The organism is Mesorhizobium sp. B2-4-17, assembly GCF_006441275.1.
In the GTDB taxonomy this organism is placed as follows: Bacteria; Pseudomonadota; Alphaproteobacteria; order Rhizobiales; family Rhizobiaceae; genus Mesorhizobium.
In genome coordinates this window covers 113411-160020 of record NZ_VFUX01000009.1, presented here as the reverse complement: position 1 = coordinate 160020, position 46610 = coordinate 113411, and the positions used below count along the sequence as shown (strand labels likewise).

Here is a 46610-nt window from a genome sequence, read left to right as displayed (position 1 = left end):
CTGCAAAATCTGGAAAAAAGAGCCCGAACGGTTCAGACTCGACCCGGTCCATCAAATGCCGGGACTAAACACCTAGGGTCTTCGCGACGGAGCTCCGCTCCTGCTCCGCCCTAGGATGACGAAATTGAGATGGGTTCGCCAATCCCGAACGCTTGCGCTAGCGCCCTATTCGAACACGATCGCCTGCAGGGCGCCGCCATTGCGCTTCAGCCAATCCTTGCAACGGTCAGTATCGGGGCAAAGTTTTTCGCATAGTTTCCAGAATTTCGGGCCGTGGTTCATCTCTTTCAGATGCGCCACCTCGTGCGCGACGAGGTAGTTTATCACCGGTGATGGCGCCATCATGATACGCCAGGAGAAGGACAGATTGCCTTCCGAGGTGCAGGAGCCCCAGCGGCTTGACGTATCCTTGTAGCGGATCGCCTTGGCGCGCTTGCCAAGCGCCTCGGTGTGCCTGACCACTAGCTTTTCGATCTCCTTCTTGGCCTCGCGCTTCAAGAAATCGGCGATACGGCGCGGGAGGTGCACACGCTCGCCGTGCACGATCAGCAGCGGGCCGCGCTCGTCGCGCGACACGGTGACGGTGCCGCGCTTTGACGGTTCATGGACGATGCGGTGCGGCACGCCCCGAACTGGGATCTTGATGCCGGGCCGTACCTGAGGCCGCGTCGGCACCTTGGCCAGCCGCTGCTCCAGCCAGTCCTGATGGCGGTCGAGGAACCGCTCCACCTCGCCACGGCGCAGGCCAGGCGGAACGGTGATGCGCAGGCCCTGGCCACCGGAATCGATGCGCAGCGTCAGACGTCGCGCCCTGGCACTCTCGACGATCTTGAGCGGCAATGTGCGGCCGGCGACGCAATGTTCACGCTCGACGACGGGCGTCGGCTTAGGCTTTGTCAGATTGCGAAAGAATCCGAGGGTCATGGCGGGACGATACGCGATTCGGGAAAAACGAATAGAACAAAAAAGAAACGGCGCCGCTTGCGCGACGCCGTCATCATACCTCAGCCTGTCGCGCGGCTTCAGTCGTCGAGCAGGTTCGAGCCCTTGCCACGCTTGGCGGTCGACGTTCCGGCGCTCGGGTCGGCCTTGGTCGGAGCAGTCGACTTGTTGCGGTTCGCCATGAAGCGATCGAACTCGTCCTGATCCTTGGCACGACGCAATTCGCGGGCATAATCGTCGAATTCGGCCAGCATGTCGTCGAGCTTGCGGCGTTCCTCGGCGAGGCGCTCAAGCTCCTTTTCGCGCCAGTCGTCGAAGGCGACATTGCCGGTGCGGGCGGAGCCATTGCCCCAGCGCGCGGCCTTGTCGGAGCCGCGGCGGCAGCCGGCGAAGATGCCGTCGGTCACGCGGTTGACGTCACGCTTGAAGCCTTCAAGCCGGTCGCCCCAGATGATGTAGGCGAGCATGGCGAAGCCGAGCGGCCAGAACACCATGAAGCCGATCACCATCAACGCGATGGTTGCCGGCGTCCAGGCCGGGCGGATCAATGCAGATGTGTTCATTTTCTCCCATTCCTTCGGTTGGAGACAGCCAGGACCGGCTGCGTGGAATCGAAATGGGAAGGCAAAAACAGCGATTCAAGACAATGTCCGCTAAAACCGGACAAGCTTCTGAAATGATTGTCTCTTTTTGAGCATATCGAGGAAAAGCACGGTCAGCCCCGCGATCAGCCCCCAGAAAGCAGCACCTACGCCAAACAATGTCAGCCCGGAAGCGGTGACGGCAAAGGTGACGGTGGCGGCCATGCGCTCGCCCTCGTCCTTGAGCGCGATCGCCAGCGCGTTGGCAAGCGAGGCCATCAGCGCAAGTCCCGCCACCAACACGATCAGGCTTTGCGGCAGGACGGCGAAGATCGCCACCAGCGACGCGCCGAAGATCGCGAAGATGAGATAGGCAAGCGCGTAGAAGGGGCCGGTCTTCCAGCGCTCGGCGGGGTCGGGATGGACATCCGGCCCGGTGCAGATCGCGGCCGAGATCGCCGCCAGATTGGTGGTCGACCCGCCGAACGGTGCCGACAGAAGCGAAAACAGACCGGTGACGCCGATCAGCGGACCGGGTTCGGGATGGTAGCCGGCGGCGCGCAGCACGGCGAGACCCGACAGGTTCTGCGAGGCCATGGTGACAAGGTAGAGCGGCAGTGCCAGACCTATCATCGCCTTGACGGTAAAATCAGGCGCGATCAGCGTCAGCGTCGACAATTCGGGGGTGGGCAGGCCGCCGACACGGCCAGTGAGAAAAGCAGCCAGCCCGCCGCCGATCAGTACCGCCAGAACCGACAGCGCCGGGTTGAACAGGCGGATGATGAAAAAGGCCGCGATCAACGGCAGGATCAGCCACGGATCCACCGGAACAGTCTTGACCGCGTTGAGGGCGAAGGTGACGACGATGCCGGCCAGCATTCCGGAAGCGACCGAGGGCGGTATCCTGGAGATCAGCTGCGTCAACGGCCGGAACAGGCCGGTGGCGGTCAACAGGATGCCGGTGACGATGAAGGCGGCGACGGCCTCGCCGATCGAAAAGCCGCTCGATGCCGCCATCAGCGCCAGGCCTGGCGTCGACCAGGCGGTGATCACAGGCATTTTCGTGCGCCACGACAGCCACAGGCTTTCGATCGCCATGGCGAGGCAAATGGTCGTCACCCAGCTCGCCGTCTGAACCTGTGTCGCGCCGACCGCCTTGGCGGCGGCAATGACGATGGCCAGCGTGCCGCCGAAGCCGACGATTGCCGCGACAAAGGCGGAGACCGGGATGGAAAGGCGCATCGTCATTTGCCTCGTCCGGCTATGTCACCCACCGCCTGTACCAGCATGTCGAGGTCCTGCGGCCGCGACAGGCGGTGGTCGCCGTCGGGAATGAGCGACAGCGTGACATCGTCGGCCGGCAGCAGCCCGACCAGTTTCAGCGCATGGCTCGACGGTACGTCGGGATCGGCAAGGCCCTGCAGGATATGGACCGGGCAATGCGTGTCGATCGGCCCGGTCATCACCCGGTTGTCGCGCCCGTCCTCGATCAGGGCCCTGGTGTAGATGTAGGGCTCGGTGGAGTAGTCGGACGGCTCGGCGAAGAAATCTTTTTCGGCGAGGTCGCGTTTTTGCATCTCGGTCAGCACCGGCTCGATCAGCTCACTGGTGAAATCCGGCGCCGGCGCCAAAAGCACCAGGCCGACGATATTTGTGTCCCCGGCCTTGCGTAGTTCCTGCACCATGCGCAGCGCGATCCAGGCGCCCATCGACGAGCCGACCAGGATCTGGTTGCCCTTGGTGAAATGCCGAAACACGGCGAGGCTTTGCGACAGCCATTTCGAAATCGTGCCGTCGGCAAAGGCGCCGCCGGATTCGCCATGGCCCGAATAATCGTGGCGCAAAAACGCACGGCCTTCCCTCGCCGCCCAGCCGGCCAGCGTCTCGGCTTTCGTGCCCAGCATGTCGGACTTGTAGCCGCCGAGCCAGACAATGCCGGGTGTGGCGCCGGATGTATGGCGGACCGCGATGCGCGATCCATCGACGTCCAGAAAAGTGGGGGCGGTGGCGGTCATGGGTTATCGATCGGTCCTGGTTGACTGGCTCCGGTCTCTGGGCTCCGGTCTTTTGGCACAGCCACAGGTGAGGCGGAAAGTGCTCGCGATGCTTCTTTGCTTGGTACAGGCTCTTGATCAGGTGATTTCCTGAGAACGCTGTGCTATTGACTCCGCCCGCGCGCTTCCCACATTGGCGCGTCCACATACAGTTTTGTACGAACCCTGAACGAAACGGCCAAGGAGACCACGACCATTCGCAGACCTTTCAAAGCAGCGGCGCCCACCAAGGATGGCCCGCGCTCCAACCGTGACATCCGGGTTCCCCGGGTCCAGCTTATCGACGCCGAAGGCCAGAACCGTGGCGACGTTTCCATCAACGACGCATTGCTACTCGCCGAAGAGGCAGGGCTCGATCTCGTCGAAATATCGCCCAACGCACAGCCGCCCGTCGTCAAGATTCTCGATCTCGGCAAATTGAAATACGCCAACCAGAAGAAGGCGGCCGAGGCGCGCAAGAATCAGAAGGTCATCGAGATCAAGGAGATCAAGATGCGCCCGAACATCGACAGCCATGACTACGAGACCAAGATGAAGGCGGTGCGCCGCTTCTTCGAGGAAGGCGACAAGGTCAAGCTGACGCTGCGCTTCCGTGGCCGCGAGATGGCGCATATGGAACTCGGCATGCAGCTTCTGAACAAGGTGCGCGAGGAAGTCGCTGCTATCGCCAAGGTCGAGGCGGAACCGAAGCTTGAAGGCCGCCAGATGATGATGGTGCTGGCGCCACGCTAAGCAGGCTCCGCTCGCTTCGCCGGACGTCGTCTGCTCAGGTTTCTTTGGTTGTCGCAGGTCCTCATCGCACCGTGCGACACTTTGCGGAACCCGGCTCAGATCACGTTAAGGTTAGGCGTGGCCGTCGCGCTCCAAATTCGCCTGAATTGTGCTACAGGCGTCCCGACGATCGGCGGGACGCCTGTTTCTTGGCCACAGCCGCGATCGCCGGCTTTGTTTTTATGCCTGTCGTTCTCCCAAACCCGAGTTCATTTTTTGGGCGGCAGGCGATAGGCTCCTCGACGATCGGATACCTCCCTTGGACAATGAACCGAAATACGGGCTGGGCAACTACCAGCAGATGCGCAGGCTGGTGCTTGCCGTGCTGGTGGTGGTGCTGTTTCTTGCGCTGCTGTTTGGTCAGTCGACCTTCCCGCCCGACACGCCGGTGCATGAATCGATCGAAATGTTCGGCGTGCTGCTGATTTTCCTCGGCATTGTCGGGCGCCTTTGGGCGACGCTCTATATAGGCGGGCGCAAATCTTCCGAGGTGGTGACCGGCGGGCCCTACTCGATCACCCGCAATCCACTCTATGTGTTCTCGACCGTGGCTGCGGCCGGCGTCGGCGCGCAGATCGGCTCGTTCTCCGGCGTCATCCTGTTCGCGGTTCTGTGCGCGGGTGCCTTCCACATCGTCATCCTGCGCGAGGAGAAATTCCTCAAGGAAGCACTTGGAGCGCCCTACCAGGCCTATCTGGAAAAGGTGCCACGCTTCTTCCCGAACCTTTCCCTCTATCAGGAGGGCGATACCGGCAGCTTCAAGCCGCGCCTGCTGCTGACCACGCTGCTCGATGGGCTGGTGTTCCTGATTGCCTTGCCAGCCTTCGAACTGATCGACGGCGCCCAGCAGTCGGGCATGCTGCCGGTGTGGTTCACTCTTCCCTGATTTCTAGGGCATTTCGGTCTCAATCGTGGTCGGCAAGCAGAATTGTCACGACCCGGGACTACTATCGCCGAAGCTGACGCTGCCCCTCATTGCGCTGCCGGGCATTTCTCCCCGTATAGTGACGGGGAGAAAGAGCAGTTGTGGCGTCGCGCTTATTCCGCAGCGTAGAAGATTAGCGAAAACATCGGCGAGGGCGCCCCCTCTCCCCGTCACTATACAGGGAGAGGATGCCGGCAGGCAGGTGAGGGGCAGCGCCAGCACTCGGAAGGGATCCAAACTGAAGCGATAGCTTTGGCGAGTGAATGTGTCGGGTGTTGCGCACGGGCCTTCTTTGACGTATAGGACCGCCGTTCAAGAAAACCGCCCGGCAGGGCATGCCGTGGCGGTTTCATTTGCTTTTCGGGCTTTGGTCGGCCCGGAGCGAACAAGAAGCGCGATAGTGCGCCAACAATACGGAGTAGCAAAATGCCCAAGATGAAGACCAAATCGGCCGCCAAAAAGCGGTTCAAGATCACAGGTACGGGTAAAGTCCTGTCGGCTGCGGCCGGCAAGCGTCACGGCATGATCAAGCGTTCCAACAAGTTCATTAGAAATGCCCGCGGCACGATGGTTCTGGCTGAACCGGATGGCAAGAAGGTCATCAAGAATTTTCTGCCGAACGGCCTCTAAGGCATTCGGTCTGGACACGCATTTGTTTGACGCAATTCCGAACGGAAAACCGCAACACACTTTTCCTGGAATTGCTTTTAAGGAGATCATGACATGGCACGCGTAAAGAGAGGCGTCACCTCGCACGCCAAGCACAAGAAGGTCCTGAAAGCCGCCAAGGGTTTCTACGGCCGCCGCAAGAACACCATCCGCATCGCCAAGCAGGCGGTGGAAAAGTCGCTGCAGTACGCCTACCGCGACCGCAAGAACCGCAAGCGCTCGTTCCGCGCGCTGTGGATCCAGCGCATCAACGCGGCGACCCATGAGCACGGCCTGACCTATGGCCGCTTCATCGACGGTCTCAACAAGGCCGGCATCGAGATCGATCGCAAGATCCTGTCGGACATGGCCATCCACGAGCCGCAGGCTTTCGCAGCCCTGGTCGCCAAGGCCAAGGTGGCGCTCGAATATCTGAAGAACACCACGCCGAACGCTTTTGAAAGCGCTGTCGCTTAAGACCAGCGCTTCCCAAGCACTTTCGACACTTGATTTGGGGAACCCGCGCTGGCACGGCTGGCGCGGGTTCTTTTTTGGCCCCTGATGTAACCAAAATGGCACCCGCGTAACCAAAATCGTAACGCACGCTAACGCCTGCCACCGAATAGAAAGAATTTCGCCGTGAACGCCACCGCTGGAAATCTTGAAACCCTTGAAGCTTCCTTGATGGCCGACATCGCCTCGGCTGCCGACGAGGCGGCGATCGAGGCCGTGCGTGTCGCCGCCCTCGGCAAGAAGGGCTCGGTCTCCGAAATGCTGAAGACACTCGGCGCGATGAGCGCCGAGGAACGGCAGGTGAAAGGACCGGCGATCAATGGCCTGAAGAACCGCATCACCGAGGCGCTCACGGCTCGCAAGGCCGAACTCAAGGATGTGGCGATCGCCGCCCGCCTCGCCGCCGAAAAGGTCGACGTGACGCTGCCGGTGCGGCAGTCGCCGGCCGAGCGCGGCCGCATCCATCCGATCAGCCAGGTCATCGACGAGATCGCGGCGATCTTCGGCGATCTCGGCTTCGCCATCGCCGAAGGTCCCGATATCGAGACCGACTATTACAATTTCACCGCGCTGAATTTCCCCGAAGGCCATCCGGCGCGTGAGATGCACGACACCTTCTTCTTCCAGCTGGACGAGAAGGGCGAGCGCAAGCTTTTGCGCACCCACACCTCGCCCGTGCAGATCCGCACCATGGAGCGGCAGAAGCCACCGATCCGCATCGTCATTCCGGGCAAGACCTATCGCCAGGATTCCGATGCCACCCACTCGCCGATGTTCCATCAGGTCGAGGGGCTGGTGATCGACAGATCAGCCAACGTCGCCAACATGAAGTGGGTGCTGGAGGAGTTCTGCAAGGCCTTCTTCGAGGTGCCGAGCGTGAAGATGCGTTTCCGGCCGTCCTTCTTCCCGTTCACCGAACCAAGTCTCGAGGTCGACATCCAGTGCGACCGCTCGCGGCCCGGCGAAGTGCGCTTCGGCGAAGGCACCGACTGGATGGAGATCCTGGGCTGCGGCATGGTGCACCCCAACGTGCTGCGCGCCGGCGGGCTCGATCCGGACGAGTATCAGGGCTTTGCCTGGGGCATGGGCATCGACCGTATCGCCATGCTGAAATACGGCATGCCGGACCTGCGCGCCTTCTTCGACGCCGATGTGCGCTGGCTGTCGCATTATGGCTTCCGGCCGCTCGACATGCCGACGCTGTTCGGGGGCCTGAGCCCGTGACGAGCCAAGAAATCCCTGCTGCCAAAGCTTACGGAACAGTACAATGAAATTCACCCTCTCCTGGCTCAAGGATCACCTCGAGACCGACGCCTCGCTCAATGAGATCGTCGAGCGGCTGACGTCGATCGGCCTCGAAGTCGAGCATGTCGACGACAAGTCCAGCCTGAAGCCATTCGTCATCGCCAGGGTGTTGAGCGCAGTGCAGCATCCCGACGCCGACCGGCTGCGGGTGCTGACCGTCGATACGGGCGACGGCAAGGCCCCCGTCCGAGTGGTCTGCGGCGCGCCCAACGCGCGCGCGGGCCTGATCGGCGCCTTCGCCGCGCCCGGCACCTATGTGCCCGGTATCGACGTGACGCTGACCGTCGGCAAGATCAGGGGCGTCGAAAGCCACGGCATGATGTGTTCCGAACGCGAGCTGGAATTGTCCGACGAGCACAACGGCATCATCGACCTGCCCGGAGATGCGCCGGTCGGCACCAGCTTCGCCGCCTATGCGCATCTCGATGATCCGGTCATCGAGATCAACCTGACGCCGAACCGGCCGGACGCCACCAGCGTCTACGGCATCGCGCGCGATCTCGCCGCGAGCGGTCTCGGACGGCTCGTGGGTGGCGCGATCATGCCGCATGTCGGCGAGGGGCTGTGTCCGGTGAAGGTGACGATCGAAGCGCCGGAACTCTGCCCCGGCTTCGCACTGACGATGGTAAGGGGCGTCAAGAACGGCCCGTCGCCGAAATGGCTGCAGCAGCGCCTGATCGCCATTGGCCTCCGACCGATCAGCGCGCTGGTCGATATCACCAACTACGTCACTTTCGACCGCGGCCGGCCGCTGCATGTGTTCGACGCGGCGAAGGTGGCTGGCAATCTCGTCGTGCGCCGCGCCAGGGAGGGCGAAAAGGTGCTGGCGCTCGACGGGCGCGAATACACGCTGACGCCGGAGATGTGCGTGATCGCCGACGACAATGGCGTCGAATCGATCGCCGGCATCATGGGCGGCGAGCATTCCGGCTGCGACGAGAACACCACCGACGTGCTGATCGAGTCCGCGCTCTGGGACCCGATCGCCACCGCCCGCACCGGCCGCACGCTCGGCATCATCTCCGACGCCCGCTACCGGTTCGAGCGCGGCGTCGATCCCGAATTCATGGTGCCTGGCATCGAGCTCGCGACCAGGCTGGTGCTCGATTTCTGTGGCGGCACGCCGACGGAAATGGAAGTGGCCGGCTATGCCGGGCACAAGCCGAAGATCCTGTCGTTCCCGCTGTCGGAAGTGAAGCGCCTGACGGGCATCGAGGTGCCGAAGGCGGAAAGCCTCGACATCCTGACCCGCCTTGGTTTCCAGCCGCAGGGCTCGGGCGACGTCGTCAAGGTCAAAGTGCCGTCCTGGCGGCCGGATGTCGACGGCAACGCCGATCTTGTCGAGGAAGTGATGCGCATCCACGGTGTCGACAACATCGCGCCGCAGCCGCTCGGCGCGCATGACGTCGTCAACGGCAAGATCCTGACCCCACTGCAGGTCCGCACCCGCACGGCCAAGCGGGCGCTCGCCGTGCGCGGCATGATGGAGGCCGTCACCTGGTCGTTCATTCCGGCCAAGCATGCCGAGCTGTTCGGCGGTGGCCAGACGGCGCTGAAACTCGCCAATCCGATCGCCGCCGACATGTCCGACATGCGGCCGTCGCTGCTGCCGGGACTGATCACGGCCGCACAGCGCAACGCCGACAGGGGCATTGGCGACGTGGCGCTGTTCGAGGTGTCGGGCACCTATGAGGGCGACGGCGCCGAACAGCAGCGGCGCGTGGCCGCCGGCGTGCGGCGCGGCACCGCCAAGCTCGACGGCTCGGGCCGCAACTGGGCCGGCAATTCCGGCCCGGTCGGCGTGTTCGACGCCAAGGCCGATGCGATCGCGGCACTCGAAGCCTGCGGTGCGCCGATCGAGCGGCTGCAGATCGAGCCCGGCGGTCCGGCCTGGTACCATCCCGGCCGCTCCGGCACGATCAAGCTCGGACCGAAGACCGTGCTCGGCACGTTCGGCGAGTTCCATCCCAAGACGATGGAAGGTCTGGATGTCTCCGGGCCGCTCTGCGGCTTCGAAGTGTTCGTCGACGCCGTTCCCGAGCCCAAGGCCAAGCCGACGAAGACCAAGCCGAAGCTCGAGCTTTCCGCCTTCCAGACGGTGAAGCGCGACTTCGCCTTCGTCGTCGACAGAGGAGTAGAGGCCGGCACGCTGGTGCGCGCGGCACTCGCCGCCGACAAGAAGCTGATCTCAGGTGTCTCGGTATTCGACATCTTCGAGGGCGCGTCGCTCGGCGAGGGCAAGAAGTCGATTGCCATCGAGGTGTCGATCCAGCCGGTCGAAAAGACGCTGACCGACGAGGATTTCGAGACGCTGGCCAAGCGCATCGTCGAGAATGTCGGCAAGCAGACGGGCGGCGTGCTGCGGGGGTGAGACTTGCGGGCAGATGGCGAATCGCCCTCCAAAGGGCGATGGACCATCTGCGCTATTCCGGGCTGCCGTTCGAGAAACAACGCACGGCTTTTTTCGCCATCATAGCGGCTGATCCGCTGCTGGCCAAAACGCTGGCGCAGGTGCGCACGCTTGTGCTGCCGGACTGGCTGGTGGTTTCTGGGGCGCTTTACAACAGCGTCTGGAACCATCTGACCGGCATGCCGTCCGGCTACGGGATAAGGGATGTCGACCTGTTCTATTTCGAAGACAGCGACCTGTCCTACGAAGCCGAGGACGTGGTCATTCGCCGAGCGGCACGGCATTTCGAAGGGCTGGCGCTGCCGGTGGAGGTGCGCAATCAGGCGCGGGTGCATCTGTGGTATCCGCAGAAATTCGGCCAGCTTTGCCCGCGCTACACGAGCTCAAGTGAATCGGTCAGCTACTTCGCCTCGAAGACGCATGCGGTGGGTGTGCGCTTTGATGCGGACGGGCAACTCGATCTCGTGGCGCCATTCGGTCTCGACGACATCTTCTCGTTCCGCATCACACCGAACAAGGTGATGGACAACCAGCGAACGCATGAGGCTAAGGGCAAACGGGCGCGGGAGATGTGGCCGGAGATTGAGGTGGTGCCGTGGTGACCACCCTTCCCCCTTGTAGGCCCCTTGTGGGGACGGTGAAGGGCGGGCTGGAAGAAACGCACACTGCTATTCGTTTATGTCCCATGCAGTTTTCAATCACCAACAGCGCGACCCGATATGGCTGGACAACGATCATCCTCCACTGGCTGATCGGGATCATCTTCATCGGCCAGTTCGTGCTCGGCTTCGTGATGGTGAGGACCCAGAGCCAGCGAACGGCCTTCGAACTCATCCAGTTGCACAAATCCCTGGGCTTCCTGCTGCTGGGCCTCGTCATCCTGCGCATCGGCTGGCGGCTCGGCAATGCGGCACCGCCCTTGCCGCCTTCGGTCGGCGCCCTGGAGCGGCGCACGGCGCCGCTCGCGCATTTCGCGCTCTATGCCTTCCAGATCGCCTTGCCCCTGTCGGGCTGGGCGCTGGTTTCGGTCTCGACGCTGGAAATCCCGACCATGCCGTTCAACCTGTTCGTGATGCCCGATCTGCCTTTGGCGGAGTCCGACGCTGCGGAGAGCTTCTGGGCGGCAACGCACTGGTATCTCGCTTATGCCGGCATCGCGCTGGTGGCACTGCATGTCGCCGCCGCCCTGCGCCACCACTTCCTGCTGCGCGACAGTGTGCTCACGCGCATGATCACACCTTCGTCAGGCAGGGAATAGTACGGGCGGTTCGCGCGTTTGTGGGGTGAGGACGCGAAACGCGTAACCTCCAGGAAAGGAACAATCCCATGCATGCGCGCATCCTTGGATTCGCGGCTTTTGCCGCATGCCTAGCCGTGCCCGCCACTGCCGCGGTGGCGCTGAGCGACGCCGCGGGCAGCTACACGATCGTTCCGGCAGGCTCCAGCATCCGCTTCACCATAGGCAAGGCCGGTGGCGGCGGCTTCGATGGCGCCTTCGCCCGCTTCAAAGGCACGATCCGCATCGACAATGGTGACGTCGGGCGCTCGAAAGTCGACCTCATCATCTATCCGGAAAGCGTCGGCACCGGCCAGGGCCGCATCGATGCCTTCCTGCGCTCCGACGCGGTGTTCGATGCGGCCAACAGCCCGGAGATCCAGTTCCACTCGACCAGCGTGACCCGCACCGGCGACACATCAGCCCTTGTCACAGGCAGGCTGACGGCGCGCGGCAAGACGTTTCCGGAAAAGTTCACCGCCGAACTCGATGGGTTGAAGGCCGGTACGATAAAATTCCATGTCACCGGCAAGGTGCTGAGGTCGCGCTACGGCATGGATGTCGGCACGCCGCTCTACTCCAACGTCGTCGATTTCAACATGACGCTGACGGGCAAGAGAGGCTAGTTCCAAGCCCGCCTGCTTGGGTTCATCATCCTAGGGCGAAGCAAGGAGCGAAGCGACGCGGCGCAGACCCGAGGATGACGAAGGCGCTTTGTGACCCGCGTCTGCGATTGGCTTTTCTCCGGAATTGGGGCACACCTCCATCGATGTAACCGATAGGGAGAAGCGCGATGTTCCGATGGGGTGTGTTGTCGACGGCCAAGATCGGCCGCGAGCAGTTGTTGCCGGCAATCGTCGAGGCGGAGAATGGCGTGCTGTCGGCGATTGCGAGCCGCGACCTGTCAAGGGCCAAGGCATTGGGCGAGCGTTTCGGCGCGCGGCATGCGTTTGGCTCTTATGAGGAACTGCTCGCCTCCAATGAGGTCGACGGCGTCTACATCCCGCTGCCGACATCGCAGCATGTCGAATGGACGGCCAAGGCCATCGAAGCCGGCAAGCATGTGCTGGTCGAAAAGCCGCTGGCACTCGACGCCAAGGACATCCTGCCGCTGATCAAGCTGCGCGACCAGAAGAAGGTGCTGGTCTGCGAGGCCTTCATGGTCATCTACCATCCGCAGTGGATCAAGGTTCGCGATCTCATCGCCGGCGGTGCCATCGGCCGGCTGCGCCACGTGCAGGGCGCGTTTTCCTATTACAATGTCGACCCCAACAACATGCGCAACCAGCTCGATCTCGGCGGCGGCGCGCTGCCCGATATCGGCGTCTATCCGACGGTGTCGACGCGCTTCTCAACCGGCAAGGAGCCGCTGCGCGTGCAGGCGACGATCGAACGCGACAAAAAATTCGGCACCGACATCTATTCCTCGATCCGTACCGATTTCGGTGACTTCGAACTGTCCTTCTATCTGTCGACGCAGATGGCTGCGCGCCAGGTGATGGTATTTCACGGCGAGAAAGGCTTCATCGAAGTGTTTTCCCCGTTCAACGCCGGGCTCTACGACCATCACCGCGTTGAGCTGCACAACCAGAACCACACCGAGGCACAGGTGTTCCGCTTCCCCGGCACGCAGCAGTACAGGCTGGAGGTCGAGACCTTCGCGCGCGCAGCGCTTGGCGGCAAGGAGCGTGTCTTCACGCTGGAGGAATCGGTGCTCAACCAGAAGGTCATCGACGCCATCTTCCGTGCCGGCGGCAAGGATGGCTGGGAGACCGTCTGACTCTTTGTTCGACGCAATTCCGGACGGAAAACCGCTTATACTTTTCCTGGAATTGCGTTAGCCGGCTAATTCCGGGAGGGAAAATGGCTGACGACGCGGACGTGATCATTGTCGGCGCCGGCCTTGCCGGGCTGGTTGCCGCCGCCGAGCTTGCCGAGGCCGGCAAGAAAGTCATCATTGTCGACCAGGAGCCGGAGCAGTCGCTGGGCGGGCAGGCATTCTGGTCTTTCGGCGGGCTTTTCCTGGTCGACTCGCTCGAACAGCGGCGCATGCGCATCCGTGATTCCCATGACCTCGCGCTCGAGGACTGGATGGGCACCGCCGCTTTCGACCGGCCGGAAGATTTCTGGCCGCGCAGATGGGCCGAGGCCTATGTTGGCTTCGCTGCTGGTGAAAAGCGCTCCTGGCTGATTGAGCGCGGTCTGAAGTTTTTTCCCGTGGTTGGCTGGGCCGAACGCGGCGGCGGCAATGCCATCGGCCACGGCAATTCCGTGCCGCGCTTTCACATCACCTGGGGCACCGGCCCCGGCGTGCTCGAACCGTTCGTACAGCGCGTGCGCGAGGCGCAGAAGCGTGGATTGATCAGCCTCAAGTTCCGTCACCGGGTCAACGAACTGACCCGCACCGGCGCGGTTGTCGACGGCGTGCGCGGCGACATCCTCGAGCCGAGCACCGTCGAGCGCGGCCACAAGAGTTCGCGCGAAATATCAGGCGATTTCGAGCTTCACGCGCAAGCGGTGATCGTCGCTTCCGGCGGCATCGGCGGCAACCATCAGCTGGTGCGGGAAAACTGGCCGCAGCGGCTGGGCTCGGCGCCGAAGCGCATGATCACCGGCGTCCCCGACTATGTCGATGGCCGCATGCTGGCGATCACGGAACAGGCCGGCGGCTCGATCATCAACCCCGACCGCATGTGGCACTATGTCGAGGGCATCAGGAACTGGGCGCCGATCTGGACCGATCATGCGATCCGCATCCTGCCCGGACCATCCTCGCTGTGGCTCGATGCGCGCGGCAAGCGTCTGCCGGTGCCGCTCTATCCCGGCTTCGATACGCTGGGCACGCTCAGCCACATCATGGGCACCGGCTTCGACTATTCCTGGTTCATCCTGACCAGGAAGATCATCCAGAAGGAGTTCGCGCTGTCGGGTTCCGAACAGAACCCGGACCTGACCGGAAAAAGTTGGCGCCAGGTGCTTGGCCGCGCGACCTCAGGCATTCCGGGGCCGGTGAAAGCCTTCATGGAGAAGGGCGAGGATTTCATCGTCGAAGCCGGCCTTTCGAAACTGGTGGCGCGCATGAATGTGCTGGCCGGCGGCGAGCCGCTGCTGGACGCCGCGCAAGTCGAGCGCGAGATCCGTGCCCGCGACCGGCAACTCGACAATCCGTTCTCCAAGGATATGCAGGTCATCGCGCTGCGCGCCGCCCGCGCCTATCTCGGCGACCGGCTGATCCGCACGGCCAAACCGCACAAGATGCTCGACCCTGCGAATGGCCCGCTGATCGCGGTGCGTCTCAATATCCTGACCCGTAAGACGCTTGGCGGCCTGCAGACCGATCTCGACAGCCGGGTGCTTGGCGCCGACGGCCAGCCAGTTGTGGGACTTTATGCCGTGGGCGAGGCCGCCGGCTTCGGCGGCGGCGGCGTGCATGGCTATGCGGCGCTCGAAGGCACATTTCTCGGCGGCTGCATCTTTTCCGGCCGCAGTGCTGGCCGGGCGGCGGGACGTTCGGTGGCGTAGGGCGGGGCGATGGCGGCCTGGCGCATATGTCCTGCCGGACAATGCCTCGGCGGACGAAAATCGCTCACCAGGGCCAGGCACCCTCCCCGAGGGCAGCTGCCGCGTCGACAATGCGGGTGAAGCTGGCGCGGGCGCGCGCCACCGTGTGCCGGGCTCTGAGATAGCCGTGTACCAGACCCTTTTCCTCGATCCAGACGGCCCGTCCGCCTGCTGCGATGACCCGGTCGCGATAGGCCTCGCCGTCCGACGACAGCGGGTCGCACTCAGCGGTAATCAGCACCGTCGGCGGCAGGTTGGCGAAGTCGGCGTCTGCCAGCGGCGACAGCGTTATGTCGCCGGTCTGGTCCGTGCCGCCGGTGCGGATATGCTTGTAGAATTCGAGATCGCGCATGGTCAGCATCGGCGCTTCTGCGTGCGTGACATAGGAACCGTGCGAGCGGTCGCCGCCGAGCCCGGGATAGATCAGCACTGACATAGGTGGCGGCAGCCCATTCGAAGGCACTCATGGCGTCGTCGAAGGCAGCCGGATGCAGGTGCTCCGGCGCCAGCCGGTAACCGACGGAGACAACCTCGTAGCCGGTGCGGGCGCAAAGCTCGGCGCAGACATCGTCATGACTGTCCAGCCCGCCGAGGATGAAGCCGCCGCCATGGATGTAGAGCACCGTCGCTGTCTTCTCCGGGGCTCCATTGCGATAGATGCGGATCGGGATATTGTGCTCGGGCGTTGCAATGGCCAATGTTTCGGCCGTGACGCCCTCTGGATAGCCGGCAAAGAATTCCCGGCACATGCGATCATAGATCTCGCGCTGCTGCGCGATAGTGTAGTCGATCGTATCGGGCGGGTAGTAGGAATTGGTCCGCTCGATGAAGCCCCAGGTCTCGGCGTCGATGAGGGCTTTGTAATCGGTCATGGGGCGGATTGCCAAGGCAGAGCCCAGGCACCCCCCTCTGTCCTGCCGGACATCTCCCCCGCAAGGGGGGAGATTGCCAGTTCCGCTGGCGGCGCATTCTTTTGAACGTCGAAGATTGGCGAAAGCTGAGATGGCATCCGATCTCCCCCCTTGCGGGGGAGATGGCCGGCAGGCCAGAGGGGGGTGGGACGGAACGCCATCATCTCCGGGTCACTTCCCCTTCCACACCGGCTCCCGCTTCTCGGCAAAAGCGCGGAAACCTTCCATATTGTCTTCCGAACCATAGAGCGCGTCGACCGTCGCCAATTGCCGGCGCGTCACTTTGTTCATCGCGTCCTGGAAGGTCAGGGCTTCCGCCACCCGTGCCGTTTCCTTGATCGCGGCGAAGACCAGCGGCGGGCCGCTAGCCAGCAGTCGGGCGATCTCCCAGACGCGATCCTCGAGCTTCTCCTTGGGCAGCACCTCGTTGACCAGACCCCAGCGATGCGCCTCGGCGACATCCATCCAGCGACCGGTGAGCAGCAGGTCCATGGCGACATGATAGGGGATGCGCTTCGGCAGCTTGATCGTCGCCGCGTCGGCCAGCGTGCCGGCGCGGATTTCGGGCAGCGCGAAGGAGGAGTGGTCGGAGGCATAGATGAGGTCGCAGGACAGCGCCAGTTCGAAGCCGCCGCCCACCGCCATGCCGTTGACGCAGGCGATGACCGGCTTGTTGAGGTCACGCAATTCCTGCAAGCCGGCAAAGCCGCCGACGCCATAATCGCCATCGACCGCATCGCCGCCGGCAGCCGCCTTCAGGTCCCAGCCGGCGCAGAAGAACTTGTCGCCGGCGGTCTTGACGATGGCGACGCGCAAGCTGGGATCGTCGCGGAACGCCTTGAAGGTCTCGCCCATCAGCCGCGAGGTTTTCAGGTCGATGGCGTTGGCCTTGGGCCGGTCGAGGGTTACCTCGAGGATCGAGCCTTCGCGGCGGGTCGAAATGACGTCAGACATTCCTGCTTTCTCCCAGTACCAGCAGCGCGTCGGCGATCCAGGCGCCCTTGCCCTCGACGCAGACGATCAGCGGGTTGATATCGAGTTCCTCGATCTCGCCGGCATTCTTCTGCACGAAGTCGGCGATACCCGCGATGGCATCGATGGCAGCCGCGACATCGGCTTTCGGCCGGCCGCGATAGCCTTCGAGCAGCGGGAACAGTTTGAGGCCGCGCAACGCCGCCTCGATATCGTCGCGGGTTGCCGGCAGCATCAGCGTGACGCTGTCGCGCAACAGTTCGACCAGCACGCCGCCGGTGCCCAGCGTCATCACCGCGCCGAACATCGGATCGCGGGTGAAGCCGACGATCAGTTCGGCGACGCCGTCGCGCACCATACGCTCGACATAGAGGCCGGTGCCGAGCGGCAGCAGGTCATGCGCCGCCGTGCTGACGGATTCGGCATCCCTGAGGTTGAGGCGGACCGCACCCACTTCAGATTTGTGGGTGACGCCAAGCGCCTTCAGCGCCACGGGGAAGCCGAGCGCCATGGAGGAAATCACCGCCTCGACGGCATTGCCGGCGCGCTCGCCCTTGGGCACTGGAAGCCCGGCCCTGATCAGCCTCGCCTTCGCCTCGGCCTCGTCCGGCGTCACATGCTCGCCCTCGGAAGCGCCCGCCGCCGATGTGTCGACCGGCTGCGCCTGCGGCTCCCGCCATGCCCAGCCGATGAAGGCCGCCGCCTGAGCGGCATCCATGGCTTCGGAAATACCGAACAACGGCACCATGCCGCGCGCCATCAGCTCGGCGGTGTATTCCTCCGGCAGATTTTCCGGCAGCGAGGAAACGATCGCGCCATGCGCCTTGTTGGTCTTCAGCGCCGATTCGAAGGCGCGCAGCGTCGCCCACCAGTCCGTAACCGAGCAGCGGTCGGGGCGCGGGAAGTCCAGCACCAGCATGTTCAAGTCGAAACCGCCCGACACCATGGCGGTGAAGGTGGCGGTCATCGCCGGCTCGTTATTCCAGATGAAGGTGTGATAATCTAACGGATTGGCGACCGCGACCAACGGCCCGAGCGTCGATTTGACATGGGCCCGATGCTGCTCCGTCAGAACCGGAAAGTTGACCCAGCGCCCTTCGGCGCTGTCGGCCATGACCGACGCCTCGCCTCCCGAGCAGCTCATCGACGACAGACGATAACCGGGCAGCGGCCCGGTGATGTGCAGCAGCTTCAGCGCCTCGATGAAGGCGGGGATGGAATCGACGCGGGCGATGCCGAGGCGCTTCAGGAAGGCGCCGGATGCCGCATCCGAGCCGGCCAGCGACGCGGTGTGCGACACGGTTGCCTGCCGCGCCTGTTCGGAGCGGCCGACCTTCATGGCGATGATCGGTTTTTTCAATTCCCGCGCCCGGGCGGCCAGCTTCTCGAAGCCGGCTACCGAATCGAAAGCCTCGATGTGCAGGCCGAGCGAGGTGACGCGCTCGTCCTCGATCAGGCCGAGCGCCATTTCCGAAAGGCCTGTCTGCGCCTGGTTGCCGGCTGTCATCAGGAAAGCGATTGGCAGGCCGCGCTTCTGCATCGTCATGTTGATGGCGATGTTGGACGACTGGGTGATGATGGCGACGCCCTTGCCACCCTCGGCCAACCTGATGCCGCCATGCTGGTCGGGCCACAGCAGTGCGCCGTCGGCATAATTGATCAGGCCATAGCAATTCGGGCCGATGATCGGCATGTGGCCTGCTGCGGCGACCAGTTCGGCCTGCAGCCGCTCGCCGTCCTCGTCATAGGCCTCGGTTTCGAGGAAGCCGGCGGCAAAGCAGACAGCGCCGCCAGCGCCGCGCTCGGCCAGTGCCTTGACCACCTCGATGGTCAGGTGTCGGTTGACGCCGACAAAGGCGGCGTCCGGCGCGCCGGGCAGGTCCGCCACCGAACGATATGCCTTGCGTCCGGCAACCTCGTCCTTGGTCGGGTGCACCGGCCAGATTTCGCCGGCAAAACCCATCTTGATCGATTGCGCCACGACGGCGGCGGCCTGCACGCCGCCGAACACGGCGATCGATTTTGGGCGCAGGAGACGTTCGAGTTTATGCATGGTCATCTTTTCGTTTGAGCGCGATCGCAGGACAAACGATCTCGTTTGTCCGCCAAAACCGAATCCCGGTTTTGGACGATCATGCTCTAAGCTCCGAACGGACGCAGCAGCGCCCGCGAAATAATATGTCGCTGAATCTCCGACGTGCCTTCCCAGATGCGCTCGACGCGGGCATCGCGCCATATGCGTTCCAGCGGCAAATCGTCCATCAGCCCCATGCCACCATGGATCTGGATCGCCTCGTCGGCAACATAGGCCAGCATTTCAGTGGCTTTCAGTTTGGCCATGGCCATGTCCTGATCGGTGACAGTGCCCTGATCGTACTTCCAGCCAGCCTCGAACACCATAAGGTCGGCGGCCTTCAGTTCAGTCGCCATGTCGGCGAGCTTGAACGACACGCCCTGGAACTTGCCAATCTGCTGACCGAACTGCTGGCGCTGCGCGGCGTATTCGACCGCATGGCCAAGCGCCCGCTCGGCGCGGCCGAGACATGTGGCGCCGACCTGCAAACGTGTGGCGCCCAGCCAGGAATTGGCGACGTCGAAGCCTTTATGCACCTCTCCCAGCACCTGGCTCGCCGGCAGCCGGCAATCGTCGAATTCGAGAATGGCGTTGGTGTAGCCGCGATGCGAGACGTTGCGGTAGCCGTCACGCACCGTGAAACCCTTAGTGCCCTTGTCGACGAAGAAGGCGGTGATCTTCTTGCGTTTGCCGCGCGGCGAGTCCTCTTCACCCGAAGCCATGAAGACGATGGCGAAATCGGCAAGATCGGCGTGGGAGATAAAGTGCTTGGTGCCGTTCAGCACCCAGTCGTCGCCATCCTGCACCGCGGTCGCCTTCATGCCGCGCAGGTCCGAGCCGGCGCCGGGCTCGGTCATCGCCAGGCAGTCCCATTTCTCGCCACGGATGCAAGGGAAGAGATATTTTTCGCGCTGTTCGGGCGTGCCGGCGAGCAGGATGTTGGAGGGGCGCGCCACGCAGGTCCAGTGCAGGGCATAGTTGGCACGGCCGAGCTCTTTCTCGTAGAGCAGCCAGGTCACCGTATCGAGCCCCGCGCCGCCGACATCGGCCGGCATGTTGGCGGCATAGAGGCCGGCCTCGATCGCCTTGGCCTTCAGCTCCTCTATGAGCTCGCGGCGCAGCACGCCGGTGCGCTCGACCTCGCGCTCATGCGGGTAAAGCTCATTCTCGACGAAGGCACGCGTCGTCTCGACGATGAGCTTCTGCTCTTCCGACAGACCAAAATCCATGGCCTCAGCCCTTCTTCTTGTTCTTCGGCTTGTCCGCCTTCTTCACCGGCTCGGAGGCCTTGGCCTTCTCGGCCGCCTTTGAAGCGGTCGGCTTCTTCGCCGCCAGCTTGGCGAGCTGCGTGGTGTAGTCCTTGTGCAACGCGCCGGCGCCCCAGCCCTTGCCCTTGTTCTGCTTCGACAGCGCATCCATGATGGCGACCAGATTGTCGTCGCGAATCTTTTCCAGCTCGCGGATCGAGAGGCCATGCGCCTGGTCGTCCGACTGGGTGGCGATCAGATCGACCAGCTCGTCATTGAACTCCGGCACGTCCATCAGCTTGGTCCATGGCCATTTCAGGCACGGCCCGAACTGGGCCATGAAGTGGCGCATGCCGGCTTCGCCGCCGGCGACACGGTAGACCTGGAACATGCCCATCTGCGCCCAGCGCAGGCCGAAGCCGTAGCGCATGATGTCATCGAGTTCCTCGACGGTGCAGATGCCATCCTTGATCAGCCACAGCGCCTCGCGCCAGGCGGCCTCGAGCAGGCGGTCGCCGACGAAGGCCTCGATCTCCTTGCGGATGACGACAGGCTTCATGCCGATCGAAGCATAGATCTCCTTGGCGACCTCGATCGCTTCGGGAAAAGTCTGGTCGCCGCCGACGATCTCGACAAGCGGCAGGAGATAGACCGGATTGAACGGGTGGCCGACGACCAGCCGTTCCGGATGCTTCTTCATCGCCACCTGCATGTCGGTCGGCTTGATGCCGGAGGTGGAGGAGCCGACAATAGCGTTGGCCGGCGCATGGGTGTCGATCTCGGCCAGCACCTTGTGCTTGAGGTCGAGCCGTTCGGGCACGCTTTCCTGGATGAAATCGGCATCGGCGACCGCTTCGGCGATGGTCTTGGCGAAGGTCAGCTTGCCTTCTTTCGGCAAGCCACCGGGCACCATCTGCTTGTAGGCGCGGCGCGCGCCCTTCATCACTTCGCTGACCTTGCGCGACGCCTCGGGATCCGGATCGAAGATCGCCACGTCGATGCCGTTGAGCAGCAGGCGCGCGACCCAGCCGGCGCCGATGACACCGCCACCGATGGCGGCTGCCTTGTTGATGATGCTCATAGGGAGGCTCCGGTTCTTGTCCTGGCTGTTTCGGGATCGATGAGCGGCACGCGCTCGCCGGCGCGTATCACCTGGGGGTCGTAGGCGTTGCGGGCGAAGACTTCGAGAACGAAAGGCCGGAAGAAGTCGATCGGCAGCGTTTCGTAATCGGGGTCGAAGCTCGACTGGTCCCAGCGCTCGCAGAACTGGTCGCAGTCGTCGAAATAGGCATGGCCGGTGAAACGGTCGCGGGAATGGCGGTTGCCGCCAAGATGATGGGCATAATAGAGCCGCTGGAAATCGCCGTGCTTTTCCACCACCCAGGTGCATTGCTCGCGCACGAAGGGTTTCAGGATCGACGCGGCATATTCGTCATGATTGTAGGGCGCATAGATGTCGCCGATGTCGTGCAGCAATGCACAGGCGATCCAGTCCGTATCGGCGCCGTCGCGCCAAGCGCGTGTCGCCGCCTGCAGCGAATGGCCGAGCCGGGTGATCTTGTAGCCGGAAAGGCCCTCATCCAGTTGCACCAGCGCGTCGAGCAATCGCTCGCCGGTCTTGGCCGCATAGTCGATTTCATGCGCGGTCAGGAACTCGTAGTCGTCCCTGTCGCCATCCTTCATCGCGGTGAATTTAACAGTCGTCATCTGCGCCTCCCCGGTTGGCTTGCTGAGAGCATGATCTTTTCCGAAAGCCGGCTACGGCTTCGGGATCAAGCTCTGGCTCACGCCGCGATCGGCGCCCGCTTGGTCAGGTTGAGCTTCTTGCGCACGTCCTCGGGCCCGAGGATCGTGGCGCCGAGATTGGTGACGATGCTGGCGGCGCGCTCGACCAGCTGGGCGTTGGTCGCCAACACGCCCTTGTCGAGCCACAGATTGTCTTCCAGCCCGACTCGGACGTTGCCGCCGGCCAGCACCGCGGCGGCGGCATAGGCCATCTGGTTGCGGCCGATGGAGAAAGCCGACCAGTTCCAGGTCGACGGCACGTTGTTGACCATCGCCATGAAAGTGTTGAGGTCGTCTGGCGCGCCCCACGGCACGCCCATGCACAGTTGCACCAGCGCGTTGGGGTTCAGCACCTTTTCCTCGACCAGTTGCTTGGCGAACCAAAGATGGCCGGTGTCGAAGGCCTCGATCTCGGGCTTGACGCCGAGCGCCGTCATCATGCCGCCCATGGCGCGCAGCATGCCGGGCGTGTTGGTCATGACATAGTCGGCCTCGGCGAAATTCATGGTGCCGCAGTCGAGCGTGCAGATCTCCGGCAGGCACTGGCGCACATGTTCCATGCGGTTGGTGGCGCCGCCCATGTCGGTGCCCTTTTCGTTGAGCGGCAGCGGCGCTTCCGGCGAGCCGAAGACCATGTCGCCGCCCATGCCGGCGGTGAGGTTCAGCACCACGTCGACATTGGCCTCGCGGATGCGCTCGGTGACCTCACGATAGAGATGCACGTCGCGCCTGGGCTTGCCGGTTTCGGGATCGCGGACATGGCAATGGACGATGGCAGCACCCGCCTTGGCCGCGTCGATGGCCGAATCGGCGATCTGCTTGGGCGAACGCGGCACATGCGGGCTGCGATCCTGCGAACCGCCGGACCCGGTCACGGCACAGGTAATGAAGACCTCACGGTTCATCGCGAGCGGCATGGAATTTCTCCTCCCATAGAAACAGACCACAACAATGACCGACTTGCCGGAAACTGTTTTGCGTTTTACGAAGCTTCCATGATCAAAAGCGAAAAACCCGATATCTTTCGTGCCGAACGCTCGCCGCTCAAGGTGACGCTGCTGGTGTTTTCCGGCTCGTCCATCATGTGCGTCGCGTCGGCTGTCGATCCGCTGCGCGCCGCAAACCGCATCTCAGGCGAGACATTGTTCGATTTCAAGCTGGTCTCGGTGACCGGCGAGGCTCCGGTCACCACGTGCGGCCTGCCGGTGGCGGTCAGCGGCCGCTTCGATGCAAACGAACCAACCGACGTTCTTGTCGTCGTCGCTGGCTTCGGCACCCAGAACTACGCGACATCGGCGCTGCTCTCGGGCTTGCGCCGCGCGGCGCGGACGGCCCGCGCCTGCGGCGGCGTCGAGGCCGGCACATGGCTGGTGGCGCGTGCCGGCCTGCTGGAAGGGCGCAGCGCCACCACCCATTGGGAAGATATGGAAGATTTTTCATCGGCATTCCCCGGCGTCGATGTCCGTCCGGACCGCTATGTCATCGACGGGCCGGTCTTCACCTCGGGCGGCGCCTCGCCAACCTTCGACCTGATGCTGCATCTCATTCGCACGCGCCTAGGCATGGCCGTGGCGCTCGATGTCGCCAGCGTCTTCATCTACGATCAGGCGCGCGCCGCGACCGATGCCCAACCGCTGGTCTCGCTCGGCCGGCTCGACGGCTACGATCCCCGTCTGGCGCAAGCCATCCGGCTGATGGAAGCGCATGTCGACCAGCCGCTGACCATAGAGGCGGTCGCCAAGCGCGCCGGCGTGACCGCACGGACACTGGAAAGCATCTTTCGCAAGTCGATCGGCGAGACGCCGGGCGCTTACTATCTCAGGCTGCGCCTGGGTGCCGCACGACGGCTGGTGGTCGACACGCGGATCGCGATGGCAGACATTGCCGGGCGGACCGGCTTTTCGTCCGCAGCCGCATTTTCCAGGGCGTTTTCCAGGGCTTTCGGTGAAGCGCCGGTCAGGCTGCGGCGCGGCTGACAATGCATGTCGCCCAAAACTGCCCAGCGGTTTAGGGCGACATGCATCAAAACAAAACAAAGACTTAAAGCGCGTCGCCTGAATCCGTTTCAGCGCGGCGCGCTTTAAGTATCCAGTCTGTCGCGGCGGCGAGGTCGTCGACCAGTGCCGTCGGCGCCGGGTCGAAGCGCGTTTCGTCGCCAGGACGGTACTTGCCCGTTCGCACGAGCAGCGCCGCGCCAAGCCCGGCGCGCAGGGCGCCGGCGACATCACTCTCCGCATCGTCGCCAACCATGATCGCATCGGCGGCCGGGCAATTCAAGCCGGCAAGCGCCGAGAGGAAGAAATCGGGTGACGGTTTGCCGAGCACGACAGGACTTCGCCCGCTGGCGAATTCGAGGGCCGCGACGAAGGCCCCGGCATCGAGGCTGAGCAGGCCGTCGGCATCCTTGAAGGTGCGGTTGGTGGCAAGAGCCAGAAAATCGGCGCCGGCAACGAGTTCGCGAAACGCCCGGTTGAGGCTTGCATGGTCGAAGGCATCGCCGGCGTCACCGACGACGACAGCGCGGCCATTGCCGCCGTCCAGGCCTGAAAACTCGGCTTCGAGGTCTGGATGGACGAGCAGATGAGGCTGGCGGTCGTGCCTGCGCAACCATTCGACCGCGGCACGCGCCGGCGTCAGCAGTTCCTCGTCCTTCACGCGGACGCCCAGAGCGGCAAGCTGTGCGAGGATTCTGTCGCGCGGCGAACGTGTCGTGTTGCTGACAAAGCGAAGCGGCAGGCCAGCCTTGCGCAGGTGTTCGACGGCGGCCACGGCGCCCGCGATCTGGGTGTCGCCATCGTAGACGACACCCAGAATATCCAGGAGCACCGCGCGTATCATCGATGCAGGATGGAGAAAGCGTCTCCATTCGTCAAACCGCGGAAGAATCTGAAATAACCGAAGAATCAGGCGGCGTCGCGGCCTTCGCTGACGATGCGCGAGCGCATGCTCTTGGCCAGTGCCGTTTCGAGCCGCGCGGCGACCGCGCGATCCCATTCATTTGTCTCGCGGGCGCTGTCTTTCGAATGCGGCAGCGCCATCAGCCGATCGATGATCGAACCAGCCTCGCCAGGTGAGAGTAGGGCGTCGATTTCACGTTCGTGCTGCATATCGTTTCGCCTCCTTTCCTTCCCGCCACGAGCCACTCTTATACGAGATTCGTGACGACCATTTGAAGGCAGGAGCGGGGCGATTAAGGGGCGGTGCGGGGCAAAAGATTGTCCCTGATTTCGGCATGGCGCGCAGAAGATTTCCGCGCGCCAACTTTCGAACGGATCGGTTGCCGGCCTGGATTGCTGGCTGGCAAACGTCTCAAACGTAGCGGTTGACGATGTTCTCCAGCAGCTCCTGGCGGCCGGAGCGCGGCTGCGGCTCGATCTTCTTCTTCACCACACGCTCGGCGATGTCCTCAAGCGTGCGCTTTCCCGACAGCATCGCCTTGGCCTCGGCGCTGTTCCAGCCGGCGTAGCGTTCGGCCAACGGTCCCGACAATGCCTTGTCCTCGACCATGCGCGCCGCCGCCTTGAGGCCGCGCGCGCAGGCGTCCATGCCGCCAATATGAGCGATCAGCAGGTCCTGCGGCTCGAGCGACTGGCGACGCAGCTTGGCGTCGAAATTGGTGCCGCCGGTCTTGAAGCCGCCGCCTTGCAGAACCTGGTAGTAGGCAAGCGCCATCTCCGGCACGTTGTTGGGGAACTGGTCGGTGTCCCAGCCGGACTGGTAGTCGTTGCGGTTCATGTCGATCGAGCCGAAAATGCCGAGCGCGTTGGCCAGCGCCAGTTCGTGCTCGAAGGAATGGCCGGCAAGGATGGCATGGCCTTGCTCGATATTGACCTTGACCTCCTTCTCCAGGCCGAAGCGCTTGAGGAAGCCATAGACGGTCGCGACATCGTAATCATACTGATGTTTTGTCGGCTCCTGCGGCTTCGGCTCGATCAGGATGGTGCCCTTGAAGCCGATCTTGTGCTTGTAGTCGACAACGAGGTTGAGGAAGCGGCCGGCCTGTTCCTGCTCGCGGGCAAGGTCGGTGTTGAGCAGCGTCTCATAGCCTTCGCGGCCGCCCCACAGCACATAATTCTCGCCCTTCAGCCGCTTGGTGATGTCGATGCAGCTTTTCACCGTCGCGGCCGCATAGGCAAACACATCCGGATCGGGATTGGTGGCGGCACCAGACATGAAGCGGCGGTTGGAAAACAGGTTCGCCGTACCCCACAAGAGCTTGACGCCAGTCTGCTTCATCTTGGTGGCGAAATAATCGGCGATCTCATCCAGGCGGGCGGCGCTCTCGGAAAAATCCTTGCCCTCCGGCCGCACATCGGCGTCGTGGAAGCAGAAATAGGGGGTGCCGAGCAGCGAGAACATCTCGAAGGCGACGTCCGCCTTCAGTTTTGCCAATTCCATCGTGTCGATGCCGCCGGCCTTGGGGAACCAGGGGCGATCGAAGGTCTGGCCGCCGAACGGATCGCCGCCCGGCCAGGCGAAGGAATGCCAATAGGCGACGGCAAAGCGCAGATGATCCTCCAGCCGCTTGCCGGCCACCATTTCGTCCGGGTTGTAGAACCGGTAGGCCAGCGGATTGGTCGAATCCGGTCCCTCATATTTGATCTTCTGGATGTTGCCGAAAAATCCGCTGCTCATAATTCCTGTCCTCTCTCGAATAGTTCGCCCTGATTACCTCAGGCGTAATTGGTTTCGGTCCTGGGCTGGTCGAAAAGGCTGGTGTCAAAACCGTCAGACAAAGGAGACAGACCATGACCGACCTCAACAGAATAGCCGAGGGCTACATCACCGCCTGGAATGAAAGCGACGCCGGCCGCCGCGCCGAATTGCTCAAGGCGACCTTCACCGAAGATGTCAGCTATCGCGATCCGATCATGCAGGGCGACGGCCATGACGGCGTCGCGGCCCTGATCGACGGGGTGCAGCATCGTTTTGCCGGCTTCCGGTTCTCGCTGAAGGGCATGCCGGACGGCTATGCCGACAAGATCCGCTTCTCCTGGAACCTTGGCCCCGAAGGCACGGACTCCGTCGTCGAGGGTACCGATATCGGCGTCATCGAGAACGGTCGGCTGAGGAGCGTTACCGGCTTCCTCGACAAGGTGCCGGCGCAGTGAGGAAAGTCCGCGAATGTGCGGTGGAACGCACCAATCGCCAAGATGGGCGCTGCCCCTCATCGCCCTGCCGGGCACTTCTCCCCGTATAGTGACGGGGAGAAGGGGACTGTCCCCAACTCCGGCACCCTTCTTGAAACAATGGCGATTGGCGAAATCGGCGATGCTAGCGCCCCTCTCCCCGTCTCTATACGGGGAGAGGATGCCGGCAGGCAGGTGAGGGGCAGCGCCAGCGTGCGGAAAAGAATGGTTGGGTGGGCGCCAGCTCACGCGGTTACGGCCTTGATTGCCGGATAGAGCGCGCGGTAGCGGTGATAGGCATCCGCGTAAGCGCCGCCGAGAGCGGCGTGCGGCTCGATCGTGGCATCTGTCCTCGGCGCGGAGCAAACGGCCAGCGGATCGGCGCCGGTCGCGGCGATCAATCCAAGCCTGGCGGCGCCGAAGGCGGCGCCGAAATCACCGTCAGCGGGGATATCGACCGGCATCTGCAGCGCGGTGGCAATCGCCTTCAGCCAGTAGCGCGAGCGCGACCCGCCGCCGATCGCCGTCACCCGCGTCAGCGTGGTGCCAGCTTTCTTCAGGGCTTCGAGGCTGTCGCGGAAGGCAAAGGTGACGCCTTCGAGCACCGCCTGCGTCAGTACGGCGCGGCTGGATTCATGGGCCAGCCCGGTGAAGGAACCACGAATGGCGGAATCATTGTGCGGCGTGCGCTCGCCCGAGAGATAGGGCAGGAAGGACACGCCGCTCGGCGCCTTCAGGGCATCGCCGAGTTCCGATGTCAACTCGCCCGCCCCTTTGCCGGTAATTTCCGACAACCAGTTGAGTGAATCGGTCGCTGACAGGATGACGCCCATCTGATGCCAGGTGTTTGGCAGGGCATGGCAGAAGGTATGGACCGCGCTTGCCGGGTTCGGCAGATAGGATGCGTTGGCGGCGAACAGCACGCCCGACGTGCCGAGCGAGACGAAAGCATGGCCGGCACCGACCGTGCCCATGCCGCAAGCGGAAGCAGCATTGTCGCCGGCGCCTCCGGCAATGGGGATGCCAGCCTCCACGCCCCATTTCGATGCGAGTTCGGCGCGCAACGCGCCGGCCTTTCCGGTGCCCTCGACAAGAGACGGCATGTGCTTCTCGTCAAGAGAGGTGGCCGCGAGCAGGTCCGCGGACCAGCGGCGCTTGCCGACATCGAGCCAGGAGGTACCGGCAGAATCCGACATTTCCGAAATATGTTCGCCAGTGAGCCAAAGCCGCAGGAAATCCTTTGGCAGCAACACCTTCGCCACCTTGGCAAAGACGGCGGGCTCGTTGTTTTTCACCCAGGCGAGTTTCGGCGCGGTGAAGCCAGGGAAAACGATGTTGCCGGTGAGCTGGCGGAAGCGCGGATCGGCGTCGAGCGCTGCCGCCTCGACATGGCTGCGCGTGTCATTCCACAGGATGCAGGGGCGCAGCACCTTGTCGGCCGCATCGAGCAAGGTCGCGCCATGCATCTGGCCCGACAGGCCGATGCCCTTCGCCGCCGCCAATTGCTTAGGGTGGGATGCCTTGAGTTCGGCAATCGCGTTTTCGCAGGCGCGTATCCAGTGCGACGGGTCCTGCTCGGACCAGCCGGGATGCGGCCGCGAGACGTCAAGTGAACCATGGCCGGAGCCGATGACGGTCTGTCCGGCATCGATCAGCAGCGCCTTGACGCCCGACGTGCCCAGATCGATGCCGAGAAACATGTTTTCCTCCCACCATTATTTTTTTCGGAACTCGAAAAAACCCCGGCCGAGCCAGTTTCTAAGGCAAGATCCGCTCCGGGTCAATTCTCTGACAAATCGGCCGCGCGCCGCGAAAACAACGCCGCCAGCGGACTGTCCGGCCGCGCCATCGAACGCTCGGCCGTGAGCGCCGTGGCGAGCGCGCCGTCACCGGCCCTTAGCGCCGCTTCGATCAGCGTCAGGTCGATGACGTCGCGCTGCGCATGGCTGCCGCCGAAACGGTTGGCGATCGCCCGGATCGGCCGGATCAGGCCTATGGCCTCAGGGTAATTGCCTTCGCCGAACGCCTTGATTCCCAGCGTAAAGGGGTGGCCGACATCCCGGGTGAACGTGGCATTGTCGTCATTACCGGCCATGGCCTCGCGCTGCGCCTCGAGCAGGGTCCGGGCCGGCGCGTCGAGCCCGGCGCCTACAAAGGCCATCATCGCATGCGCGTCGTTGAAGGCGTAGTTGGCGGCGCCGGCCTTGGGAGCCCAATTGGCGGCCAGCGCTGCCCAGCGGTCACCGACATCGGCGCCGCCGAGATAAAGCCGCCACAGGATCGCCGAGGCATCGACCATGTTGAGCGCCAGCATCGATCGCGCGCCGTAGATAGGACCGTCATAGAGCGCCAGCACCTCATCGGTATCGCCGAGGTCATAGTGGAACAGCGCCAGGTGCCACCAATTGTGCACCTTGAGGAAGCTCTCCCTTGTCCATGCTTCCGGATTGGCGCGCATCCAGGCGATGCCATCCCTTTGCCGGCTTTGCATTTCCATGACATGCGCCACGGCGTGCTGCGCCCAGCCGTCGCGCGGCTCGATCTCGACCGCCGTGCGGCCGAGCTTTTCGGCCCGTATGTACTCGCCCATCTCCTCCAGCCCGAAGGCCTGCATGCCGAGAATGGCATGGTAACCCGGCATGTCGCTTTGCCATGACGGCAAGGCGCGCGCGATGCGATCACGCAGCATACGGGCGTTGCCGGTGAAGAAGTCGATCTGGTGCCCGACCTGCAGCGCCACCGCGTCGAGCGGGAAGTCGATGGCGATGTCATCAAGAATGCCCGCGGCCTCGTGCCAGCGCCCGTTTGCGAGGCGGCCGAGGGCCGAGACATGCGCCTGCTCGCGCTTTGTCGCGGCAAGTGGCAGCGCCGCCTCATGGCAGGCCCTTGCCACCGCCATCGCCTCGCGCTCGGTGGCAAGGCCAAAGAGATAGCCCTTGAAGACATGCGCCATCACAAAACCGGGATCCTGCGCGATGGCGCGGTCGACGGCAGCCACCGGATCGCCGATAAAGCATTGCAATTGGCGCACCGCCTGGCTGTAGAGCGTGAACCCCGCTTCCGTCGCGCCTGAAAATGCCAGGCCGAATGCATCCTTGACTGGCATGCCTCGTCTTCCAAGAGCCCTATAAGGTCCGATCCTAGAGCATGATCAGCGGCCACGCCAAGCCCAGCGTCGCGGCAGGCGGTCACCCGGTTGCTCGAACCTCTAATTGCCCGAACGCATCGCCATCGTGGCGATGCCGGCGCCGACCAGCAGCGTGCCGCCGGTGCGGTTGAAGATGCGGATCGCCTTGGGATTGCGCACAACGGCACGTGCCCGCGAAGCGACCAGCGCGTAGCCGAACGCATTGGTGAAGGCCAGCGCCAGGAAGGTCGTCTCGAAGGTCAGCATCTGAGGCCAGAAGTCGGCATGCCGGTCGAGGAACTGCGGCAGGAAGGCGACGAAAAAGGTGATGCTTTTCGGATTGAGCGCGGTGACTAGCCAGGCATGCGCCATCATCCTCGCGGAGGAAACCGCATCGCTTCGAGGCTCGGCCTTGAGCGCGCCGCCGGCGCGGAACAGTTTCACGCCGAGATAGATCAGATAGCCGGCGCCGATCAGCTTCAGGATGGTGAAGACACCAGCCGAAGCGGCCAGCAGGGCGCCAATGCCCAGCATCGACAAGGTCATGGCGGTGAAGTCACCCAGCGCCACGCCAACGGCCATCGGCAGGGCGGTGCGCCAACCCTGGCCCAGCGCATAGGACACGACCAGCAGGATGGTCGGGCCCGGAATGATGAGAAGGATCGTCGACGCGGCGGCGAAAGCGGCCCAGTTTTCGAAGGACATGTCTGTCTCCCTTGGGTTAAGGAAAAGGATAAATCCTGAGCCCTGGGAGAATGTAAAGAGGCCTGGTTTTTGTTTTACGCAAAATACGGGCGCAAAAGACCGCCATGCAGTTTTCCTGGAAATTGCCACACCATCAATTGCGCCAACGGCAGGTCGGCGTCAGCTCGCGACGCCCAGCCTGCTCACCATGTCGGCCAGGCTGACATTGGCACCGAGAACCATAGCCGCGATAATGGCAGGGGCAAAAAGCTTGATGTCGGTTTTTAACGTCTTGCACATGGAGACCCCTCACTGATCGGCCGGTCCTTAGGAAAGGCCGGCGCCGGCATTATGGCCTGACCTGGGTGTTTTTATGCAGGAACGCCCGGTCGGCCGCCGCCGGGTGTGGCCGGACGCCGCCAGGCGGCGCGCAAATGCAGGCGGTGCAAGGCATTCACGCTTTATCAACCATGAATGACGAAAATGCCTGACATTGGCCGGACCGTGCTTCCCGCCGACAGCGTAGGGTTGGGTATATGCGTGAGTTGCCGCAAGGTCCGACGCCATCACGAAACGGCGACGCGATCGAAACCGATATTCTTCTCTCCCGCCGCGCCATTTTGTCTGGCGCAGGCGCATTGGCTTTGCTCGGCGTCGCCGGCTGCTCGACCTCGGGCGGGGGTCTGCCGGCACTTCAGCTCGACGATACGGTCACCGGCGCGGTGCCTCCGATCCGCCCGGCGATCAGTGTCGACAAGAACATCACCAGCCCCGACGTCATGTATGCCGGTTTGACCGATGGCGGCTTCAACGTGCCCGACGTGCCTTACCTTAAGGTCAAGCCGGAATTCCGCCGCCAGATCGTCGTCGATCCTACCGGCGAGGCACCCGGCACCATCGTCGTGCGCCTGCAGGAGCGCAAGCTCTATCTCGTCCAGACTGGCGGCGACGCCATCCGCTACGGCGTCGGCATCGGCAAGGACGGCTTCCGCTGGTCGGGCCGCGCCAACATCCAGTACGGCCGGGAATGGCCGACCTGGACGCCGCCGCGCGAAATGATCGCCCGCAAGCCTGAACTGGTGAAATGGCAGGGCGGCCAGCCCGGCGGCCTCACCAATCCGCTCGGCGCCCGCGCGCTCTACATCTACCAGAACGGCAAGGATACGGGCTACCGCATCCACGGCTCGCCCGAGTGGTGGAGCATCGGCCAGGCGATGTCGTCGGGCTGCGTGCGCCTGATCAACCAGGACATCATCGACCTCTACAGCCGCGTTTCGAAGAAGAACCCGGTCGTCGTCGTCTGATCGTTTCAGGCGGCCGGCGGCCGCCTTCTGTTCTGGTTTGAGCATGATCTTTTCCGAAAACCGATCCCTATTTTTCGGGATCATGCTCCGGATTCTGCCGTTGCGCGACGCCGCAAGACAGGCGAAGGTGGCCTGAAAACCATCGCCTGGAGCCGGGTGATTTCAGGTCCATTCGACCTGGAATCTGAATCTGTCTCCAAATTCAGAAAATAGAACATGATGTCGTCCGAAAACTGCTTCACACTTTTCGGCATCGTGCTCTAGGCTCTAGGGAGAGATCAAGCATGGCCGGAACCTTCGTCATCGCGCAGGGCGGCGGCCCGACCGCCGTCATCAACCAGACGGTTGTGGGCGCCACGCTGGAGATCCGCAAAAGGCACCCCGGCGCCAAGGTGCTGGGCTCCATCCACGGTGTGCGCGGCATCCGAGACGGCAATTATGTCGACCTCTCCGCCATCCCGGAGGACCGGCTGCGGCTGATTGCCGGAACGCCAAGCGCGGCGCTGGGCTCGACGCGCGACAAGCCGGATGCCGCCTATTGCGAGGTCATCCTCAAAGGCCTGCAGAAGGCCGGCGCCGACGCCTTCATCTATATCGGCGGCAACGACACGTCGGGCACGCAGCAGATCCTGACCGACGCCGCCGGCGGCAAGATCGCCTTTGTCCATGCGCCCAAGACCATCGACAATGATCTCGAGGAGAACGACCATACGCCGGGCTTCATCTCGGCGGCCGAATTCGTTGCCGGCGCCTTCCTGTCCGTGGACCTCGATTTTCGCGCCCTGCCCGGCATCTATGTCGGCATCGTCATGGGCCGGCATGCCGGTTTCCTGACCGCGGCGGCCGCGGCCTGGCAGCTTGATCCCGACAGCGGCCCGCACCTTGTCTACGTGCCGGAGCGGGCGTTCTCGGCGGCCGGCTTCATCGACGATGTGCGCGCCACGCTCGACCGCCACAAGCGCTGCATCGTCGCCGTGTCGGAAGGCGTCAGCACCGCCGACGGCAAGGCATTGGTCGAAAGCCTGGTGCCCCCGGAGAAACTGGAACGGGACCAGCATGGCAACGTCAAGCTGTCGGGCAGCGACCTGCCGGCGGCGCTTGAAAGGGCCCTGGCCGACGGACTGCCAGGCAAGCGTGCCCGCGTCGATGCCCTTGGCTACATGCCGCGCGGCTATGTCGGCGCTATCAGCGCGGTCGATGCGCAGGAGGCTTTCGATGCCGGAGCCTTCGCCGTCTCTGTCGCCGAACAGGGCGGCGGCTCCGTGGCGCTGCAATATGACGGCACCAAAACGGTGTTGAAGAAGGTGCCGCTGAAGAATGTCGCCGGCAAGACCCGCCACATGCCGGATAATTTCATGAAAGCCGACGTCAACCAGCTGTCCGATGCCGGCATGGCCTACCTCAAGCGGCTGGTGCCGGAAAAATACAAGGTCGGGAAACCGTTCGTCTAATGCCCGGCTCACACTTGATGTCCGGCTCACACATGATGCCGGCAATGCCGGACTGGTTCAGCAAGAGTATCGTCGACGAGAAGACGACGATGCTGACCGAACCGTTCGTGCATGGCTATGTGCGCGCCAATATCTGGCATCTGCACGGCCGCGACGCCGACCTTCTGGTCGACACCGGCATGGGCATCTGTCCGCTGGCGCCGGAGATCGAGACGCCAAATGGCAAGCCGCTTCTGGTGGTCGCGACGCACATCCATCTCGACCATGTCGGCTCGCTGCACGAATTTCCGCTGCGGGCCGGGCCAAGGATGAGTGCGGCGCAGTTCGAAACCATGAATGACGCGGCGACCTACGCCTACATGTTCCACAACCTCGAAGGCGCCGTCTCGAAACTGCCGGCGCCAGGCTGGAGGTCGGCTGATTACAAGATACCGCCGGCGCCATTGACGCGGACGCTTGGCGAAGGCGACGTCGTCGATCTCGGCGACCGGCACTTCCGCGTCCTGCATCTGCCTGGACATTCGCCGGATTCGATCGCGCTGTTCGACGAGGCCGACGGCCTGTTCTTCAGCGGTGATGCCATCTACGACGACACGCTGATCGACGATCTGCCGGATTCCGACCGCGCCGCCTATATCAGCACCATGCGGCGCCTGCTCGACCTGCCGATCCGTATCGGCCATGGCGGCCATGGCCCGAGCTTCGACGGCAAACGCATGCGCGAGATCGCGTCGGCCTATCTTAATCGCCATGACGGTCCGTGAGCCCGTGCTGAATTAAATCTTCGTAAGGTCGGCCCAAAACCCTAAATCAGGCCGATCCACGCCCTAGATAACTGGTTGTCGATCCGGCCGGCCGCCATGTACGGCGAGGCAGGCGATCCCGGTGGTCGACACGCCGACAGGCGCGGCTCCCAAGTGCGCCTGCGGCGCCGGTTCAACGCTCGCCCGGACAGAACGACCATGTCACCCATGAGCATTCTTCGCAGACATCGCGTCGCGGCCCTGCTGGGCGCTGCGCTGATCATCTCCCCCGTCGTCGTCTCATTCGCCCAGAACACCGGCAACACCGGCTTGAGCACCGTCGCTGCGACGACCCAGACCCCCGTCGTGGGGACCAAGGCCCCTAATGGTTCGCTGGCGCCGGTCGTGGCCACCACCAAGCCGGCCGTCGTGACGGTCACAACGGTTATGAAGGCACAGGCACAAACCATGGGCGAACCCTCGCCCTTCGGCGGCAATTCGCCTTTCGATGACTATTTCCGCCAGTTCTTCGGTGATCAGGGCGCTCCGATGCCCAGAACGCCGCCCCAGCAGGTACCGCGCCAGGAAGCCCTCGGATCCGGCTTCATCGTGGGCGCGGATGGCACCATCGTGACCAACAACCACGTCGTCGACGGCGCCACTTCGATCAAGGTCACGCTCGACGACGGCACCGAGCTTCCCGCCACGCTGGTCGGGCACGATGCCAAGAACGATCTGGCGGTGCTCAAGATCAAGACCGACAAGCCGCTGCCCACCATAAAATGGGGCGATTCCGACAAGCTGATGACCGGCGACCAGGTGCTGGCGATCGGCAATCCGTTCGGCATCGGCACCACCGTCACCTCCGGCATCGTCTCGGCGCGAGGCCGCGACCTGCACAGCGGACCGTTCGACGATTTCATCCAGATCGATGCTCCGATCAACCACGGCAATTCCGGTGGCCCGCTGGTCGACGTGAACGGCAATGTCGTCGGCATCAACACGGCGATCTACTCACCCAACGGCGGCAGCGTCGGCGTCGGTTTCGCCATTCCGTCCGACCAGGCCCAGAAGGTGGTCGCCAAGCTGATGAAGGGCGGCAACATCGAATACGGCTATCTTGGCGTCGAGATCCAGCCTGTGACCCCGGATGTAGCCAGCGCCATCGGGCTCGATCATCCCGGCGGCGCACTGGTCTCTCAGGTCAATGATGGCTCGCCCGCGGCCAAGGCAGGCGTCGAGAGTGGCGATGTCATCACCGGCTTCGCCGGACAGGACGTGAAAGACCCCAAGGACCTGTCGCGGGCCGTCGCCGACGTCGCGCCGGGCGTCAAGGAAACGCTTCAGGTCTGGCGCAAGGGCAAGGCCATGCAGATTTCCGTCGATGTCGGGCGCAACCAGGACGAGGTGAAGACGGCATCGACTGGCAATTCCGGCGCGCCGAGCGCCGAGCAGGGCACGCGCGCGCCGGCGATCGGCCTCGGCCTGATGGACATCACACCCGATATCCGCCAGCAGATGAACCTCGCCGAGAATGAGCATGGGGCGGTGGTTGCGAGCGTCAATCCCGACAAGCCGGCGGCCGCCGCCGGCATCCAGCCTGGCGATATCATCGTCGCCGTCAATCAGGCGCCGGTGAAGAGCGTCAGACAAGTGACACAGGCGATCGCCCAGGCCAGCAAATCAGGCCGCAAATCGGTGTTGCTGCTGGTGGAACGCGACGGTGGCCAGATCTACGTCGCCGTGCCATTCGCCAATGGCTGAGCCGTGGCGCTGATTTGAACAGCGGCGTGGCGGGCTCGTCGGCGACGAGCCCGCCGTTACAGTTTGCGCAGCGCCACTTCCTCGACCAGATGGTCGGCGCCCTTGCGCAGGATCAGGTCGGCGCGGGCGCGCGTCGGCAGGATGTTTTCGCGCAGGTTCTTCAGATTGATGTTGGTCCACAGGCCCTCCGCGATCGCGCGGGCCGAATCCTCCGACAGCTGCGAATAGCGATGGAAGAAGGAGTCCGGATTGCGGAAAGCGGTCTCGCGCAGCCGCATGAAGCGCGAGATGTACCACTGATGGATCAGCTTCTCGTCGGCATCGATGTAGATGGCGAAATCGAAGAAGTCCGACAGAAAAGGCACGATCTTGCCGTCCTGCGGCAGCTTGCCCGGTTGCAGGACATTGATGCCCTCGAAGATCAGGATATCCGGGCGGTCGATGGTGACGAACTCGCCGGGAATGACGTCATAGGTGAGATGCGAATAGACCGGCGCCTGGACGCTGCTCTGCGCCGATTTGATGCCCGAGAGGAAACGCAGCAACGCGCCGACATCGTAGCTGTCGGGGAAACCCTTGCGTTCCATCAGGTTTTCGCGGCGCAGCACCTCATTGGGCAGCAGGAAGCCGTCGGTGGTGATGAGATCGACCTTGGGACTCGACGGCCAGCGTGCCAGAAGTTCCTTCAGCACGCGCGCCGTGGTCGATTTGCCGACCGCGACGGAACCGGCGACGCCAATGATGAACGGCGTCTTGACCACGTCGACGGCGTTGAAGAAGGCCTGGCGCTGCCGGAACAGAAGCTGGCTCGCCTCGACATGGGCGGACAGAAGCCGCGACAGCGACAGATAGATGCGCTTGACCTCTTCGAGGTCGACCGGATCGTTGAGCGAACGCAGGCGGCGGAATTCGTCCTCGCTCAGCGTCAGCGGCGTGTCGGCGCGGAATTGCGACCATTGCTCGGCCGAGAAGAAACGAAAGGGGGAATATTTCTCGGTTTGCGCGAGCTGATCCATCGAGTTTCCTGTCCCTTCCTCGCGATCAGCCCTTGGGCCGCGACGCCTTCTCGGCGATGCCCGAGCGCCCGGTGCGACTCTCAAGCTCCTTGAGCACGTCGCCCAACGGCACACCCGAAATGCCGAGAACGACAAGCCAATGATATAGGAGATCGGCACTTTCCGAAACGAGAGCCGGCTTGTCGCCGTGAACAGCGGCGATCACCGTCTCGACCGCCTCCTCGCCGAGCTTCTGTGCCGCCTTGTCGATGCCGCGCGCGAACAGTTTTGCCGTCCACGAGTCGGGATCGCCGGACTCGGCGCGCTCCCGGACGATTTTTTCCAGATCGGACAGAGAAAACTCGGCCATGCCTGCCTATCTTCTTGTTTAGGCCTGATCTTTCCCGAAAGCCGGCTTCGGGATCATGCTCTAAGACCTGTTGCCGAGGGAGTCCAGCCGCATCGGCAGGCCGGCCTCGGCCATATGCGCCTTGGCTTCGGCGATCGTATAGGTGCCGAAATGGAAGATAGATGCGGCGAGCACGGCACCGGCATGACCATCGCGAATGCCTTCAACCATGTGATCGAGCGTGCCGACACCGCCGGACGCGATGACCGGCGCGCGCACCGCATCCGCAATCGCGCGGGTGAGCGCAATATCATAGCCGGCCTTGGTGCCGTCGCGGTCCATGGAGGTCAGCAGGATCTCGCCGGCGCCGCGATCGACCATTTTCCGGGCGAATTCGACCGCGTCGATGCCTGTCTTCTCGCGCCCGCCATGGGTGAATATCTCCCAGCGGTCGATCTCGCCGGGGCCGGACACTTTCTTGGCGTCGATGGCGACGACGATGCACTGGTTGCCGAACTTGTCGGCGGCTTCGGCGACGAAATCCGGATTTTTCACCGCGGCCGTGTTGATCGACACCTTGTCGGCGCCGGCCAGAAGCAGTTTCCTGATATCGGCGACCTGGCGCACGCCGCCGCCGACGGTCAGCGGCATGAAGCATTGCTCGGCGGTGCGGGCAACGACATCGAAGATGGTCTCGCGGTTGTCCGACGACGCCGTAATGTCGAGAAAGCACAGCTCATCGGCGCCGGCGGCGTCATAGGCCTTGGCCGCCTCGACCGGATCGCCGGCGTCGACGAGATCGACGAAGTTGACGCCCTTGACGACACGGCCGTCCTTGACGTCGAGGCATGGGATGACGCGGGCTTTCAGCATCAGCGGCCCTCTATCGTGGCGATGAGATCGTTGAGCAACTGGCCGACCATCGGCGGCACATCGCCCTGGGCATCGAAGGCCGGATCGTAAGCGGAAACGGTGATGCCAACGACCGGCACCGAAAGCGCCATGGCACAGGTCGCGTCGCGCAACTGTTCCGGGTTCGGACCGCCGGGGGTGACGTAGCGGTTTACCTGCAGATCCTTCGGGTCATGCACGTCGAGATCGATATGCATGTGCACCTTTTCGGCGCCGGCGGCCTTCAGCTTTTCCGTCGCCTGCGCCCAGCCAGGACATTCCGTCTGGATGACGGGCAAAGTCTCGAGAAGTTTTTTCTCCGCCGGATCGAGATCGCGCGCGTTGACGAGCACGCAACGCGGGGGATCGATCGGCTTGAAGCCTGGGATGGACCCCGCCATCGCGCGCCAGCACAGGCCAAGCACGGTCGCCAGCGCCATGCCGTCGAGAAAGCCGTACATGGAGGTCTCGGGCGTGTTGAGGTCGCCATGCTGGTCGGCCCAGATGATCGCATCGGCGCCTTCGCCGGCTACGGCACCGGCTGATGTCAGGCAGTTGCCGGCAAGCACGATGGGAAACCGTCCCCTGTCGATGGCAATGCGGACCTCGCCGGAGACGGCGTTGCAGACGGCAAAGCCGGTGGCGATCTCGCGTTCCTGGTCATCGCCGACCTTGCCGATATCCTCGACGACGACGTCGTGACCGGCCATGGTCAGCGCGTCGACCAACCCGCCCGATATCAGCGCATCCGGCCCTTGGCCCATGCCGCCGTGATAGTGCCCGCTATCATAAGAGGCGAGAATGATGGAGATTTTCACAACCGCGTCTCCACCGCCGCCTTGCCTTGCAGGATCGCCAGCGCCTCGGCCGGGTCGATACGGCCGTCATAGAGCGCGCGCCCGGAAATGGCGCCCTCGAGCTTCTGTGCATCGGGCATGGTCATGCGCACGATGTCGGCGATCGAGGCCAGCCCGCCGGAGGCGATGACCGGAATCGATACGGCATCGGCGAGGTCGATGGTGGCGTTCCAGTTGATGCCGGTGAGCACGCCGTCGCGGTCGATATCGGTGTAGATGATGGCGGCCACACCCACACCCTCGAATTTCCTGGCGAGTTCGATGACGCCGAGGCTGGAGGCTTCCGCCCAGCCCTCGACCGCAACCTTGCCGCCCTTGGCGTCGATGCCGACGGCGATCTTGCCCGGAAAGGCTTTGCAGGCCTGCTTGACCAGATCTGGATCGCGCACGGCGACCGTGCCAAGGATGACGCGGGCAAGGCCACGATCGAGCCAGTCCTCGATCTGGTCCAGCGTGCGGATGCCGCCGCCAAGCTGCACCGGGTTCTTCGTCGCCTTGAGAATGGCGCCGACAGCGGCGCTGTTGACGCTCTGGCCCTTGAAAGCGCCGTTGAGGTCGACGACGTGCAGCCATTCGAAGCCCTGTTCCTCGAAGGCTCTCGCCTGCGCGGCAGGATCATCGTTGTAGATGGTCGCGGTCGCCATGTCGCCGTGCTTGAGGCGCACGCATTGGCCGTCCTTGAGGTCGATGGCTGGAAACAGGATCATCCGTTCAAGCGCCTTCAACGATGACGAAATGACCGGTCGAGGCGGCAAGCCGGAACTTCGAAGCATGCTGATATTCGGGCGAATGATAGCATTCGACCGCCTTGTCGAAGGAATCGAACTCGACCAGTACATGGCGGTTGCCGGTCGGCCCTTCCGGATTTTCATGGCGGCCGGCCCGCACAGCGAATTTCGCGCCATATTTCGCAAAGGCCGCGGCATTGGCCTCGATGTACTGTTTGTACAATTCGGGATCGCGAACATCGATCATCGCCATCCAATAGCCCTTCTTGCTCATGGTCTAGGGCCTCCAGCGCAGGAAATTGGCGATCAGCGCCAGGCCGAGCGCCTGGCTCTTTTCAGGATGGAACTGCGTGCCGACGAGATTGTCGCGGGCGACTGTCGCTGTCACCGGGCCACCATAGTCGGCCACAGCCAGCACTTCGTCCGGCTTTTGTGCATCGAGATGATAGGAATGGACGAAATAGGCATGCAGCCCGTGCGGCCCTGTTGGAATGCCGGCAAACAGCGGATGCTGGCGCGTGAGTTCGATCGTGTTCCAGCCGATCTGCGGGATCTTCAGCGCCGGATCGGCCGGCGTGATTTCCTTGACATCGCCCGATATCCAGCCAAAGCCGTTCGTCACGGTCTTTTCCAGGCCGCGCTCCGACATCAGTTGCATGCCGACGCAGATGCCAAGGAACGGCCGCCCCTTGGCAATCGCCACCTCTTCCACCGCTTCCCACATGCCGGGGACAGCACGCAAGCCAGCCGCGCAGTCGGCATAGGCGCCGACGCCGGGCAGGACGATGCGGTCGGCGCTGCGCACCCGTTCGGCATCGGCCGTCAGGCCGATCTCAGTCGCAATGCCAGCTTCACGCGCGGCACGCTCGAAGGCCTTGGTGGCCGAGCGCAGATTGCCCGAACCATAATCGATGATCGCAACCCGCATGTCAGCGCCGTCCCGGAATGTGGGTCAGCCCCAGTGCCATCCCGGGCTGCGCCGGGCGCGCCAGGGCGGCATCCGGAATCATTCGCGGTGCTGGTGGTGCTTCCTCCGGATGCTTCTCGACCTCCAGCGCATAACGCGTGTCGGCGTCGTCCAACCAGCCGGCCTCAACGACGCCCCACTCGTGCCAGCCGCGCCGGCGGAGTGCCGCAATGCGCAGTCCCTGCCCCTCCAGGCCGACATAGAGCGAGACGAGCAGCGACAGCAGCGAGCCGGCCCATCCAAGGCCAAGTCCTTGGCCAAGCATCGAAAGCACAGCCATGACGACGAAAGTGAACGCCGCTTCGATCCACAGCCGGTTCCAGGCAAACCACAGCGGTGGCACCAGGAGACCGAGCCAGGTGAAGCCATCGCGGATGAAGGCCGTTGTGTCGGCCTTTTCGCCGCGGCTGGGCGGTTCCATCACGACATAGGTGGCCATGAGGCTATCCCTTCAAAGATCCCTTGGTGGAGGGAACCGCGTCCGGCTGGCGCGGGTCGCGCTCCAGTGCCGCACGCAACGCACGCGCCACCGCCTTGAAACAGGTCTCGGCGATATGGTGGTTGTTGGCGCCATAATGATTGGTGACATGCAGCGTGATGCCTGCATTCTGCGCCAGCGCCTGGAAGAACTCGCGCACCAGTTCGGTGTCGAAGGTGCCGATCTTCGGCGACGAGAACGACACATTCCAGACCAGGAACGGACGGCCGGACACGTCGATCGCCGCGCGCGTCAGCGTTTCGTCCATGGCAAGGTCGATCGAGGCATAGCGCATGATGCCGCGCCGCTCGCCCAGCGCCTTGGTCAAGGCCTGGCCGAGCGCGATGCCGGTATCCTCGACCGTGTGGTGATCGTCGATATGCAGGTCGCCCTTGGCCTTGACGGTCATGTCGATCAGGGAATGGCGCGAGAGCTGGTCCAGCATGTGGTCGAAGAAGCCGACGCCCGTCGCAATGTCCGCCTTGCCCGAACCGTCGACATGGACCGACACGGAGATGTCGGTTTCCCTGGTCTTGCGGCTTGCTTCGGCGGATCGGGGCGCCATCACTCTATCCTTGTCCCAGCGGTGCACATCGTGACCGGTTCACGGGCCTCAAGCGCTCGCGGGCTTGAAAACGAAAGCCTTCTACCAGCATGATCCGGCGATTGCCAGTTGCCTTGCGTAGAGGTATCGGCCCTGCCGGAGAGGCGATTTGCAATCGTTCTCCCTATGCATACATATGGCCGATCAAAGTTACTCGTACCGCGCCAATCGCCTTTTTTGGGATCGCGCGAATCGGAGCCAGGACATGTCTGATAATCTGACCATGCATGCCACGACCATCGTGACGGTGCGCAAGGGCAACAAGGTGGTGATCGCCGGCGACGGCCAGGTCAGCCTCGGCCAAACCATCATGAAGGGCAATGCCCGCAAGGTGCGCCGCATTGGCAAGGGCGGCAATGTGATTGCCGGTTTCGCAGGCGCCACGGCCGATGCCTTCACGCTTCTGGAACGGCTGGAAGCCAAACTTGAACAATATCCCGACCAGCTGACGCGCGCCTGCGTCGAGCTCGCCAAGGACTGGCGCACCGACCGCTATCTGCGCCGGCTGGAGGCGATGATGCTGGTGGCCGACAAGTCGGTGTCGCTGGCGCTGACCGGCACGGGCGACGTGCTGGAGCCCGAATTTGGCGTCATGGCCATCGGTTCCGGCGGCAATTACGCGCTGGCGGCTGCACGCGCCCTGATGGACACCGACAAGGACGCCGAGGAGATCGCCCGCAAGGCGATGCAGATCGCCTCCGACATCTGCGTCTACACCAACAATAATTTCGTTGTCGAAACGCTCGACGCCGCCTAAGAAGGCGGGCCATGATCCCCGAACCGCAGGACCACGTAAGCGAAAAGTGGCAACCGGTTTTCGGACAAGATCATGATCAAACAAGACCATAGCTATGATTTTCGGCCGGTGACCAAGAAGGACCTGCCGATGATCGCCGGCTGGCTGGCCGAACCGCATGTCGCGGAGTGGTGGGACGATCCGGAGACCGAACTCGCCGAGATCCGCGATCATATCGATTCGATTTCCGTCGAACCGCTGATCGTCGAGCTCGACGGCAAGCCGATCGCCTATCTGCAGAGCTACGATCCGCATATGGAAGACGACCATCCCTATGCCGACCAGCCGTTCGGCACGCTGGGCATCGACCTTTCGATCGGCCCGCCGGAACTGGTCGGCATCGGCCACGGCTCGGCCATCGTGCGTCAGTTCATCGAGGCGTTGTTCGAGGAAGGCGTGCCGCGCGTCATCATCGACCCCGATCCGGCCAATATCCGGGCCATCCGCGCCTATGAAAAGGCCGGATTCAGGCCTATCGACCGCAGGCGATCCGAATATGGCGACGTCGTGCTGATGGCGATCGACGCTGAAGAGGGGCAGTAGGGCATGATCATTTCCGAGGACAAGAGTCTTTCGGCCTATGAAAACAGCTGGCGGATGGGCCTGCTGATCGTCGCCGGCCTGATTGCCGTCCAGGCCGTCACGCTCTACCTGATGGGCCATCCGCCGATCTGCACCTGCGGCTATGTGAAACTATGGCATGGCGTGGTGAACAGTTCCGAGAATTCCCAGCATATTTCGGACTGGTACACCTTCTCGCATATCATCCACGGCTTCCTGTTCTACGCGCTGGCACGGCTCCTGTTCCCGGGCTCGCCGATCGGCTTGCGGCTGGCATTCGCCGTCCTGATCGAAGGCGGCTGGGAGTTGCTGGAGAACAGCCCCTTCATCATCGAGCGCTACCGCGCCGGCACCATATCGCTCGACTATTACGGCGACAGCATCATCAATTCGGTGTCCGACACACTGGCCATGGTGCTGGGATTTGTCATGGCGCGAAGGCTACCTATATGGGTGATCGTCAGCCTCGCCATCCTCTTTGAATTAAGTACCGGCTACCTCATCCGCGACAACCTGACACTCAACGTGATCATGCTGCTGCATCCGTTCGAGGCCATCAAGCAGTGGCAAAGTGGAATTTAGTGATATGAGCACATTTTCTCCCCGCGAAATCGTTTCGGAACTCGACCGCTTCATCATCGGCCAGAAGGACGCCAAGCGCGCCGTGGCCATTGCGCTCCGCAACCGCTGGCGCCGCCAGCAGTTGGAAGGGCAGATGCGCGAAGAGGTGATGCCCAAGAACATCCTGATGATCGGGCCGACCGGCGTCGGCAAGACCGAGATCTCGCGCCGCCTGGCGCGGTTGGCCGGGGCGCCCTTCGTCAAGGTCGAGGCGACCAAGTTCACCGAGGTCGGCTATGTCGGCCGGGATGTCGAGCAGATCGTGCGCGACCTTGTCGAGATCGCCATCGGCCTGGTGCGCGAGAAGATGCGCGAGGACGTCAAGGCGCGCGCCCACATCAACGCCGAGGAACGGGTGCTGGAGGCGCTGGTCGGCAAGACGGCAAGCCCGGCGACGCGTGACTCCTTCCGCAAGAAGCTGCGCGAAGGCGAGCTCGACGACAAGGAAATCGAGATCGAAGTGGCGGACACCGGCAATGGCGGCATGCCCGGCTTCGAGATCCCCGGCATGCCGGGCGCCAATATCGGGGTGCTCAACATCAACGACATGCTGTCGAAGGCGATGGGCGGCAAGAAGACCAAGCTGCGCAAGACGACGGTGAAGGAATCCTACGACCTGCTGGTCAATGACGAGTCCGACAAGCTGCTCGACCAGGACGAGGTGGTGCGCCGGGCGCTCGATGCGACGGAAAACGATGGCATCGTCTTCCTCGACGAGATCGATAAGATCGCGGCGAGATCCGACATTTCCGGTGGCCCTTCCCGCGAAGGCGTGCAACGTGATCTGCTGCCGCTGGTCGAAGGCACGACGGTGGCGACCAAGTATGGGCCGGTGAAGACCGATCATATCCTGTTCATCGCATCGGGTGCGTTCCACGTCTCGAAGCCGTCCGACCTTTTGCCGGAACTGCAGGGCCGCCTGCCGATCCGCGTCGAATTGCGTGCGCTGGAGAAGGAGGATTTCGTCCGTATCCTGACCGAGACCGAGGCCAGCCTGATAAAGCAGTATATCGCGCTGATGAAGACCGAGGGTGTCGACCTGACCTTCACCGACGACGCCATCGATTCGCTTGCCGGTGTGGCTGTCGACCTCAACGCCAGCATCGAGAATATCGGTGCCAGGCGGCTGCAGACGGTGATGGAGCGGGTGCTGGACGACATTTCCTACGACGCGCCGGACCGCCACGGCACGGCCGTCACCATCGACGCCGCCTACGTCGAGAAGCATGTGGGCGACCTGTCGCGAAACACAGATTTGTCGCGATTCATCCTTTAAACGCCAGCGCCGGAATGTTCCGGCGCCGGGATTGGAGCGCCGCGCGTCCTCTGGACGCGCAAAGGGCGCTCCAACAACTTTGACCGATGCTTCGGCACCGTTTCCGGCAAGAATCAATGTGTGGCCAGATGGTACCATCTGGCCACCTTTCGTCTCGCCGACCGAAGGGGCGCTCTCGACTCGACCAAGAGCGATACCCTAGTTTGCGCGGCAATACCTGTAGGCGGCGGCGCATGAAAAAATTGATCCTGTTCATTCTCGGCTTGACGCTGGCGGCGACGCTTTTCGCCGCCGACGCGGCGACGCTGGTGCCGCCGGGAAACCGAAATGCCGAGCAGCCCGATATTCCCGGCGCCTCCAGCCGGCGCACGCAAGCGACCAACACCACCTTCCAGGCGAAGTATCGCAAGGTCTATGCGCTGCTGCAGAACGACGCCGATCTGCGCGGCAAGATCAAGAAGGCAGCAAGCGCCTATGGCATCGATCCTATGCATATTGTCGGCGCCATCGTCGGCGAGCACACCTATAATGTCGACGCCTATGACCGGCTGCAGACCTACTACGTCAAGGCGATCTCCTACCTCTCCAGCAAACTGTCCTTCGCCTATGACGGCGAGGATGTCAGCGATTTCGTACAGCGGCCGGAATTCAAAAAATGCGGTGCAATCTCGGACAGCTACGATCTGTGGGAATGCCGTGAACAGGTCTGGAACCATTCGTTTCGCGGCAAGACCGTCGGCGGCGAGGATTTCCCCGACAACCGCTTCGGCGCCACTTTCTTCCAGCCCTACTATGCGGGCCAGACCTTCGGCCTCGGCCAACTCAATCCGCTGACCGCCTTGCAGATGAGCGATCTCGTGCACAAGGTTTCGGGCCTGCCGAAGCTCGACGTCGGCGATCCCAACTCGGTCTACAAGACCATCATGGATCCGGACCTGACGCTGCCTTATGTCGCCGCGACGATCAAGAAATCGATCGATGCCTACAAGAGCATTGCCGGCTTCGACATTTCGGGCAATCCGGGGCTGACCGCCACGCTCTACAATGTCGGCAATCCGGAGCAGCGCGCCTATGCGCTGAAGGCGGAAAACGACAAACGCCGCGCCGCGGGCGAGCCGGAAAAGCTGCCGGAAGAGAATTATTATGGCTGGCTGGTCAACGACAAATTGTACGAGCTTAGGGCGTTGTTTTAGAGTCCAGTGAAGTTCAGTGCTGCGGGGGATCGGTGTCGCGCGGCTTCCAGCGTTTACGCCGCCCCTCATCTGCCTGCCGGCATCTTCTCCCCGTATAGTGACGGGGAGAAGGGCACT

47 protein-coding genes and 1 pseudogene are annotated in these 46610 nt (G+C 63.2%); 22 read left to right on the top strand and 26 right to left on the bottom strand.

Features of this window, described 5'->3' with window-relative positions:
* Positions 1-165: 165 nt before the first annotated feature.
* The 4 genes from FJ548_RS09745 to FJ548_RS09730 all read right to left on the bottom strand — a co-directional run bounded on the left by FJ548_RS09745 (position 166) and on the right by FJ548_RS09730 (position 3538).
* A complete protein-coding gene (locus FJ548_RS09745) occupies positions 166-924 on the bottom strand; it encodes a M48 family metallopeptidase (RefSeq protein WP_140777735.1) in 759 nt (252 codons plus the stop codon).
* A gap of 98 nt (positions 925-1022) precedes the next feature.
* Complete coding sequence (locus tag FJ548_RS09740) at positions 1023-1505, bottom strand: DUF2852 domain-containing protein (protein WP_140777734.1); 483 nt, start codon at positions 1503-1505, stop codon at positions 1023-1025.
* A gap of 90 nt (positions 1506-1595) precedes the next feature.
* Positions 1596-2765: a benzoate/H(+) symporter BenE family transporter gene (locus tag FJ548_RS09735; RefSeq protein WP_140777738.1), complete on the bottom strand. Its 1170-nt coding sequence runs from the start codon at positions 2763-2765 to the stop codon at positions 1596-1598.
* 2 nt (positions 2766-2767) lie between these two features.
* Positions 2768-3538: an alpha/beta hydrolase gene (locus FJ548_RS09730; RefSeq protein ID WP_140777733.1), complete on the bottom strand. Its 771-nt coding sequence runs from the start codon at positions 3536-3538 to the stop codon at positions 2768-2770.
* 234 nt (positions 3539-3772) lie between these two features.
* Here FJ548_RS09730 and infC point away from each other — a divergent pair, with 234 nt between their 5' ends.
* From infC to FJ548_RS09670, 11 genes are all read left to right on the top strand, one after another.
* On the top strand, positions 3773-4309 hold the full coding sequence (gene infC / locus FJ548_RS09725; RefSeq protein ID WP_140606671.1) for a translation initiation factor IF-3: 537 nt from the start codon (positions 3773-3775) through the stop codon (positions 4307-4309).
* A gap of 298 nt (positions 4310-4607) precedes the next feature.
* Positions 4608-5234 carry an isoprenylcysteine carboxylmethyltransferase family protein gene (locus tag FJ548_RS09720; protein ID WP_140766839.1) on the top strand — a complete coding sequence of 209 codons (627 nt, stop codon included), beginning with the start codon at positions 4608-4610 and terminating at the stop codon, positions 5232-5234.
* A 465-nt stretch (positions 5235-5699) separates the two neighbouring features.
* The gene (rpmI, locus tag FJ548_RS09710) at positions 5700-5903 is read left to right on the top strand and encodes a 50S ribosomal protein L35 (protein WP_006201248.1); all 204 of its coding nucleotides are present in this window, start codon (positions 5700-5702) and stop codon (positions 5901-5903) included.
* A gap of 93 nt (positions 5904-5996) precedes the next feature.
* Positions 5997-6398, top strand: coding sequence for a 50S ribosomal protein L20 (gene rplT, locus FJ548_RS09705; protein ID WP_006201247.1), 402 nt, complete (start codon positions 5997-5999; stop codon positions 6396-6398).
* 207 nt (positions 6399-6605) lie between these two features.
* Positions 6606-7658, top strand: a complete 1053-nt coding sequence (gene pheS, locus FJ548_RS09700) for a phenylalanine--tRNA ligase subunit alpha (RefSeq protein ID WP_246678602.1) — start codon at positions 6606-6608, stop codon at positions 7656-7658.
* A 43-nt stretch (positions 7659-7701) separates the two neighbouring features.
* Entirely contained in the window at positions 7702-10110 is a 2409-nt protein-coding gene (gene pheT, locus FJ548_RS09695; protein WP_140777731.1) for a phenylalanine--tRNA ligase subunit beta, read from the top strand.
* Between the two features lie 38 nt (positions 10111-10148).
* The gene (locus FJ548_RS09690) at positions 10149-10751 is read left to right on the top strand and encodes a nucleotidyltransferase family protein (RefSeq protein WP_140777730.1); all 603 of its coding nucleotides are present in this window, start codon (positions 10149-10151) and stop codon (positions 10749-10751) included.
* Positions 10752-10834: 83 nt separating this feature from the next.
* Complete coding sequence (locus tag FJ548_RS09685) at positions 10835-11407, top strand: cytochrome b (RefSeq protein WP_140606667.1); 573 nt, start codon at positions 10835-10837, stop codon at positions 11405-11407.
* A 68-nt stretch (positions 11408-11475) separates the two neighbouring features.
* Positions 11476-12051 (top strand): YceI family protein, encoded by a 576-nt coding sequence (locus tag FJ548_RS09680; protein WP_140606666.1) that lies wholly within the window; start codon positions 11476-11478, stop codon positions 12049-12051.
* Between the two features lie 167 nt (positions 12052-12218).
* Positions 12219-13205, top strand: a complete 987-nt coding sequence (locus FJ548_RS09675) for a Gfo/Idh/MocA family oxidoreductase (protein WP_140777729.1) — start codon at positions 12219-12221, stop codon at positions 13203-13205.
* Positions 13206-13288: 83 nt separating this feature from the next.
* Positions 13289-14947, top strand: a complete 1659-nt coding sequence (locus FJ548_RS09670; protein ID WP_140777728.1) for an FAD-binding dehydrogenase — start codon at positions 13289-13291, stop codon at positions 14945-14947.
* Between the two features lie 64 nt (positions 14948-15011).
* Here FJ548_RS09670 and FJ548_RS09665 read toward each other — a convergent pair.
* The 7 genes and pseudogenes from FJ548_RS09665 to FJ548_RS09630 all read right to left on the bottom strand — a co-directional run bounded on the left by FJ548_RS09665 (position 15012) and on the right by FJ548_RS09630 (position 22892).
* Positions 15012-15858 (bottom strand): annotated as a pseudogene (locus FJ548_RS09665) (alpha/beta hydrolase).
* Between the two features lie 210 nt (positions 15859-16068).
* The gene (locus FJ548_RS09655; RefSeq protein ID WP_140777727.1) at positions 16069-16851 is read right to left on the bottom strand and encodes a carnitinyl-CoA dehydratase; all 783 of its coding nucleotides are present in this window, start codon (positions 16849-16851) and stop codon (positions 16069-16071) included.
* Positions 16844-18922: an acetate--CoA ligase family protein gene (locus FJ548_RS09650; protein ID WP_140606660.1), complete on the bottom strand. Its 2079-nt coding sequence runs from the start codon at positions 18920-18922 to the stop codon at positions 16844-16846. The genes FJ548_RS09655 and FJ548_RS09650 overlap by 8 nt, the downstream gene beginning before the upstream one ends.
* 86 nt (positions 18923-19008) lie before the next feature.
* Positions 19009-20172 (bottom strand): acyl-CoA dehydrogenase, encoded by a 1164-nt coding sequence (locus FJ548_RS09645; protein ID WP_140491110.1) that lies wholly within the window; start codon positions 20170-20172, stop codon positions 19009-19011.
* A 4-nt stretch (positions 20173-20176) separates the two neighbouring features.
* Positions 20177-21271 (bottom strand): carnitine 3-dehydrogenase, encoded by a 1095-nt coding sequence (locus tag FJ548_RS09640; protein ID WP_140777726.1) that lies wholly within the window; start codon positions 21269-21271, stop codon positions 20177-20179.
* Positions 21268-21897: an HD domain-containing protein gene (locus tag FJ548_RS09635; protein WP_140777725.1), complete on the bottom strand. Its 630-nt coding sequence runs from the start codon at positions 21895-21897 to the stop codon at positions 21268-21270. The genes FJ548_RS09640 and FJ548_RS09635 overlap by 4 nt, the downstream gene beginning before the upstream one ends.
* A 77-nt stretch (positions 21898-21974) precedes the next feature.
* Positions 21975-22892, bottom strand: a complete 918-nt coding sequence (locus FJ548_RS09630; protein WP_140777724.1) for a 3-keto-5-aminohexanoate cleavage protein — start codon at positions 22890-22892, stop codon at positions 21975-21977.
* Positions 22893-22970: 78 nt separating this feature from the next.
* Between FJ548_RS09630 and FJ548_RS09625 the strand changes: the two genes are divergently transcribed.
* Complete coding sequence (locus FJ548_RS09625) at positions 22971-23951, top strand: GlxA family transcriptional regulator (protein WP_140690863.1); 981 nt, start codon at positions 22971-22973, stop codon at positions 23949-23951.
* A 64-nt stretch (positions 23952-24015) separates the two neighbouring features.
* On the opposite strand, the gene FJ548_RS09620 is transcribed toward FJ548_RS09625, so the two are convergent.
* The 3 genes from FJ548_RS09620 to xylA all read right to left on the bottom strand — a co-directional run bounded on the left by FJ548_RS09620 (position 24016) and on the right by xylA (position 26610).
* Positions 24016-24813, bottom strand: coding sequence for a TIGR01458 family HAD-type hydrolase (locus FJ548_RS09620; protein WP_140690865.1), 798 nt, complete (start codon positions 24811-24813; stop codon positions 24016-24018).
* A 65-nt stretch (positions 24814-24878) separates the two neighbouring features.
* Complete coding sequence (locus FJ548_RS09615; protein ID WP_140690867.1) at positions 24879-25082, bottom strand: hypothetical protein; 204 nt, start codon at positions 25080-25082, stop codon at positions 24879-24881.
* 202 nt (positions 25083-25284) lie between these two features.
* Positions 25285-26610 (bottom strand): xylose isomerase, encoded by a 1326-nt coding sequence (xylA, locus tag FJ548_RS09610; protein ID WP_140606652.1) that lies wholly within the window; start codon positions 26608-26610, stop codon positions 25285-25287.
* 113 nt (positions 26611-26723) lie between these two features.
* Here xylA and FJ548_RS09605 point away from each other — a divergent pair, with 113 nt between their 5' ends.
* The gene (locus tag FJ548_RS09605; protein WP_140606651.1) at positions 26724-27086 is read left to right on the top strand and encodes a nuclear transport factor 2 family protein; all 363 of its coding nucleotides are present in this window, start codon (positions 26724-26726) and stop codon (positions 27084-27086) included.
* A 263-nt stretch (positions 27087-27349) separates the two neighbouring features.
* On the opposite strand, the gene xylB is transcribed toward FJ548_RS09605, so the two are convergent.
* From xylB to FJ548_RS09585, 3 genes are all read right to left on the bottom strand, one after another.
* On the bottom strand, positions 27350-28804 hold the full coding sequence (xylB, locus tag FJ548_RS09595; protein ID WP_140777723.1) for a xylulokinase: 1455 nt from the start codon (positions 28802-28804) through the stop codon (positions 27350-27352).
* 80 nt (positions 28805-28884) lie between these two features.
* Complete coding sequence (locus FJ548_RS09590) at positions 28885-30210, bottom strand: tetratricopeptide repeat protein (RefSeq protein ID WP_140606649.1); 1326 nt, start codon at positions 30208-30210, stop codon at positions 28885-28887.
* Positions 30211-30312: 102 nt separating this feature from the next.
* Positions 30313-30936: a LysE family translocator gene (locus FJ548_RS09585; RefSeq protein ID WP_140606648.1), complete on the bottom strand. Its 624-nt coding sequence runs from the start codon at positions 30934-30936 to the stop codon at positions 30313-30315.
* Positions 30937-31451: 515 nt separating this feature from the next.
* On the opposite strand from FJ548_RS09585, the gene FJ548_RS09575 reads away from it, so the two are divergent.
* From FJ548_RS09575 to FJ548_RS09560, 4 genes are all read left to right on the top strand, one after another.
* Complete coding sequence (locus tag FJ548_RS09575) at positions 31452-32219, top strand: L,D-transpeptidase (protein WP_140606646.1); 768 nt, start codon at positions 31452-31454, stop codon at positions 32217-32219.
* A 284-nt stretch (positions 32220-32503) separates the two neighbouring features.
* Positions 32504-33670 carry a diphosphate--fructose-6-phosphate 1-phosphotransferase gene (locus FJ548_RS09570; protein ID WP_140606645.1) on the top strand — a complete coding sequence of 389 codons (1167 nt, stop codon included), beginning with the start codon at positions 32504-32506 and terminating at the stop codon, positions 33668-33670.
* A 44-nt stretch (positions 33671-33714) separates the two neighbouring features.
* Positions 33715-34434 carry an MBL fold metallo-hydrolase gene (locus FJ548_RS09565; RefSeq protein ID WP_140777737.1) on the top strand — a complete coding sequence of 240 codons (720 nt, stop codon included), beginning with the start codon at positions 33715-33717 and terminating at the stop codon, positions 34432-34434.
* 207 nt (positions 34435-34641) lie between these two features.
* Positions 34642-36177, top strand: coding sequence for a DegQ family serine endoprotease (locus FJ548_RS09560; protein ID WP_140690878.1), 1536 nt, complete (start codon positions 34642-34644; stop codon positions 36175-36177).
* A 56-nt stretch (positions 36178-36233) separates the two neighbouring features.
* Here FJ548_RS09560 and coaA read toward each other — a convergent pair whose 3' ends face one another.
* From coaA to hisB, 9 genes are read right to left on the bottom strand one after another with little or no spacing between them, the layout of a single operon-like run.
* Entirely contained in the window at positions 36234-37193 is a 960-nt protein-coding gene (gene coaA / locus FJ548_RS09555) for a type I pantothenate kinase (RefSeq protein ID WP_140606643.1), read from the bottom strand.
* 25 nt (positions 37194-37218) lie between these two features.
* The gene (locus FJ548_RS09550) at positions 37219-37542 is read right to left on the bottom strand and encodes a phosphoribosyl-ATP diphosphatase (protein WP_140606642.1); all 324 of its coding nucleotides are present in this window, start codon (positions 37540-37542) and stop codon (positions 37219-37221) included.
* Between the two features lie 60 nt (positions 37543-37602).
* Complete coding sequence (hisF, locus tag FJ548_RS09545; RefSeq protein WP_181168747.1) at positions 37603-38397, bottom strand: imidazole glycerol phosphate synthase subunit HisF; 795 nt, start codon at positions 38395-38397, stop codon at positions 37603-37605.
* Positions 38394-39230 carry an arginase family protein gene (locus tag FJ548_RS09540; RefSeq protein WP_140777721.1) on the bottom strand — a complete coding sequence of 279 codons (837 nt, stop codon included), beginning with the start codon at positions 39228-39230 and terminating at the stop codon, positions 38394-38396. The genes hisF and FJ548_RS09540 overlap by 4 nt, the downstream gene beginning before the upstream one ends.
* On the bottom strand, positions 39227-39976 hold the full coding sequence (gene hisA, locus FJ548_RS09535) for a 1-(5-phosphoribosyl)-5-[(5-phosphoribosylamino)methylideneamino]imidazole-4-carboxamide isomerase (RefSeq protein ID WP_140690889.1): 750 nt from the start codon (positions 39974-39976) through the stop codon (positions 39227-39229). Before hisA ends, FJ548_RS09540 begins: the two co-directional genes overlap by 4 nt.
* A gap of 4 nt (positions 39977-39980) precedes the next feature.
* Positions 39981-40271 carry a DUF1330 domain-containing protein gene (locus FJ548_RS09530; protein WP_140606638.1) on the bottom strand — a complete coding sequence of 97 codons (291 nt, stop codon included), beginning with the start codon at positions 40269-40271 and terminating at the stop codon, positions 39981-39983.
* A gap of 3 nt (positions 40272-40274) precedes the next feature.
* Positions 40275-40925 carry an imidazole glycerol phosphate synthase subunit HisH gene (gene hisH / locus FJ548_RS09525; RefSeq protein ID WP_140690891.1) on the bottom strand — a complete coding sequence of 217 codons (651 nt, stop codon included), beginning with the start codon at positions 40923-40925 and terminating at the stop codon, positions 40275-40277.
* A 1-nt stretch (position 40926) separates the two neighbouring features.
* Positions 40927-41403, bottom strand: a complete 477-nt coding sequence (locus tag FJ548_RS09520) for a DUF2628 domain-containing protein (protein WP_140777720.1) — start codon at positions 41401-41403, stop codon at positions 40927-40929.
* Between the two features lie 4 nt (positions 41404-41407).
* Positions 41408-42007, bottom strand: coding sequence for an imidazoleglycerol-phosphate dehydratase HisB (hisB, locus tag FJ548_RS09515; RefSeq protein WP_140606635.1), 600 nt, complete (start codon positions 42005-42007; stop codon positions 41408-41410).
* Between the two features lie 244 nt (positions 42008-42251).
* Between hisB and hslV the strand changes: the two genes are divergently transcribed.
* The 5 genes from hslV to FJ548_RS09490 all read left to right on the top strand — a co-directional run bounded on the left by hslV (position 42252) and on the right by FJ548_RS09490 (position 46493).
* Positions 42252-42803: an ATP-dependent protease subunit HslV gene (gene hslV, locus FJ548_RS09510; RefSeq protein WP_023765663.1), complete on the top strand. Its 552-nt coding sequence runs from the start codon at positions 42252-42254 to the stop codon at positions 42801-42803.
* A gap of 72 nt (positions 42804-42875) precedes the next feature.
* Positions 42876-43385: a GNAT family N-acetyltransferase gene (locus FJ548_RS09505; protein ID WP_140690900.1), complete on the top strand. Its 510-nt coding sequence runs from the start codon at positions 42876-42878 to the stop codon at positions 43383-43385.
* Positions 43386-43388: 3 nt separating this feature from the next.
* Positions 43389-43985, top strand: a complete 597-nt coding sequence (locus FJ548_RS09500) for a DUF2585 domain-containing protein (protein ID WP_140777719.1) — start codon at positions 43389-43391, stop codon at positions 43983-43985.
* A 4-nt stretch (positions 43986-43989) separates the two neighbouring features.
* On the top strand, positions 43990-45300 hold the full coding sequence (gene hslU / locus FJ548_RS09495) for an ATP-dependent protease ATPase subunit HslU (protein ID WP_140777718.1): 1311 nt from the start codon (positions 43990-43992) through the stop codon (positions 45298-45300).
* 233 nt (positions 45301-45533) lie between these two features.
* Positions 45534-46493: a DUF1402 family protein gene (locus tag FJ548_RS09490; protein WP_140777717.1), complete on the top strand. Its 960-nt coding sequence runs from the start codon at positions 45534-45536 to the stop codon at positions 46491-46493.
* Positions 46494-46610 lie beyond the last annotated feature (117 nt).

Coding starts and splice junctions, on each gene's coding strand:
- FJ548_RS09745 (WP_140777735.1), bottom strand. CDS start 924: ATGACCCTCGGATTCTTTCGCAATCTGACAAAGCCTAAGCCGACGCCC.
- FJ548_RS09740 (WP_140777734.1), bottom strand. CDS start 1,505: ATGAACACATCTGCATTGATCCGCCCGGCCTGGACGCCGGCAACCATC.
- FJ548_RS09735 (WP_140777738.1), bottom strand. CDS start 2,765: ATGCGCCTTTCCATCCCGGTCTCCGCCTTTGTCGCGGCAATCGTCGGC.
- FJ548_RS09730 (WP_140777733.1), bottom strand. CDS start 3,538: ATGACCGCCACCGCCCCCACTTTTCTGGACGTCGATGGATCGCGCATC.
- rpmI (WP_006201248.1), top strand. CDS start 5,700: ATGCCCAAGATGAAGACCAAATCGGCCGCCAAAAAGCGGTTCAAGATC.
- rplT (WP_006201247.1), top strand. CDS start 5,997: ATGGCACGCGTAAAGAGAGGCGTCACCTCGCACGCCAAGCACAAGAAG.
- pheS (WP_246678602.1), top strand. CDS start 6,606: ATGGCCGACATCGCCTCGGCTGCCGACGAGGCGGCGATCGAGGCCGTG.
- pheT (WP_140777731.1), top strand. CDS start 7,702: ATGAAATTCACCCTCTCCTGGCTCAAGGATCACCTCGAGACCGACGCC.
- FJ548_RS09690 (WP_140777730.1), top strand. CDS start 10,149: ATGGACCATCTGCGCTATTCCGGGCTGCCGTTCGAGAAACAACGCACG.
- FJ548_RS09685 (WP_140606667.1), top strand. CDS start 10,835: ATGCAGTTTTCAATCACCAACAGCGCGACCCGATATGGCTGGACAACG.
- FJ548_RS09680 (WP_140606666.1), top strand. CDS start 11,476: ATGCATGCGCGCATCCTTGGATTCGCGGCTTTTGCCGCATGCCTAGCC.
- FJ548_RS09675 (WP_140777729.1), top strand. CDS start 12,219: ATGTTCCGATGGGGTGTGTTGTCGACGGCCAAGATCGGCCGCGAGCAG.
- FJ548_RS09670 (WP_140777728.1), top strand. CDS start 13,289: ATGGCTGACGACGCGGACGTGATCATTGTCGGCGCCGGCCTTGCCGGG.
- FJ548_RS09655 (WP_140777727.1), bottom strand. CDS start 16,851: ATGTCTGACGTCATTTCGACCCGCCGCGAAGGCTCGATCCTCGAGGTA.
- FJ548_RS09650 (WP_140606660.1), bottom strand. CDS start 18,922: ATGCATAAACTCGAACGTCTCCTGCGCCCAAAATCGATCGCCGTGTTC.
- FJ548_RS09645 (WP_140491110.1), bottom strand. CDS start 20,172: ATGGATTTTGGTCTGTCGGAAGAGCAGAAGCTCATCGTCGAGACGACG.
- FJ548_RS09640 (WP_140777726.1), bottom strand. CDS start 21,271: ATGAGCATCATCAACAAGGCAGCCGCCATCGGTGGCGGTGTCATCGGC.
- FJ548_RS09635 (WP_140777725.1), bottom strand. CDS start 21,897: ATGACGACTGTTAAATTCACCGCGATGAAGGATGGCGACAGGGACGAC.
- FJ548_RS09630 (WP_140777724.1), bottom strand. CDS start 22,892: ATGCCGCTCGCGATGAACCGTGAGGTCTTCATTACCTGTGCCGTGACC.
- FJ548_RS09625 (WP_140690863.1), top strand. CDS start 22,971: ATGATCAAAAGCGAAAAACCCGATATCTTTCGTGCCGAACGCTCGCCG.
- FJ548_RS09620 (WP_140690865.1), bottom strand. CDS start 24,813: ATGATACGCGCGGTGCTCCTGGATATTCTGGGTGTCGTCTACGATGGC.
- FJ548_RS09615 (WP_140690867.1), bottom strand. CDS start 25,082: ATGCAGCACGAACGTGAAATCGACGCCCTACTCTCACCTGGCGAGGCT.
- xylA (WP_140606652.1), bottom strand. CDS start 26,610: ATGAGCAGCGGATTTTTCGGCAACATCCAGAAGATCAAATATGAGGGA.
- FJ548_RS09605 (WP_140606651.1), top strand. CDS start 26,724: ATGACCGACCTCAACAGAATAGCCGAGGGCTACATCACCGCCTGGAAT.
- xylB (WP_140777723.1), bottom strand. CDS start 28,804: ATGTTTCTCGGCATCGATCTGGGCACGTCGGGCGTCAAGGCGCTGCTG.
- FJ548_RS09590 (WP_140606649.1), bottom strand. CDS start 30,210: ATGCCAGTCAAGGATGCATTCGGCCTGGCATTTTCAGGCGCGACGGAA.
- FJ548_RS09585 (WP_140606648.1), bottom strand. CDS start 30,936: ATGTCCTTCGAAAACTGGGCCGCTTTCGCCGCCGCGTCGACGATCCTT.
- FJ548_RS09575 (WP_140606646.1), top strand. CDS start 31,452: ATGCGTGAGTTGCCGCAAGGTCCGACGCCATCACGAAACGGCGACGCG.
- FJ548_RS09570 (WP_140606645.1), top strand. CDS start 32,504: ATGGCCGGAACCTTCGTCATCGCGCAGGGCGGCGGCCCGACCGCCGTC.
- FJ548_RS09565 (WP_140777737.1), top strand. CDS start 33,715: ATGCCGGACTGGTTCAGCAAGAGTATCGTCGACGAGAAGACGACGATG.
- FJ548_RS09560 (WP_140690878.1), top strand. CDS start 34,642: ATGAGCATTCTTCGCAGACATCGCGTCGCGGCCCTGCTGGGCGCTGCG.
- coaA (WP_140606643.1), bottom strand. CDS start 37,193: ATGGATCAGCTCGCGCAAACCGAGAAATATTCCCCCTTTCGTTTCTTC.
- FJ548_RS09550 (WP_140606642.1), bottom strand. CDS start 37,542: ATGGCCGAGTTTTCTCTGTCCGATCTGGAAAAAATCGTCCGGGAGCGC.
- hisA (WP_140690889.1), bottom strand. CDS start 39,976: ATGATCCTGTTTCCAGCCATCGACCTCAAGGACGGCCAATGCGTGCGC.
- FJ548_RS09530 (WP_140606638.1), bottom strand. CDS start 40,271: ATGAGCAAGAAGGGCTATTGGATGGCGATGATCGATGTTCGCGATCCC.
- hisH (WP_140690891.1), bottom strand. CDS start 40,925: ATGCGGGTTGCGATCATCGATTATGGTTCGGGCAATCTGCGCTCGGCC.
- FJ548_RS09520 (WP_140777720.1), bottom strand. CDS start 41,403: ATGGCCACCTATGTCGTGATGGAACCGCCCAGCCGCGGCGAAAAGGCC.
- hisB (WP_140606635.1), bottom strand. CDS start 42,007: ATGGCGCCCCGATCCGCCGAAGCAAGCCGCAAGACCAGGGAAACCGAC.
- hslV (WP_023765663.1), top strand. CDS start 42,252: ATGTCTGATAATCTGACCATGCATGCCACGACCATCGTGACGGTGCGC.
- FJ548_RS09505 (WP_140690900.1), top strand. CDS start 42,876: ATGATCAAACAAGACCATAGCTATGATTTTCGGCCGGTGACCAAGAAG.
- FJ548_RS09500 (WP_140777719.1), top strand. CDS start 43,389: ATGATCATTTCCGAGGACAAGAGTCTTTCGGCCTATGAAAACAGCTGG.
- hslU (WP_140777718.1), top strand. CDS start 43,990: ATGAGCACATTTTCTCCCCGCGAAATCGTTTCGGAACTCGACCGCTTC.
- FJ548_RS09490 (WP_140777717.1), top strand. CDS start 45,534: ATGAAAAAATTGATCCTGTTCATTCTCGGCTTGACGCTGGCGGCGACG.